The organism is Glutamicibacter sp. GQ173, assembly GCF_059759215.1.
Window position 1 is genome coordinate 57,672 of the sequence record NZ_JCAXDT010000001.1, and the last position, 56,332, is coordinate 114,003.

General features: G+C 61.8%; 52 protein-coding genes, 8 tRNA genes and 1 riboswitch (1 of these 61 running past the window's edge). Of the genes, 22 read left to right on the forward strand and 38 right to left on the reverse strand.

Translation table 11 applies throughout. The features are described from left to right. Positions 1-39 precede the first annotated feature (39 nt). From uvrB to coaE, 3 genes are all read right to left on the reverse strand, one after another. Positions 40-2,127, reverse strand: a complete 2,088-nt coding sequence (gene uvrB, locus AC6CHO_RS00255) for an excinuclease ABC subunit UvrB (RefSeq protein ID WP_498213097.1) — start codon at positions 2,125-2,127, stop codon at positions 40-42. A gap of 74 nt (positions 2,128-2,201) precedes the next feature. Next, positions 2,202-2,450: a hypothetical protein gene (locus tag AC6CHO_RS00260; RefSeq protein WP_444663458.1), complete on the reverse strand. Its 249-nt coding sequence runs from the start codon at positions 2,448-2,450 to the stop codon at positions 2,202-2,204. 2 nt (positions 2,451-2,452) lie between these two features. After that, complete coding sequence (coaE, locus tag AC6CHO_RS00265; protein WP_444663456.1) at positions 2,453-3,049, reverse strand: dephospho-CoA kinase; 597 nt, start codon at positions 3,047-3,049, stop codon at positions 2,453-2,455. A gap of 25 nt (positions 3,050-3,074) precedes the next feature. Here coaE and AC6CHO_RS00270 point away from each other — a divergent pair, with 25 nt between their 5' ends. The 3 genes from AC6CHO_RS00270 to AC6CHO_RS00280 all read left to right on the forward strand — a co-directional run bounded on the left by AC6CHO_RS00270 (position 3,075) and on the right by AC6CHO_RS00280 (position 6,618). After that, positions 3,075-3,749, forward strand: coding sequence for a YigZ family protein (locus AC6CHO_RS00270; RefSeq protein WP_498213099.1), 675 nt, complete (start codon positions 3,075-3,077; stop codon positions 3,747-3,749). Next, on the forward strand, positions 3,746-4,909 hold the full coding sequence (locus AC6CHO_RS00275; RefSeq protein ID WP_498213100.1) for a class I SAM-dependent methyltransferase: 1,164 nt from the start codon (positions 3,746-3,748) through the stop codon (positions 4,907-4,909). Before AC6CHO_RS00270 ends, AC6CHO_RS00275 begins: the two co-directional genes overlap by 4 nt. Positions 4,910-4,971: 62 nt before the next feature. Continuing rightward, a complete protein-coding gene (locus AC6CHO_RS00280; RefSeq protein ID WP_498213101.1) occupies positions 4,972-6,618 on the forward strand; it encodes an HNH endonuclease signature motif containing protein in 1,647 nt (548 codons plus the stop codon). 59 nt (positions 6,619-6,677) lie between these two features. On the opposite strand, the gene AC6CHO_RS00285 is transcribed toward AC6CHO_RS00280, so the two are convergent. The 5 genes from AC6CHO_RS00285 to polA all read right to left on the reverse strand — a co-directional run bounded on the left by AC6CHO_RS00285 (position 6,678) and on the right by polA (position 14,907). Further along, the gene (locus AC6CHO_RS00285) at positions 6,678-7,985 is read right to left on the reverse strand and encodes a hypothetical protein (protein ID WP_498213102.1); all 1,308 of its coding nucleotides are present in this window, start codon (positions 7,983-7,985) and stop codon (positions 6,678-6,680) included. Between the two features lie 247 nt (positions 7,986-8,232). Continuing rightward, positions 8,233-9,708, reverse strand: coding sequence for a 30S ribosomal protein S1 (gene rpsA / locus AC6CHO_RS00290; protein WP_058254564.1), 1,476 nt, complete (start codon positions 9,706-9,708; stop codon positions 8,233-8,235). A 218-nt stretch (positions 9,709-9,926) separates the two neighbouring features. Beyond that, on the reverse strand, positions 9,927-11,243 hold the full coding sequence (locus AC6CHO_RS00295; protein ID WP_498213103.1) for a GNAT family N-acetyltransferase: 1,317 nt from the start codon (positions 11,241-11,243) through the stop codon (positions 9,927-9,929). A gap of 66 nt (positions 11,244-11,309) precedes the next feature. Further along, positions 11,310-12,209, reverse strand: a complete 900-nt coding sequence (locus AC6CHO_RS00300; protein WP_498213104.1) for a polysaccharide deacetylase family protein — start codon at positions 12,207-12,209, stop codon at positions 11,310-11,312. 85 nt (positions 12,210-12,294) lie between these two features. Further along, the gene (polA, locus tag AC6CHO_RS00305; RefSeq protein WP_444664858.1) at positions 12,295-14,907 is read right to left on the reverse strand and encodes a DNA polymerase I; all 2,613 of its coding nucleotides are present in this window, start codon (positions 14,905-14,907) and stop codon (positions 12,295-12,297) included. Between the two features lie 85 nt (positions 14,908-14,992). Between polA and AC6CHO_RS00310 the strand changes: the two genes are divergently transcribed. Continuing rightward, positions 14,993-15,478 (forward strand): hotdog fold thioesterase, encoded by a 486-nt coding sequence (locus AC6CHO_RS00310; protein WP_498213105.1) that lies wholly within the window; start codon positions 14,993-14,995, stop codon positions 15,476-15,478. Between the two features lie 20 nt (positions 15,479-15,498). Here the strand turns inward: AC6CHO_RS00310 and AC6CHO_RS00315 are convergent, their stop codons facing one another. The 4 genes from AC6CHO_RS00315 to AC6CHO_RS00330 all read right to left on the reverse strand — a co-directional run bounded on the left by AC6CHO_RS00315 (position 15,499) and on the right by AC6CHO_RS00330 (position 18,532). Then, entirely contained in the window at positions 15,499-16,044 is a 546-nt protein-coding gene (locus AC6CHO_RS00315) for a dihydrofolate reductase family protein (RefSeq protein WP_498213106.1), read from the reverse strand. A gap of 88 nt (positions 16,045-16,132) precedes the next feature. After that, entirely contained in the window at positions 16,133-16,381 is a 249-nt protein-coding gene (locus AC6CHO_RS00320; RefSeq protein ID WP_444663440.1) for a hypothetical protein, read from the reverse strand. Next, entirely contained in the window at positions 16,378-17,610 is a 1,233-nt protein-coding gene (locus AC6CHO_RS00325) for an inorganic phosphate transporter (RefSeq protein ID WP_060701879.1), read from the reverse strand. Before AC6CHO_RS00325 ends, AC6CHO_RS00320 begins: the two co-directional genes overlap by 4 nt. 304 nt (positions 17,611-17,914) lie before the next feature. Further along, positions 17,915-18,532, reverse strand: a complete 618-nt coding sequence (locus AC6CHO_RS00330; RefSeq protein ID WP_060701880.1) for an ANTAR domain-containing response regulator — start codon at positions 18,530-18,532, stop codon at positions 17,915-17,917. A 188-nt stretch (positions 18,533-18,720) separates the two neighbouring features. Here AC6CHO_RS00330 and AC6CHO_RS00335 point away from each other — a divergent pair. Further along, a tRNA-Leu gene (locus tag AC6CHO_RS00335) sits at positions 18,721-18,802 on the forward strand. Positions 18,803-18,989: 187 nt separating this feature from the next. On the opposite strand, the gene pyk is transcribed toward AC6CHO_RS00335, so the two are convergent. The 11 genes from pyk to hisI form a co-directional block, all read right to left on the reverse strand. Then, entirely contained in the window at positions 18,990-20,501 is a 1,512-nt protein-coding gene (gene pyk, locus AC6CHO_RS00340; protein WP_498213107.1) for a pyruvate kinase, read from the reverse strand. 86 nt (positions 20,502-20,587) lie between these two features. Beyond that, positions 20,588-22,057 (reverse strand): glutamate synthase subunit beta, encoded by a 1,470-nt coding sequence (locus tag AC6CHO_RS00345; protein WP_146275325.1) that lies wholly within the window; start codon positions 22,055-22,057, stop codon positions 20,588-20,590. Continuing rightward, on the reverse strand, positions 22,050-26,669 hold the full coding sequence (gene gltB / locus AC6CHO_RS00350; protein WP_498213108.1) for a glutamate synthase large subunit: 4,620 nt from the start codon (positions 26,667-26,669) through the stop codon (positions 22,050-22,052). Before gltB ends, AC6CHO_RS00345 begins: the two co-directional genes overlap by 8 nt. A 597-nt stretch (positions 26,670-27,266) precedes the next feature. Next, the gene (gene lgt / locus AC6CHO_RS00355; RefSeq protein WP_498213109.1) at positions 27,267-28,256 is read right to left on the reverse strand and encodes a prolipoprotein diacylglyceryl transferase; all 990 of its coding nucleotides are present in this window, start codon (positions 28,254-28,256) and stop codon (positions 27,267-27,269) included. Then, complete coding sequence (gene trpA / locus AC6CHO_RS00360; protein WP_498213111.1) at positions 28,256-29,038, reverse strand: tryptophan synthase subunit alpha; 783 nt, start codon at positions 29,036-29,038, stop codon at positions 28,256-28,258. The genes lgt and trpA overlap by 1 nt, the downstream gene beginning before the upstream one ends. Continuing rightward, positions 29,039-30,355 (reverse strand): tryptophan synthase subunit beta, encoded by a 1,317-nt coding sequence (gene trpB, locus AC6CHO_RS00365; RefSeq protein WP_171919220.1) that lies wholly within the window; start codon positions 30,353-30,355, stop codon positions 29,039-29,041. It abuts the gene before it with no gap. A gap of 111 nt (positions 30,356-30,466) precedes the next feature. Next, positions 30,467-31,291 carry an indole-3-glycerol phosphate synthase TrpC gene (gene trpC, locus AC6CHO_RS00370; protein WP_444663234.1) on the reverse strand — a complete coding sequence of 275 codons (825 nt, stop codon included), beginning with the start codon at positions 31,289-31,291 and terminating at the stop codon, positions 30,467-30,469. A gap of 1 nt (position 31,292) precedes the next feature. Next, positions 31,293-31,541: an HGxxPAAW family protein gene (locus tag AC6CHO_RS00375; RefSeq protein ID WP_498213112.1), complete on the reverse strand. Its 249-nt coding sequence runs from the start codon at positions 31,539-31,541 to the stop codon at positions 31,293-31,295. Between the two features lie 156 nt (positions 31,542-31,697). Further along, complete coding sequence (locus AC6CHO_RS00380) at positions 31,698-32,288, reverse strand: Trp biosynthesis-associated membrane protein (RefSeq protein WP_171919222.1); 591 nt, start codon at positions 32,286-32,288, stop codon at positions 31,698-31,700. Then, positions 32,285-33,856, reverse strand: a complete 1,572-nt coding sequence (locus AC6CHO_RS00385; RefSeq protein WP_498213113.1) for an anthranilate synthase component I — start codon at positions 33,854-33,856, stop codon at positions 32,285-32,287. Before AC6CHO_RS00385 ends, AC6CHO_RS00380 begins: the two co-directional genes overlap by 4 nt. Before the next feature lie 100 nt (positions 33,857-33,956). Next, positions 33,957-34,358, reverse strand: a complete 402-nt coding sequence (hisI, locus tag AC6CHO_RS00390) for a phosphoribosyl-AMP cyclohydrolase (protein ID WP_060701889.1) — start codon at positions 34,356-34,358, stop codon at positions 33,957-33,959. A gap of 134 nt (positions 34,359-34,492) precedes the next feature. Here hisI and AC6CHO_RS00395 point away from each other — a divergent pair, with 134 nt between their 5' ends. The 3 genes from AC6CHO_RS00395 to AC6CHO_RS00405 all read left to right on the forward strand — a co-directional run bounded on the left by AC6CHO_RS00395 (position 34,493) and on the right by AC6CHO_RS00405 (position 36,911). Continuing rightward, the gene (locus AC6CHO_RS00395) at positions 34,493-35,134 is read left to right on the forward strand and encodes a TIGR03085 family metal-binding protein (RefSeq protein ID WP_075972476.1); all 642 of its coding nucleotides are present in this window, start codon (positions 34,493-34,495) and stop codon (positions 35,132-35,134) included. Positions 35,135-35,337: 203 nt separating this feature from the next. Next, positions 35,338-36,012 carry a DUF6318 family protein gene (locus AC6CHO_RS00400; protein WP_498213115.1) on the forward strand — a complete coding sequence of 225 codons (675 nt, stop codon included), beginning with the start codon at positions 35,338-35,340 and terminating at the stop codon, positions 36,010-36,012. Then, positions 36,009-36,911 (forward strand): hypothetical protein, encoded by a 903-nt coding sequence (locus AC6CHO_RS00405; RefSeq protein WP_498213116.1) that lies wholly within the window; start codon positions 36,009-36,011, stop codon positions 36,909-36,911. Before AC6CHO_RS00400 ends, AC6CHO_RS00405 begins: the two co-directional genes overlap by 4 nt. Before the next feature lie 48 nt (positions 36,912-36,959). Here AC6CHO_RS00405 and hisF read toward each other — a convergent pair whose 3' ends face one another. The 13 genes from hisF to AC6CHO_RS00470 form a co-directional block, all read right to left on the reverse strand. After that, complete coding sequence (gene hisF, locus AC6CHO_RS00410; RefSeq protein ID WP_498213117.1) at positions 36,960-37,730, reverse strand: imidazole glycerol phosphate synthase subunit HisF; 771 nt, start codon at positions 37,728-37,730, stop codon at positions 36,960-36,962. Positions 37,731-37,751: 21 nt separating this feature from the next. Continuing rightward, entirely contained in the window at positions 37,752-38,600 is an 849-nt protein-coding gene (gene hisG / locus AC6CHO_RS00415; protein WP_498213118.1) for an ATP phosphoribosyltransferase, read from the reverse strand. Between the two features lie 138 nt (positions 38,601-38,738). Further along, complete coding sequence (locus AC6CHO_RS00420) at positions 38,739-39,002, reverse strand: phosphoribosyl-ATP diphosphatase (RefSeq protein WP_058254586.1); 264 nt, start codon at positions 39,000-39,002, stop codon at positions 38,739-38,741. 72 nt (positions 39,003-39,074) lie between these two features. After that, positions 39,075-39,566, reverse strand: a complete 492-nt coding sequence (gene ribH / locus AC6CHO_RS00425; protein ID WP_444663217.1) for a 6,7-dimethyl-8-ribityllumazine synthase — start codon at positions 39,564-39,566, stop codon at positions 39,075-39,077. A gap of 27 nt (positions 39,567-39,593) precedes the next feature. Next, positions 39,594-40,844, reverse strand: coding sequence for a 3,4-dihydroxy-2-butanone-4-phosphate synthase (ribB, locus tag AC6CHO_RS00430; protein ID WP_498213119.1), 1,251 nt, complete (start codon positions 40,842-40,844; stop codon positions 39,594-39,596). Next, entirely contained in the window at positions 40,844-41,467 is a 624-nt protein-coding gene (locus AC6CHO_RS00435; protein ID WP_444663214.1) for a riboflavin synthase, read from the reverse strand. Before AC6CHO_RS00435 ends, ribB begins: the two co-directional genes overlap by 1 nt. A 34-nt stretch (positions 41,468-41,501) precedes the next feature. Next, positions 41,502-42,539, reverse strand: a complete 1,038-nt coding sequence (ribD, locus tag AC6CHO_RS00440; protein ID WP_498213120.1) for a bifunctional diaminohydroxyphosphoribosylaminopyrimidine deaminase/5-amino-6-(5-phosphoribosylamino)uracil reductase RibD — start codon at positions 42,537-42,539, stop codon at positions 41,502-41,504. A 14-nt stretch (positions 42,540-42,553) separates the two neighbouring features. Beyond that, a complete protein-coding gene (pnuC, locus tag AC6CHO_RS00445) occupies positions 42,554-43,255 on the reverse strand; it encodes a nicotinamide riboside transporter PnuC (protein ID WP_060701898.1) in 702 nt (233 codons plus the stop codon). A 115-nt stretch (positions 43,256-43,370) separates the two neighbouring features. Next, positions 43,371-43,508, reverse strand: a riboswitch (FMN riboswitch). Between the two features lie 42 nt (positions 43,509-43,550). Beyond that, positions 43,551-44,213 (reverse strand): ribulose-phosphate 3-epimerase, encoded by a 663-nt coding sequence (gene rpe, locus AC6CHO_RS00450; protein WP_444663210.1) that lies wholly within the window; start codon positions 44,211-44,213, stop codon positions 43,551-43,553. Positions 44,214-44,241: 28 nt separating this feature from the next. Continuing rightward, positions 44,242-45,768: an RsmB/NOP family class I SAM-dependent RNA methyltransferase gene (locus tag AC6CHO_RS00455; protein ID WP_498213121.1), complete on the reverse strand. Its 1,527-nt coding sequence runs from the start codon at positions 45,766-45,768 to the stop codon at positions 44,242-44,244. Beyond that, positions 45,765-46,697: a methionyl-tRNA formyltransferase gene (fmt, locus tag AC6CHO_RS00460; protein WP_498213122.1), complete on the reverse strand. Its 933-nt coding sequence runs from the start codon at positions 46,695-46,697 to the stop codon at positions 45,765-45,767. The genes AC6CHO_RS00455 and fmt overlap by 4 nt, the downstream gene beginning before the upstream one ends. Positions 46,698-46,700: 3 nt before the next feature. Continuing rightward, complete coding sequence (gene def / locus AC6CHO_RS00465; RefSeq protein ID WP_498213123.1) at positions 46,701-47,264, reverse strand: peptide deformylase; 564 nt, start codon at positions 47,262-47,264, stop codon at positions 46,701-46,703. A 94-nt stretch (positions 47,265-47,358) separates the two neighbouring features. Further along, complete coding sequence (locus AC6CHO_RS00470; protein WP_498213124.1) at positions 47,359-48,201, reverse strand: PD-(D/E)XK nuclease family protein; 843 nt, start codon at positions 48,199-48,201, stop codon at positions 47,359-47,361. A gap of 192 nt (positions 48,202-48,393) precedes the next feature. On the opposite strand from AC6CHO_RS00470, the gene AC6CHO_RS00475 reads away from it, so the two are divergent. The 9 genes from AC6CHO_RS00475 (at position 48,394) to AC6CHO_RS00515 (ending at position 50,831) form a co-directional block, all read left to right on the forward strand. After that, positions 48,394-48,466: transfer RNA gene (locus AC6CHO_RS00475), tRNA-Gly, on the forward strand. 54 nt (positions 48,467-48,520) lie between these two features. After that, a tRNA-Cys gene (locus AC6CHO_RS00480) sits at positions 48,521-48,591 on the forward strand. A gap of 26 nt (positions 48,592-48,617) precedes the next feature. Beyond that, positions 48,618-48,689: transfer RNA gene (locus tag AC6CHO_RS00485), tRNA-Val, on the forward strand. A gap of 48 nt (positions 48,690-48,737) precedes the next feature. Next, positions 48,738-48,810 (forward strand) — tRNA-Gly (locus AC6CHO_RS00490). A gap of 53 nt (positions 48,811-48,863) precedes the next feature. After that, positions 48,864-48,935, forward strand: a tRNA-Val gene (locus AC6CHO_RS00495). Positions 48,936-48,958: 23 nt separating this feature from the next. Beyond that, positions 48,959-49,034 (forward strand) — tRNA-Gly (locus AC6CHO_RS00500). Between the two features lie 18 nt (positions 49,035-49,052). After that, positions 49,053-49,128: transfer RNA gene (locus AC6CHO_RS00505), tRNA-Gly, on the forward strand. 163 nt (positions 49,129-49,291) lie between these two features. Continuing rightward, a complete protein-coding gene (locus tag AC6CHO_RS00510) occupies positions 49,292-49,513 on the forward strand; it encodes an antitoxin (RefSeq protein WP_146275339.1) in 222 nt (73 codons plus the stop codon). 133 nt (positions 49,514-49,646) lie between these two features. After that, entirely contained in the window at positions 49,647-50,831 is a 1,185-nt protein-coding gene (locus tag AC6CHO_RS00515) for a benzoate/H(+) symporter BenE family transporter (protein ID WP_498213125.1), read from the forward strand. Positions 50,832-50,855: 24 nt separating this feature from the next. On the opposite strand, the gene zapE is transcribed toward AC6CHO_RS00515, so the two are convergent. Continuing rightward, positions 50,856-51,896, reverse strand: coding sequence for a cell division protein ZapE (gene zapE, locus AC6CHO_RS00520; protein ID WP_498213126.1), 1,041 nt, complete (start codon positions 51,894-51,896; stop codon positions 50,856-50,858). A gap of 214 nt (positions 51,897-52,110) precedes the next feature. Here zapE and AC6CHO_RS00525 point away from each other — a divergent pair, with 214 nt between their 5' ends. From AC6CHO_RS00525 to ybaK, 3 genes are read left to right on the forward strand one after another with little or no spacing between them, the layout of a single operon-like run. Further along, positions 52,111-53,025 (forward strand): sulfurtransferase, encoded by a 915-nt coding sequence (locus AC6CHO_RS00525; protein ID WP_498213127.1) that lies wholly within the window; start codon positions 52,111-52,113, stop codon positions 53,023-53,025. Next, positions 53,022-53,462 (forward strand): SufE family protein, encoded by a 441-nt coding sequence (locus AC6CHO_RS00530; protein WP_498213129.1) that lies wholly within the window; start codon positions 53,022-53,024, stop codon positions 53,460-53,462. Before AC6CHO_RS00525 ends, AC6CHO_RS00530 begins: the two co-directional genes overlap by 4 nt. Positions 53,463-53,510: 48 nt before the next feature. Continuing rightward, complete coding sequence (gene ybaK, locus AC6CHO_RS00535) at positions 53,511-54,011, forward strand: Cys-tRNA(Pro) deacylase (protein WP_498213130.1); 501 nt, start codon at positions 53,511-53,513, stop codon at positions 54,009-54,011. 49 nt (positions 54,012-54,060) lie between these two features. Here the strand turns inward: ybaK and AC6CHO_RS00540 are convergent, their stop codons facing one another. Then, positions 54,061-55,290, reverse strand: a complete 1,230-nt coding sequence (locus AC6CHO_RS00540) for an alpha/beta hydrolase family protein (protein ID WP_498213131.1) — start codon at positions 55,288-55,290, stop codon at positions 54,061-54,063. Between the two features lie 62 nt (positions 55,291-55,352). On the opposite strand from AC6CHO_RS00540, the gene msrB reads away from it, so the two are divergent. Both msrB and AC6CHO_RS00550 read left to right on the forward strand, forming a co-directional pair. Beyond that, positions 55,353-55,796, forward strand: coding sequence for a peptide-methionine (R)-S-oxide reductase MsrB (gene msrB, locus AC6CHO_RS00545; RefSeq protein WP_498213132.1), 444 nt, complete (start codon positions 55,353-55,355; stop codon positions 55,794-55,796). A 148-nt stretch (positions 55,797-55,944) separates the two neighbouring features. After that, positions 55,945-56,332 carry the beginning of a DUF6421 family protein gene (locus AC6CHO_RS00550; RefSeq protein WP_498213133.1) on the forward strand. The gene runs 998 nt beyond the window's last position, so only the first 388 of its 1,386 coding nucleotides appear in the window; its start codon is at positions 55,945-55,947; its stop codon lies off the right edge, out of view.

The following is a 56,332-nucleotide window of genomic DNA, read 5'->3' on the forward strand; positions in this document are numbered from 1 at the left end:
GCTTCCCCCAAAGCAGGCCTCCGGCCCTCTGCCCCGCCGCTAAGCGTGCCCGGCGGCCTTCATCTGGCGTAATTCCTTCTTCAACTCGGACACCTCATCACGGATGCGGGCGGCCAATTCAAACTGCAATTCGGCGGCCGCAGCGTGCATCTGCTCGGTCATCTCCTCGATCTGCGAGAGCAGGTCCTCGGCAGGTGCCGCCGCCAGCCCGTCCTTGCGCACGCTCGACGAGGCCTTGGTCCGCTTCGCGTCCTTGGCCAGCCGGTTGTTGTTCAGCAATTCCTGCGTGTCGGCATCCTCGCGCGCCAGCTGGTCGGTGATATCGGCGATCTTCTTGCGCAACGGCATCGGGTCAATGCCGTGCTCCTTGTTGTGCGCCTCCTGGATCGCCCGTCGGCGATTGGTTTCCTCGATGGCCTGGTCCATGGCGTCGGTGATCTTGTCCGCGTACATGATCACCTGGCCGGACACGTTGCGGGCGGCACGGCCGATGGTCTGGATCAGCGAGGTTGCCGAACGCAGGAAGCCCTGCTTGTCGGCGTCGAGGATCGCCACCAGCGACACCTCCGGCAGGTCCAGCCCCTCGCGCAGCAGGTTGATGCCCACCAGCACATCAAAGGAGCCCATGCGCAGTTCGCGCAGCAGCTCCACGCGCCGGATGGTGTCCACATCCGAGTGCAGGTATTGCACCCGCACCTGGTGCTCGGTCAGGTAATCGGTCAGGTCTTCGGCCATGCGCTTGGTCAGCGTGGTGACCAGCACGCGCTCATCGCGGTCCACGCGGGTGCGGATCTCATCGAGCAGGTCGTCGATCTGCCCCTTGGTCGGCTTGACGATGATCTCCGGGTCGATCAGGCCTGTCGGGCGGATGATCTGCTCGACGAACCCGTCGGATTTGCCCAGCTCGTACTTGCCCGGGGTAGCCGAAAGGTAGACGGTCTGCCCGATGCGCTCCAGGAACTCGTCCCACTTCAGCGGTCGGTTGTCCATCGCGGAGGGCAGGCGGAAGCCGTGCTCCACCAGGGTGCGCTTGCGCGACATGTCGCCCTCGTACATGGCGCCGATCTGCGGCACGGTCACGTGCGACTCGTCGATGACCAGCAGGAAGTCATCGGGGAAGTAGTCGATCAGGCAGTGCGGGGCGCTGCCTGCCTCGCGGCCGTCGATATGCCGCGAGTAGTTCTCGATGCCGTTGCAGAAGCCCATCTGCTCCATCATTTCCAGGTCATAGGTGGTGCGCATGCGCAGCCGCTGGGCCTCGACCAGCTTGTTCTGCGATTCGAGCTCCTTCAGGCGCACCGCCAGCTCGTCCTCGATCCGCTTGATTGCCTTGCCCATGCGCTCGGCGCCGGCCACATAGTGGCTGGCCGGGAAAATGTACATTTCGGTTTCCTCGCGGATCGCCTCTCCGGTGACCGGGTGCAGGGTGTAGATCGCTTCGACTTCGTCGCCGAAGAACTCGATGCGCACCGCCTGCTCCTCGTACATCGGGATGATTTCCACGGTATCCCCGCGCACCCGGAAGGTGCCGCGGTGGAAGTCCATGTCATTGCGGGTGTACTGCATGGCGACGAACTGGCGCAGCATGGCGTCGCGATTCAGCTCCTCGCCGGTGCGCACGGTGACCATGCCGGCCACGTACTCCTCGGGGGTGCCCAAGCCGTAGATGCAGGACACAGTGGCGACCACGATGGTATCGCGCCGGGTCAGCAGCGAGTTGGTCGCCGAGTGGCGCAGCCGCTCGACCTCCTCGTTGATCGAAGAGTCCTTCTCGATAAAGGTATCGGTCTGCGGGACGTAGGCCTCGGGCTGGTAGTAGTCGTAGTAGGAGACGAAGTACTCCACCGCGTTATTGGGCATCAGCTCGCGGAATTCATTGGCCAGCTGGGCGGCCAGGGTCTTGTTCTGCACCAGCACCAAGGTCGGGCGCTGCACCTGCTCCACCAGCCAGGCGGTGGTCGCGGACTTGCCGGTACCGGTGGCACCGAGCAGCACGATGTCCTTTTCGCCGTTGTTGATGCGCTCGGTCAGCTCCTTAATGGCCTGCGGCTGGTCGCCGGCGGGCTCATATTCGCTGATGACTTCAAAGGGGGCAACAACGCGCTTAATCGGCTGGGCAAGACTCATGCATCCAGCATATCCACTTGGCCCGACCGTTTGGGCCTTGCCGTGGCCAGCTTTCAGCTTAAAGCGGCGCGCTGCTACTTGCGCATGCCATAGCGGATCGCATTGCGCTTCACGGTGCGCCCGATGACGTTGCCGAAAAAGCCCACGGTCATGATGGTCGCGGCGATCAGCCCGAGCAGGGCCAGCCACCCGGAAATGTAGACCACCGGTGAATACGGCCCGGAATCCCGGGCAACGAATTCAGCGCGTCCGCCAAATCCCAGCCATAACACCAGCGCGAGGGCGAAAGCGATCAGGGTGGTCCACTTGCAGATCCTGTACATTCCTACTCCTGTGCTGGCGCCAGTTGGCGGTAAAGGGCAGTAACCTGCGCCTCGAGTTCTTCCAGGGTCCCCGAATTCTCCAGCAGGTAATCGGCCACGGCCGCCCGCTGCTCATCGGTGGCCTGCGCGGCCATCCGGGATTCGGCATCCTGGCTGGTCCACCCGCGGTTCTGGACCATGCGGCGGATGCGTTCTGCCTGCGGGGCCTGCACGACGATCACCGCATCGAATTTTCCTGCCTGCCCGGACTCGACCAGCAGCGGGATGTCCTCCACCACCAGGGCGCCGTGCGGGGCTTGCTCGCGTGCCACGGCGGCCGCCTGGCGCACCAAGGGGTGGACGATCGCGTTCAGCTTCTGGCGGGCCTGTTCATCGGCGAAGACGATCGCACCCAGGGCCTTGCGATCCAGGGAGCCGTCGGGCTGCAAAATTTCCGGCCCGAAACAGTCCTTGATTGCAGCCAGTCCGTCGGTGCCGGGGGCAACCACCTCGCGCGCCAAGGCGTCGGCGTCGATCACCACCGCTCCGAGCTCAGCCAATTTAGCTGCAACCGCAGATTTTCCGGAGGCTACTCCCCCGGTCAGTCCCACATGCTTCATGCTTCCACCCTATAAACTATTAGCGATGAACACCAACGAATCGGCCGCGACCAGCTACACCACGCTGCGCGGCGACAGCGTGCACGAGCTGGAAATCAAGCGCTCGCGCTTCATCACCTATCTCTACCGGGTAGAAACCGAAGCCGAGGCCCGCAACCGCATCGCCGGCCTGCGCAAAACCCACTTTGATGCGCGGCACCATTGCACCGCCTTCATCCTTGGCCCCGATCGGATGACCCAGCGCTCCAACGACGACGGGGAACCCGCGGGCACCGCCGGCATCCCGATGCTTGATGCCCTGGCCAAACGTGATCTGCCCGATCAAAGCCATCTCTCGGACACGCTGGCGGTAGTTGTCCGCTACTTTGGCGGGATCAAGCTGGGGGCCGGCGGGCTGGTGCGCGCCTATTCGGAAGCGGTCTCCTCGGGCCTTGACCACGCAGGCCTGCTGCGCCGCCAGCGCCTGCGGATTTTCACCCTGCCGGCATCCCACGCTTCAGCTGCACGCTATGAGAACGAACTGCGCGCCGCCGGCTACCAGATCGAGCCCACGCACTGGGAAGCAGAAGCCGCACTGGTGCACATCGGCATTCCCGACACCCCCGAAGCCGCCGAAGAATTGCGCATCCACGTCGCCGCACTGACCGCCGGGGCCGGAGAACTGGCCACCGCAACTACCCGATGGGTTGATCTGATTTGACTACCTCTCCCGGCCCTGCCGCCGATCTTGAAGCCCTGCTCAGCCAGCTGGGCCGCTGGCCAGATGTCCAGGCGCCGAACCTTTTCGCCGCCGATGCCGCCGACAGGCTCATCTTGGACACCGCAGCCCGCGACTTGGCGAACACCGGCTGGCCCTCCACCATGGCCATCGTCGGCGACCACTACGGCGCGCTTGCCGCGGGGGCGCTGGCCCTGGGCAGCACGTCGGTGCGCGTGCACACCGACTCGCTGACCGCCCGCCGCGCCATCGAGGCCAATGTCCGCCAGCTGCTTCCCGACGCCGCCGATCTGCTCCGCTTCTACCCGCTGGCCCAGGTCGCCGAACAGGCCGGCACCATTCTCCTCGCCCTGCCTCGCGGCCTGGATGTCCTGGACGAACAGGCCGCAGCCCTCGCCGCCGTCGCCGCGCCCGAGGCCCGGTTATTTGCCGGTGGCCGCATCAAGCACATGAGCCGGTCGATGAACCAGGTGCTCGCCGCCCGATTCGCCCGGGTGGATGTCTCCCTGGCACGGCAAAAGTCCCGTGTCCTGATCGCCAGCGATCCCCTGCCCAGGCAACCAGCCTGCAGTTTCCCCGCCACCGCCACCCACCATGTGAACGGAACCGATTTCACCTTGCATGCCGGGGCGGGCACCTTCGGCGCGGCCCGCTTGGATCCAGGCACCCGACTGCTTTTGGAGCACCTGCCCGATCTTTCGGCGCATGCCGCCCTCGTGGATCTCGCCTGCGGAAATGGCTCCATCGGCGTCTATGCGGCGCTCACCCATCCCCGCTTGCAGGTTATCGCTTCCGACCATTCGGCCTCCGCGGTTGCCTCAACCTTGGCCGCCGCTGCCCGCAACGGGCTATCAGACCGCATGACCGCGACCCAGGATGACGCGCTCAGCCGCCTGCCGGCGAACTCGGCCACGCTCATCACGCTCAATCCGCCCTTCCATATCGGCAACACGGTGACCGCCGACATCGCCTTCAAGCTCATCGACGATGCGGCCCGCGTCCTGGCACCCGGCGGCGTCTTGCTTTGCGTATTCAATTCGCATTTGCGCTACCGCAGCGAATTAGCCCGCCGCATCGGTCCCACGGCGCAATTGGCACGCGACAAGACCTTCACGGTTACTTCCTCCATCAAGGGGTCCTGAAGCTTTTCCACAGCTCGCGCTTTTTGCGTTGCGCCGCGGCACCTGCAGCGCATTCTTGGCCCATGAGCGAAACCGTTGGCCAGGCAATTGCCAGCCTCACCCGAGCGATCAAGGACTCCTCGTGCCTCACCGCCGAAGATGCCCTGGGCATCGCCACGCTCATCCCGGCCCTGCACCAGCGCCTCGCCCCGGATTCTGAGGCAGGGCCGGAACCCCAATCCGCCTACCAGCAGGATCCGCGCTTTGCGCTGGCGCTGGCCACCTCGGCCGAATTTGCCGCCCACCAGGCGCTGCGCACCCAGATTTACGCGGCTCATCTCATCGAATCCACGGCGGCCAACACCCTCGCCGAAGGCGAACTGGACGCCGTGCGGGCAGGAACTGTCGATTTCACCCGCCCCGCGCAGCGCACCGGCCAGCGCCCGCCCTTCCCCAACTGCACCGACTTGCTCGCCTCGTGGGTGGACCTGGGGCATTTCGAGGCACGGCGGCGCATGGCCAGCGCCCATCATGTTCTTGCCCAGTTCGATTACCAGCATCAGCGCTATCCTGCACAGTTCCCCCTGCTGGCCCAGCGTTTTCGCGATAGCTCCCGTCCTCCAGCGGAGGCACTATCTGTGGCCCGCCGGCTGCGCACCCTGGAACCGGAACGAGACGAGTTCGCCCCTCCGACAACCTCCACCGTGCGCGATGACCATGGCCGGCTGCTGGAATCCGTGCTGGATGCGGAAATGGATGAACCGGATGCTGGAACCCGTCGCAAGGCGATCAATCTGGTCCTCAAAACGGCACGCGATCAACAGTCGGAAGACCAACCCGAAGCCCAGGAAGGAATCTTCCGCAAGGGCTTGCGCCGTGGCTTGATCTGGTACGAGCTGGGGCTGCGCCCAATCCGGGCCGATCTCTTCGAATCCGGGCTCGCCCAAGCCGATAACCCGCGCTCCGGTGCTGGCCAGACAGCTCGTGAAGCGTTCACCGACGAGCAGGGCGATGCCGAAAAGGCCTCTGGCGACCATCCGGATTTTGTCACCGATGAGGAAGCCGCAACCGCCGAAGCACCGGAAGCACCGCCGATCGCTCCGGCCGCTCGCCGGCTCAATGCCATGATGCTGTTGCTTGAACTCAACGCCAAGCGTCTAAAGCGCCTGCTCGATGCAACCCTGAATCGGGCCGCGGATCCGGGCTCTTCCCCACCGGATGCTGCGAATCTGGATTTGCCCGTGATCAACCCCCGGGTGGTGGTCATGTTGACGCTTGCAGAGCTGGAAGGCCGAGCAGAAACCCATGGAATGACGGCCCATGGCTTTAAGCTCAGCGCCACGGACCTGCGGCAAACTCTGGCCAATGCAAGAATCATTCCCATGGTTTTGGGCGGCAAGGGTGAAATATTGGATATCGGCCGCAGCCAGCGCAAGCATCCAGGCTATATGCGGCTTGGCGTAGCGGTGCGCGATCGAGGCTGTATCGTCCCGGGATGCACCATGGATCCTGAGCGGTGCAATATCCACCACATCTGGTTCTGGTCCGAGGGTGGTGTCACCTCGGTCTATTGGAGTGCCATGCTCTGCGATGGGCATCACCACGACGTGCATGCCGGATTGATCAAAGTCATCCCCGATGATGGAGTCCCCAAAGTCATTCTGCCAAGTTTTATGGATCCGACGCAGGCTCCTGTGCGCAATCGCTACCACTTGATAGGGACTGCCTAGCCGGGCCGGGGCTGCCTTGAACCCGCAATGCGGTCGAGGCACCTCGATGGCTTTCTCGCTCAGGCAAGGAAGGGGCGCGCCCCCTGAACGCGCACTGCTTCCGCTTCAATACCCACCGATCGCAGACTTATCCGGTCCATTTCTTCTCGGGTATTCTCCTGGAGGGACTCGGCGGCAAGCGTGTTGTCGGCCGGATCGATGACTTTCAGAACGCGCTTTGAGCGGTTCAGCGGTTCACGCGCAGCAAGCGGTGCATAGTAGTCGCTGGCCTGTTCTCCGCCGCCGTACAACCATGGCGATCGCACCGACACCGGGCGCGAACCCCAGCCGGTGAGTCCCACAATGTTCATGCGTTGCCGGGTCCCGTCGAGAATCTTGCCGGTGAGGTTCCTGCCATAGACCCATGGCTGCTGGGCTATTTGCAAGAATTCGGAATGGCTGAGCTTATTGACAGCCTCAATGCCGTGCACCTGGCAGAAGTCGGAGACAAAAATGAACCGGGGGTCCACAAATGGTTTTTTGCTCTCGTTTTTCTCAGAGTCGCGGCAGCTGCATTTCCAAGTTTCTTGTTCGATCAGGATCGCCTGTCCCAGCACGCGCAACGGGGTGGGACCGATTTGCGCATCGACAGGTATTTCTAGCGCGAAGATCCCAACGGACCGGCTGCCAATCCAGCGCAGAATGCTGAGCAGGAAGCAGACGGCTAGAAGAGTCATTGCGGCCAGCAGGTCAAAACGGAACCCGGCGTCGAGGTCGGATAGCGACCTGGTCTCGGTGCTGAAATATTCCCACGCAAGTCGCACCGCCGGATACGCAAGTGCCCCCAAGGCCAGATTCCAAGCAACAGGCGACATGTATTTGGTGACGCCAAAGCATCGGCGCTCGGCCGAAGCCAAGGTGAGGCTGCCGGTCGCCTCCCTTCGCCAGCTTCTCAGCAGGCTCTTGAATCGCGCGTCGCTGGCAGCCACGAGGATCGACAGCAACCCGTAATATCCCAGCGCAACCATCATGAAGGTTTGAATTGCGCTGTGGTGCGGCTGGAAGCAATAGATGATGCCCGTGATCCCGACCCCCAACCATGGTGCCTGTCTGCCGCTGCCGAAAATCAGCGCAATTGCAAAGGCGATCGTGGACAGGGACACCAGGCCCCACAGCCCGTCGGCCACCAGGGCGAGCGCACTGAGCTGATCGTGGAGGACAAACAAGATAATCCCCATGGGGAGCCATGCGCCGGCTGCGACCCAGAAATTGGGAATGGTCCGGGGCACGGACGCCCACTCTTCGCGTGTTACCTGCTTCAGGACAATCTGCTTGCCTGCCTTCGGACTCAGCGCAGTACTGCCGTGTCCGCTCTTTTCGGTCTCCATGTGTACCTGACCACCGTCTGCTAATGGACCTCATTGGTGCCGGTTTAGTCTATCGTTGGCAGGTTATAGCCCGAGTCCTCCTTGTGGGCTATTCCTGAACCGGTGGCATCAGCAGAATTGGTGACGACCCGATCGCAGCAAATTCCATGGCCGCGGGGTTAAAGTACGAAGGCCCAACCCTTTCGGGTTGGACCTTCGCGCATCAGCTCAAGCTAATGACGTTTCCTGCACAAGGCAGAAGCCGAAATTAGTTGCCGGTCAGCTTCTCGCGCAGTGCAGCAAGAGCTTCGTCGGAAGCCAGGGTACCTGCATCGGTGGCTGGAGCCTCCGAGGAGTACGAAGCTGGAGCTGGCTCGGAGCTGCCTGCAGCAGCAGGCTCTGCTTCTGCGTCAGCTACGATTGCGGCTGCAACCTGCTTCTTGTGTGCTTCCCAACGCTCCTGGGCAGCAGCGTACTGTGCTTCCCATGCAGCGCGCTGGGTGTCGAAGCCCTCGAGCCATTCGTTCGACTCTGGGTCGAAGCCCTCTGGGTACTTGTAGTTGCCGGCCTCGTCGTACTCTGCAGCCATGCCGTAGAGTGCTGGGTCGAACTCGGTGCCCTCTGGGTCAACACCTTCGTTAGCCTGCTTGAGCGACAGCGAGATGCGGCGGCGCTCCAGGTCGATGTCGATGACCTTGACGAACAGCTCGTCGCCAACGGAGACAACCTGCTCGGCCAGCTCAACGTGGCGCACTGCCAGCTCGGAGATGTGAACCAGGCCTTCGATGCCGTCTTCGACGCGTACGAACGCACCGAATGGAACCAGCTTGGTAACCTTGCCCGGTACAACCTGACCCAGTGCGTGGGTGCGGGCGAAGGTCTGCCAAGGATCTTCCTGGGTAGCCTTCAGCGACAGGGAAACGCGCTCGCGGTCCAGATCGACTTCGAGAACCTCGACGGTGACTTCCTGGCCAACTTCGACAACCTCGGATGGGTGGTCGATGTGCTTCCAAGACAGCTCGGAAACGTGTACCAGGCCGTCTACGCCGCCCAGGTCCACGAATGCACCGAAGTTGACGATGGAGGAAACAACGCCCGGACGAACCTGGCCCTTTTCCAGCTTGTTGAGGAAGGTCGAGCGAACCTCGGACTGGGTCTGCTCGAGCCATGCACGGCGGGAAAGCACAACGTTGTTGCGGTTCTTGTCCAGCTCGATGATCTTGGCTTCGATTTCCTGGCCGATGTATGGAGCCAGATCGCGCACACGGCGCATCTCGACCAGCGATGCTGGTAGGAAACCACGCAGGCCGATGTCCAGGATGAGGCCACCCTTGACAACCTCGATGACGGTACCGGTAACGACGCCGTCCTCTTCCTTGATCTTTTCGATGTCGCCCCAAGCACGCTCGTACTGAGCACGCTTCTTGGACAGGATCAGGCGGCCTTCCTTGTCTTCCTTGGTCAGAACCAAGGCTTCAACGCTGTCGCCAACGGTGACAACTTCACCTGGGTCAACGTCGTGCTTGATGGAAAGCTCGCGGGAAGGAATGACACCTTCGGTCTTGTAACCGATGTCGAGCAGAACTTCGTCGTGGTCAACCTTGACGACGGTGCCTTCGACGAGGTCACCATCGTTGAAGTACTTGATGGTGGCGTCGACTGCGGCCAAGAAGTCCTCAGCAGATCCAATGTCGTTGATTGCGACGACTGGTGCGCTGTTGTTCTCGTTCGAGGTGATGGTCATGTAGTAGGGACTCCGATGTGGATAGATTTGATCAGTCGAAACCCCGGAAGTCCCGGAATTTCGAGCGGGTAGAACTTGCTTGCAGCCACAACTAGCGCCATGGCACGCTGTACAAGTCTACGCGTATACCAGAGTGCGGGTCAAAGCGTAACCCACTAACATCCACGTCAGCATTTTGTGAACTTCGTCATAACGGGCGGTTGATGCGGCCCCTGCCGCTAGAAGCCGTGCGGCGTGAATCCCTCGTGGGGCGCGTTGAATAAGTGCATCCAGTTCCCCGGCTGTCCCCCGTTTTCCAGAACGGCGCGGCCCGAATCCAGCAATTGCCCCAATTGCACGGACCCCAGGTACAGCCCCGCAAGTTCGCGCGCCGACAGAGACACCCGGGGCAGGCCGGCTGGAGCATGCCCTTCTTCGATTCGGCTGACCGCGACATGGGAATCGGACACGTCGAAGAGGTAGCTTCCGGAAATCATCTCCAGCCGATCGCTCACGCTCAACACCAACTGCGCCTCATGCTGGTAGCCGCGCGCTTCGAAGGCGGCAACAACGTCGAGAACGCGCAGCCACAAGACATCGTCTATGGAACGCACGTGGTAGTCGCGAACGTTTTCCAGCACATGGCGCAGCGGATCCGCCACCGGGCCTTGGCCGTGTACTTCCTCCACCAGGTCATGGTTGCCCAGGTACTCGAAGAGCTTGATGCGGGCTGCCTCGCTCGTAGCTACCAGCTTTTGCACGACCAGTTTTGCCTTGGGCTCATCCCATCCGCCGAACTTGTACGTGGCGAAGCCGCCGAGCTGGCCGTCGCCGTCGTAGTAGGCGGCAAAGCGCAGGTTCTTCGGCTTGCCCAGGCTCTCCCAGGTGTCCCAGCGTCCCAAGGCGAAGCCGTCATCGTACTCGGTGCTGTCCACGGAGCCGAAGGTCTGCTGCAGCGCATTCACTGACAGGGCCGCGTACTGCGCCCCGAACTGCTTCGGATCGACATCGATCACCTGGCCGGGCACCTGCACGCGCAGCTTGACCCCCTGGGCGCACTTGAGCGTGAACCGGGTTTGGTAAGTGGCCGGCTCGAAGCCGAACCGCCCGTAAATGGTCGCCTCCGACGCGGACAACGCCGCCATCGGGAATCCTGCCTGCTGGGCGTAGGCGAGGTCGGCGGTGATCTGCTTCGACAGAATGCCGCGCCGCCGATAGCTCGGCGCGACCGTGACGGCAGAAATCTTGTGCGTTGGAACGGGCGCCTTGCCCCCGGCGTTGATCAGCCCCGGGAACGCCCCATAGGTGTGCACCGGGTCGGCGGCATGGCGCGAGTGCGGTTCCGCGGCGGTGTCGAACACCAGTGAAAAGCGCATCTTTTGGGCATAGGTCAAGTCCAAGTAGTTCGACCACTGCTTCTCTTCCGGCAGCGGCTCATAGAAGCCGATCCCGGTGGCCTGGTGGAAGACCTTGATCGCTTCGTCGATTTCGGGGCGGCGTTCGGTGGCCTGGTACGTCCGGGTTTCCAGTTTCGGCTCGCGCTCTGGTCTCATCATGCTCCTTGACAGGGGAATCGGCTGCTCACAGTCTATGTGCAGCTTCGCGCTGCGCAAGGGGCGCAATCACCAGGCTTCGGAGAGGGTGATGAACCGGAGTCCGGACTCCAGGGCCGGCCCCAGCCCGAGCGCCATGCCTTTGGCTGTGCCGGAAGCCGGCTGGTTGAAGTGCCCGATGCCTACGTCCCCGGCACCCAGCTGGCGGACCTGAGCGGCCACAGTCTGCGCACCGAAGGTCGCTCCGGCATCCAGATTGACGGTGAAATTCATTGGAACCACGCCCAGCTCCCGGCACATCACCGCACCGGCTTCGTCCATGTGCGCGGTACCGGAACGGAAGAATTTCGCGACGATTCCGAACTGGTCGGCCAGGTACCGCTGGTTTCCCATCACCTCGTCGTAGGCCTGGCCAATCGAACCCGTGCCGCCGATACCGTAGGCTGACTGCCCCAAGGTGGCCAGCGGGGCATGGCTGGTTCCGTGGTTGGCGATCTCGAACAACTTCTCGTCGACCAGCTCAGCCAGCAGACGCGCATTGGCGCGAGCCCAGCGTTGGTTGACGAACAATGTCGCGGGCACCTTCCTGGCACGCAATACGTCCAGCAGCGCTTCATCCACCCCGGAGCCCTTCGGTCCCCCACAGGCATCGAAGGTCAACGCCGCGGCGCCATCGGCCCGAGGCAATCGAAGCTCGATGCCTGGGATGTCCAGACCGAACTGGCCCGCCGGAACGCCTTCGAACTTCGCCACGGCCTGGCTCCGGCTCAGGTACACCGCTTGGGGGCTGGCCGAAGCCAGAGGCGACGCAGCCGCATCGGGCACGGGGCCGGCCGGCGCCGACGCTGCCGCTGAACCGGCTCGGCCCACCGGATCGCCTGCGCTGCAACCGGCGATCAGCCCGGTCGCTAGCGCCCCCAGGCCCAGGCTGCCGGCTTTCAGCACCCGACGGCGCGTGTAGTGCTCCATGTTCTTTTCTTTCGTCGAACCCGCGTGATCATGCGGCAAGGGCAGGATCACCTCTCGATGCTCCTGCCCTTGCCGATTGCTGTGCCTAGTGCGCTGCGTCGTGCCAGGTCCGGCCGATGCCCGGCTGGACATCCAGTGGAACCAGCAGGTCCGCGGCTTGGCCCATTTCGCGGGTTACCAATTCCTGCACCTGCTCCAGTTCACCGGCGGCAACTTCCAGAATCAATTCGTCATGGACCTGCAACAGCATCCGCGACTTGAATTGTCCTGCAGCCAGCCCCTCGGCAATCTTGAGCATGGCCACTTTGACCAGATCCGCCGCAGAGCCCTGGATCGGGGCGTTCAATGCGGCACGCTCGGCAATATCGCGAAGCCGGCGATCCGAGCTGTTCAGCTCCGGCAGGTAGCGGCGGCGTCCGAAGATCGTCTCGGTGTAGCCGTCCTTGCGGGCCTGGTCCACCACCGAGCGCAGGTAGGTGCGCACGGCGCCGAAGCGGTCGAAGTAGTCCTTCATCAGCTTGCGGGCTTCGTCAACACCGATCTTCAGCTGCTTTGACAGGCCAAAGCTGCTCAGGCCATAGGCCAAGCCATAGCTCATCGCCTTCACCTTGGAACGCATTTCCGAGGTGACTTCTTCCGGCGCCACGTTGAACACGCGTGAACCGACATAGCGGTGCAGGTCCTCGCCGTTCTGGTAGGCCTCGATCAGGCCCTCGTCCTCGGACAGGTGCGCCATGATGCGCATTTCAATCTGCGAATAGTCAACGGTCAGCAGGCTCTCGTAGCCCTCTCCCACCATGAACACGTCGCGGATCCGCCGGCCCTCTTCCGAACGCACCGGGATGTTCTGCAGGTTCGGGTTCAGGCTCGAAAGCCGGCCGGTGGCCGCCACGGTCTGCGCATAGGTCGTGTGGATGCGGCCGTCGCTGTGGGTTGCCTTGAGCAAGCCGTCGACGGTTTGGCGCAGCTTGATCGCGTCGCGGTATGCCATCAGCGCCACCAGGAAGGGGTGCCCGGTTTTGACCAGGAGATCTTGCAGCGACTCGGCGTCAGTGGTGAAGCCGGTCTTGATCTTCTTGGTGCGAGGCAGATCCAGTTCCTCGAACAATACGACCTGCAGCTGCTTGGGGCTTGAAAGATTCACCTCATGGCCGATCGCGGCGAACGCATCGTTGGTCGCCTGATCCACCTGGGTGGTGAAATGCGCGCGCAACTCATTCAGCCGGTCCACGTCCACTGCCACGCCGGCGCGTTCCATCTCGAAGAGCACCGGAATCAGCGGCAGCTCCATTTGCGCCGCCAGCACATCCGCGTGCTTTTCGGCCAGCTTGGTGGCCAGATAGGCGGAGAGGTCATGAATAGCCTGCGCCTGGGCCAGGGCCGGTTCGGCAAGATCCGAGGTGAGCCCCAGGTCCAGTTCGCCCTTTTTCGCTTCATGCACCGGCACCGCGTACTTCAGGTGGTACTGCACCACATCAACCAGGTCGTGGCTTCGGCGATCAGGCTGGATCAGGTAGGCGCTAATCAGCGTGTCGTCCCGGATGCCCGCAACTTCCAAACCGCGTTCGATCAGCAGGTGCATGGCCGCTTTGGCATCGTGGAAGATCTTTGGAGCGTTCTCATCGGCCAGGAACTGCGCCAGCACGCCCTCTGCGGCTTCATCCAGCTGAGCCAAGTCCAGCCAGGCGGCCTGGTCACCGCGGTAGAGCGCAAGACCCACTGCTTCCCCATCAACCACCGCCGGCTGCAGGGCGATTGGTGCACCCTTGCCGGCGTCGATGAAGCCACGCAGGCCCTCGGCATTGTCGGTGACCACCCTGGTGAAGGCCGCAACCTCCGGAGCGACCTCTTCTTCCTGGGCAGCAAAGAGGTCAAAAAGCCGCTTGCGCAGGGTATTGAATTCCAGCGCGTCGAACAGGTTCTCGATCTCTTCGCGGTTCGGCGCCACCAGTTCCATCTCTTCGAGGGTCACTGGAAGATCAAGATCGTGCTTGAGCTGGTTCAGGCGGCGGTTGCGCGTCACGTTGTCCACGTGCTCGCGCAGCGACTCGCCCACCTTGCCCTTGATCGCATCAATGTTCTCCAGGATGCCGGCCAGATCACCATACTGGTTGATCCATTTAGCTGCCGTCTTCGGGCCAACCCCCGGCACGCCGGGCAGGTTGTCTGCGGTTTCGCCAACCAGCGCGGCAAGGTCCGAGTAGCGTTCGGGGCGAACGAAATATTTCGCTTCCACGGCCGCAGCGTCCATCGGCGGAATGTCGCTGATGCCCTTCTTCGGGTAGAGCACCAGGGTCTTTTCGGTGATCAGCTGGAAGGCGTCTCGGTCTCCGGACACCACCAGCACATCGAATCCGGCATTTTCGCCCTTGGTAGCCAGCGTGGCAAGGATGTCGTCAGCTTCGAAGCTTTCCAGGGTGATCGACGGAATATTCATCGCCTTCATCACTTCCTGGATGAGGTCTATCTGCCCGTAGAACTCTTCGGGGGTTTTATTCCGGCCACCCTTGTATTCGGTGTACTCCAACGAGCGGAAAGTCGGGGTATCCAAGTCGAAGGCCACGGCAACGTGCGTAGGCTTCTGCTGCCGGATCATCGTCAGCAGCATCGACACGAATCCGTGCACCGCGTTGGTGTGCTGTCCGGTGCTTGTTGCGAAATTCTCCGCGGGCAACGCATAAAACGCGCGGAACGCCATGGAATGTCCGTCAATAATCAGCAGTCTGTTGTCCGACGAGGGTGTCAGTTTGGTAGTTTCGCTCACACCTGAAAGCCTAGTGGCCATGAACGAGAATTTCACTCCTCAACCCACGCAATCTTCGGCACATCCCTTCGCCGACCAGCTGGCCCGGCACGGCGTTCCGGAATCCATCTGGCCCTATCTCGCCCACAATGGCGTCGGCGAACTCGTTGAGAAGCTGCAGATTGTCTTCACCGAATTCAGCCCTCAAAGGCTGAGCGCCACCATGCCGGTGGCTGGAAACACCCAGGTGTACGGGATCCTGCACGGAGGGGCTTCGGCCGCACTGGCGGAAACGCTCGGTTCGATGGCCGCGGCGCTGCATGGGGCCGGAACCTCGCAGCCAGTGGGCGTTGATCTGAACATCACGCATCACAAGGCGGGGCACTCCGGGATGGTCACGGCCCAGTGCATGCCGGTGCATTTGGGCGCGCGCAGCACATGCCATGAAATTATCATCAGCAACGATGCGGGCCAGCGGATCGCCACGGCGCGCATCACCAACATGCTCTTGCCGCTCGACCGCTAATTGCCGAGCCAGCGAGGCCGCTAGTCGACCGAGTAGCGGGACAGGAAGATGTCGCCACCCAGATCGGTGACGCTCAGCGACGAGAGCTGGGTGCTTATGCCGCGCCCGAAAATGCTGGTCCCTTCCCCGAGCACCACCGGCACGGTCACCACGATCAGTTCATCGAGAATTTTCGCTTCGACGAAACCGCCGGCCACATCCGCCCCGCCGACGATCCACACGTCACCGGCGCCAGCGCTGCGCGCAATATCCCGGCTCCAGAAGCCGAATTCGCCGCGAATGAAGGTCAGATCGGTATCGGGAAGTGTCGGCAGTTCGTGGTGGGTGAAGACCCAGACAGGCTTATTCCCGAACTTCCACTCCATCCGGCCTTCGGCGACTTCGCGGGCGATATCGGCGTAGGTTTTCCCGCCAATCACGACCGCGCCGACGCTTTCGAAGAACTGGTCAAAATGCTTTTTCACACCCGGTTGCTGGGCGAACGTGGTGAACCAATGCGCATCTTTGCTGCCATCTGCGATAAAACCATCAACGGAGGCACCCACGTAGTACTTGAAGCTTGTCATGGCTCCAGTCTAGGGGTGCCTCCGTTGAAGGCAATATCAAGTTGTTTTTACCAGCCAAACGCCCAAAGGCGGACGACCGGTTTCTGCGCTAGTGGCTTGAGGAGAAACCCAGAATGGCTTCGCTCAGCTGCGGCACGATCAGCACGACGCCGAAGGCGACGATCAGGCCGGCAACAGTGAAGCAGGCGTACGCTGCGCTCTTGCTCAGGCTCGTGCTGCGCCCTTCGTCCTTGGCCACGGCCAAAAGGCGCACCCCGAACGAATATGCGGCGACGATCAGCATTGCCGAAATCCACGTGACAATGGCAACGATCCCAAAGGAGGCCCAATCGATCATGAGTTATCAGCTTCCTTCTGCACTGCAGCAAGCTTGGCCTGCTGCGCTTCCGCTTTGGCCTTGGCACGGCGCTGCTTCTTGGTCAAGATGTTCACCGCTGCGCCGGAGTTGTCAATGTCGGACATGGTCGTCTCGGCACCGTGAGGCTGCTTGCGGGACACGAACCAGATGGTCAGCATTGCCGCCAAGCCCAGGATCGCGACGATCACCACGCCCGGGGTGCCCAGATGGGTTATCCATGCGGCCAGACCGCCGACGATCGCTGCAGCCGGCAAGGTGAAGAGCCAGCCAAGGGCAATGCGCCCGGCAGTCCCCCAGCGAACCTCGCCGCCCTTGCGGCCCAATCCGGAACCGATGACAGAGCCGGAAGCCACCTGGGTGGTCGACAATGCGAAGCCCAGGTGCGAGGAAGCCAAGATGGCTGAAGCGGTGGAAACCTCCGCGGCGAAACCCTGTGCCGGTTTTACATCGGTCAGGCCCGAACCCATGGTCTGGATGATGCGCCAGCCACCGGTGTAGGTACCCAGGGCGATCGCAAAAGCACAAGCGGCCACTACCCACAGGTGCACGCCGGAGTCGGATTCCTGCAGCCCCGAGGCTACAAGGGTCAGGGTGATGATGCCCATGGTCTTCTGCGCATCGTTGGTACCGTGCGAGAGCGCCACCAGCGAAGAGGAGAAAATCTGTCCGTAGCGGAAGCCGCCGCGCTTAGGCGAGGCGCCGCTTTGCCGCTTGGTGATGGCGTAGGCCAGCTTGGTGCATAGGTAGGCGGAGACGCCAGCGATAATCGGCGCGCAAATGGCCGGGAGCAAGACCTTGGAGAGCAGCACGCCATAGTTCACTGAGGCGAGACCGGCACCGACAATAGCTGCACCGACCAGGCCTCCGAACAGTGCGTGGGAGGAGCTCGATGGCAGGCCCAGCAGCCAGGTCAGAAGATTCCAGATCACCGCCCCCATCAGGCCCGCGAAGATCATGGCCGGGCCGATGGCCACGCCGGTGGTGGGGTCTTCGTTGATGATGCCGCCAGAGATGGTCTTTGCTACCTCGGTGGAGAGGAAAGCGCCGACGAGGTTCAAAATTGCGGCGAGGGCAACTGCCTTCTTGGGGGAAATTGCACCGGTTGCGATCGGGGTGGCCATCGCATTGGCCGTGTCATGAAAACCGTTGGTGAAGTCGAAAAACAACGCCAAGGCGATGACCAGGACGACGATTAGCGTCAAATCCATTTAGTACCAGCCTGAAGGGTCGAACGGCAAGGGAAAGTGTGCGGGCTTCGAATTAAGATCCCCTGCGAAAATCAGTGTCGTGCAGGACTTGGTTCCAAGCGCAGTTTCAATCTTAGGCGTACTGGGCTGTTCGTCAATCCAGGCCGTCAACCAGCATCTGGCAAAATTTGGATTAACTTTGAACATCACAGCAGGGCCTGCAGCCTTGTGACCGCTGCGCCACACTGGGGTGACATGGAAAATGTGCGTCAAAACATAGGGTGTCATGACGCACATCTTCAGCAGCGGAACGAGCCGTTGTTGCTTACTTGACCTGATCGACCACGGTTTCGGCTACCTGTCGCATGCTCAGACGGCGGTCCATGGAGGTCTTCTGGATCCAGCGGAACGCTTCTGGCTCGGTCAGCCCCATCTTCGTGATCAACAGGCTCTTGGCACGATCAACCAGCTTGCGGGTTTCGAACTGCTCAGCCAGGTTGCTGACTTCTTCTTCCAGGGCACGCAGCTCATCATTTCGCGAGATGGCGATCTCGATGGCCGGAGTCAAATCGCCCGGGGTGAAAGGCTTCACCACGTAGGCCATGGCGCCGGCTTCGCGGGCCCGCTCTACCAGTTCCTTCTGGCTGAACGCGGTCAGCAGCACCACCGGGGCAATGCGCTCCTTGACGATCGCCTCGGCGGCGGTAATGCCATCCATCACCGGCATCTTCACGTCCATGAGCACCAGATCCGGCTTGAGCTCGCGGGCCTTGTCCAAAGCAGCTTGCCCGTTATCGGCCTCGGCGACCACTTCATAGCCTTCCGATCGCAGGATTTCGACAATATCCAGGCGGATCAGGGTTTCATCCTCGGCAACGAGAACACGACGCGGGGTGGACTGCACCTCGGATGGAATTCGGGTGATTTCGGGTAGTTCGCTCATTGGCGTCTTCCTCCATGGTCAAAAATCCTGTCCGTGCAAGGGACAGCAAATAGATGGTTTCCGATAGCGAAGCCACGTTGCCTCGGTTTCACATACAAGCCTACTTGCATGTACTCTGGTTCAGGCGAAGACGCGAGGATCCTGATTAGGAATTCTGGAAAACCTCTAGTAAAGTAGTCAAAGTGCCAGCCCAAGTGGCGGAATCGGTAGACGCGCCGCACTCAAAATGCGGTATCGAAAGATGTGTGGGTTCGAGTCCCACCTTGGGCACAGCGAAGCAGCCGTTGGACCGGAGATTTTCTCTGGTCCAACGGTTTTTTTGTGCCCAAAATCGATGCCGCTGTGACCGAGTCCACACCAATGGATTTTTACCCCAGCCAAGCAAAAAGTTCCGCTGCCCGAAGCCATATGGCGTCGGGCAGCGGAACTTTTAAGGTCTCAGCGCAAAAAGCCGCTGCTACAGGGACTCAGGAGTCGAAACATTCTCCGCTGCCCATGGGCCGACCTTCTCGCGGGCTGGCATTGGCTTGCCGTCAACCAGCTGGCCTGCATCGGCCAGATCGCCGATCTTGTGCACGCGTAGCGAGTTGGTGGAGCCCGCCTGGCCTGGAGGGGAACCGGCAGCAATGCAGACCAGGTCGTTGATCTCAGCCAAGCCTTCGGAGAGCAACGCCTCGTCCACCTGGGCGGTCATCTTGTCGGTATGGTCCGCGTATGCCACCAGGCGAGCCTGGATGCCCCACATCAGGGTCATGATGTTGTAGGTCTGCTGCAGCGGGGTGAACGCCAGCACAGGCTTCTTCGGGCGCAAGCGCGAGAGGCGGCGTGCCGAGTCGCCGGACTGGGTGAAGGCCACAATGTACTTCGCGTCGAGCTGATCCGAGATCTCCACAGCGGCACGGGTGATGGCGCCGCCGCGGGTCTTGGGCTTGGAGCCCAGGCGCGGGATGCGATCCAGCCCGTGCTCTTCGGTGGAAGAGATGATGCGGGACATGGTTTCGACGGTTTCGACCGGGTAGGCGCCAACCGAGGTCTCCCCCGACAGCATCACTGCGTCCGCGCCATCGAGTACTGCGTTGGCGCAGTCCGAAGCCTCGGCGCGGGTCGGAGTTGGCGACTCGATCATCGATTCGAGCACCTGGGTGGCGACGATGACCGGCTTGGCCCAGCGGCGTGCGAGCTCAACAGCGCGCTTCTGCACCACGGGAACTTCTTCCAGCGGCAATTCCACGCCGAGGTCGCCACGGGCCACCATGATGGCGTCGAACGCGTTGATGATCTCTTCCAGCGCTGCTACGGCCTGCGGCTTCTCGATCTTGGCGATCACCGGTACGCGGCGGCCTTCTTCGTCCATGATTTCGTGCACGCGCGAAATGTCTTCGGCGTTGCGCACGAAGGACAGAGCGACCATGTCGACGCCGGCACGCAGTGCCCAGCGCAGGTCGTCCTCGTCCTTTTCGCTCAATGCAGGTACGTTCACTGCGACGCCTGGCAGGTTGATGCCCTTGTTATTGGACACTTCGCCGCCGACGACGACCTCGGAGCGCACCGAGGTCGCGTCGACCTCAACAGCCTTGAGCTTGACCTTGCCGTCGTTGACCAGCAGGAAGTCCCCTGGCTTCACATCGTGCGGAAGACCCTTGAAGGTGGTCGAGCACAGGTTTCGGGTGCCTTCCACATCGTCAATGGTGATGGTGAATTCCTCGCCAGCTTCGAGGATGTACTTCGCGTTGTCCTTGAAGCGGCCCAAACGGATCTTCGGGCCCTGCAGGTCGGCGAAGATGCCGACCGCACGGCCGATTTCCGATGCCGCGTTGCGCACATTCGCCAGCGATTGCGCGTGCATGGAGTGGTCTCCATGGCTCATGTTCAAGCGTGCTACATCCACGCCTGCTTTTAGTACCGCTACAGTGTTTTCATAGCTCGCCAGGGCTGGACCCCAGGTTGCCACAATCTTTGCGCGTCTCATTCCGTCAGCCAAATGCCTTTCATGTTCACATAGGCAAAATGCGGCCCACCCGGATATCGGGTGCGCCGCATTCAAGCCTATGACACTCAAATGATGCTGATGGCCCTATCGGTTGGAGCTACCGGTGCAGGAAGGGTGGTCGAGCCCATGAGGAACTGATCGACCGAAGCTGCGCAAGCGCGGCCTTCGGCGATAGCCCACACGATCAGCGACTGTCCCCGACCGGCGTCTCCGGCGACGAAGACCGATTCGGTGTTCGTCTTGTAGTAGCCATCTCGGGCGACGTTGCCCCGGTTGTCGAATTCGATACTGACCTGTTCGTCCAGCCCTGAAACTTCAGGCCCGGTGAACCCGAGGGCAAGCAAAACCAAATCCGCAGTGATGACGCGTTCGGTTCCAGGCTTCGGGAGGCGCTTGCCAGCAACAAATTCTGTCTCTGCAACTGTAACACCGATCACCTTGTTCTGCTCAGTTCCCTCGCCGGCGACGAAGTTCACAGTCGACGCAAGGTAGCTGCGTTCGCCGCCTTCTTCGTGCGAGGACTGCACCTCGAAGAGCACTGGCATCATTGGCCACGGCTGGTTTTCGCTGCGTTCGGTGCCCGGCTGCTTGCCGATGGCCAGCGTCGTAACACTGGCCGCGCCCTGGCGCAAAGCGGTGCCGATGCAGTCCGAGCCGGTGTCGCCGCCGCCGAGGATGATCACGTGCTTGCCCTTGGCATCGATTTTGCGCTCGCTGCTGGTACCGGCAACAACGCGGTTGTTGTCGGTGAGGAACTCCATGGCGTGGTGCACGCCATCGAGCTTGTTGCCGGGTACCGGAAGCTCGCGTGGCACGGTGGCACCAGTGGCAACAATCACCGCGTCGTAGTCGCGCTGCAGCTGCTTCCAGGTGATGTCCTTGCCGATTTCGATGCCGGTGCGGAAGATCGTGCCTTCCTCGCGCATCTGGTCCAGGCGGCGATCGATGATCTGCTTTTCCAGCTTGAAGTCAGGAATGCCGAAGCGCAGCAGCCCGCCGATGGCCTCATCGCGTTCGTACACAGCCACGGTGTGCCCGGCACGGGTCAGCTGCTGGGCGGCGGCCAGTCCGGCGGGGCCCGAACCCACAATGGCGACACGGTGCTCGGTGTGGCGCGCTGGCGGCTGCGGGACGAAGTCCCCGGCATCCATCAGGTGCTCGGCCAGTTCGGCCTCCACCTGCTTGATGGTCACCGCAGGCTGGTTGATCCCGAGCACGCAGGAGGACTCGCACGGTGCTGGGCAGAGCTTGCCGGTCAGTTCCGGGAAGTTGTTGGTGGACAGCAGCCGGGCTGCCGCATCATCCAAGCGGCCCTTGTAGGTCAGATCGTTGAACTCCGGAATCAGGTTGCCCAGCGGGCAGCCCTGGTGGCAGAACGGAATGCCGCAGTCCATGCAGCGCGACGCCTGCTGCTGCAGGGTGCCGTCCTTCTGCCGTTCGACAACTTCCTTGTAGTCCATCAGGCGCACCGGTACGGGGCGCTTAGGTTGGGTGACGCGCTCGGTCACCTTCAGGAATCCGCGTGGATCAGCCACGGGTCACCTCCAAAATCTTGTTCCATACCTGTGGCGAATCAGGGTTCTGCCCGTTGGCTTCGGCATCGCTGCGCACCTGCTGCACGGCTGCGAAGTCGCGCGGGGTGATGCTGGTGATGCGGTTGCGCGTTTCTTCCCAATTCAGCACCAGGCGCTGTGCCAATGGCGATGCGGTCTGGGCGATGTGCTCGGTGAGCAGCTCGTGGATGCGCTCGGCTTCCTGGTCGGTGATCGGGGTGATCAGCAGGTCGCCCTGGCTGGCTGCCAGCGGGTTGAGCTTGGCTTCATCGAAGTCGACGACCCAGGCGACACCGCCGGAGAAGCCCGCGCCGAAGTTGCGGCCGGTCTCCCCCAGGATCAGCACCTCGCCACCGGTCATGTACTCGCAACCGTGTTCGCCGATGCCCTCGGTTATGATGCTCGCCCCGGAGTTTCGGACAGCGAAGCGTTCGCCGACCATGCCGTTGATGAACATCGAGCCGCTGGTGGCTCCGTAGCCCACCACATTGCCGGCGATCACCTGTTCTTCCGCTGCGGAAGTGGTGCTCTTTGGCGGGTGGATGACGATCTTGCCGCCGGACAGGCCCTTGCCGACGTAGTCATTGGCGTCGCCGTCCAGGGACAGGGTGACACCTGCGGGCAGGAAGGCACCGAGCGACTGGCCGGCGCGCCCGGCAAGGTTCACCGTGATGGTGTCATCGTCCAGGGTCTCCAGACCGAAGGTCTTGGTGACATAGTGGCCCAGCAGCGTGCCCACCGAACGGTCGGTGTTCACGATCGGCGACTCGATGGTCACCGGAATGCGATCGGACAAAGCCGGGGTCGCGGCAGCCAGCAAGCGCTGGTCCAGGTGGTTGTCCAACCCGTGGTCCTGGCCAATGCGGCGCCGGCGGGCGGCAAGCTCAACGGCGGGCTGGTGGGTGATTGCCTCCAGCGCCAGGCCGGTGACCTTGCGGTGCGCGCCCAGCTGCTCGGCGTCGGTTTCCAGCAATTCCACGCGGCCGATCACTTCGTCCAGGGTGCGCGCACCCAGGGAAGCGAGCAGTTCGCGGACTTCCTGGGCAATGAACTCGAAGAAGTTCACCACGAATTCGGCCTTGCCGTTGAAGCGCTCGCGCAGCACAGGGTTCTGTGTCGCCACGCCCACCGGGCAGGTGTCCAGGTGGCAGACGCGCATCATGATGCAGCCCGAAACCACCAGCGGCGCGGTGGCGAAACCGAACTCCTCGGCACCCAGCAGGGCACCGATCAGCACGTCGCGGCCGGTCTTGAGCTGTCCGTCGACCTGTACGGTTACGCGATCGCGCAAGCCGTTGAGGATCAGCGTCTGCTGGGCTTCGGCCAGGCCGAGTTCCCATGGGGTGCCCGCATGCTTCAGCGAGTTCATCGGCGAAGCGCCGGTGCCACCGTCATGCCCGGAAATCAATACCACGTCGGCCTTGGCCTTGGCCACGCCGGCGGCCACGGTGCCGATGCCGGACTCGGAGACCAGCTTCACGTGCACGCGCGCCGAAGGGTTGGAGCACTTGGCGTCGTGGATCAGCTGGGCCAGATCCTCGATCGAGTAGATGTCGTGGTGCGGTGGCGGGGAGATCAGCCCGACACCCGGGGTGGAGTGGCGGGTTTTGGCGATCCAGGGGTAGAGCTTCTGGCTCATCAGCTGGCCGCCCTCGCCCGGCTTGGCGCCCTGGGCCATCTTGATCTGGATGTCATCCGCGTTGGTCAGGTACAAGCTGGTCACGCCGAAACGGCCCGAGGCGATCTGCTTGACCGCGCTGCGCCGCTCGGGGTCGAGCAGGCGCTCCGGATCCTCGCCGCCTTCGCCGGTGTTGGACTTGCCGCCCAAGCGGTTCATGGCGATGGCAAGGGTTTCGTGGGCTTCGGCAGAGATCGAGCCGTAGCTCATCGCACCGGTGGCGAAGCGCTTCACGATTTCGGAGACCGGCTCCACCTCGTCGATGTCGATCGGGGTGATGCCCTCGGTCTTCAGCTTCAGCAGCCCGCGCAGGGTCTTGAGCTGCGCGGCCTGGTCGTCCACTGCCTTGGTGTACTCCTTGAACACGTCATAGCGGCGGGTTCGGGTGGAGTGCTGCAGGCGGAAGACCGTCTGCGGGTCGAACAGGTGCGGCGGGCCCTCGCGGCGCCACTGGTATTCGCCACCGACCTCAAGCTCGTTGGCCTGGGACGCGCCGTCGATTTCCGGGTAGGCGCGGGCATGGCGGGCAGCGGCCTCGGCGGCCACCACATCGAGTTCGATGCCCGAGAGCTTGGTGGTGGTGCCGGTGAAGTACTGGTCGACCACGCGCTGGGACAGGCCCACGGCTTCGAAGGTCTGCGCGCCGCAGTAGCTGGAGACCGTGGAAATGCCCATTTTGGACATGATCTTCAGCACGCCCTTGCCCAGGGCCTTGATCAGGTTCGAGTTGGCGGTTGGACCGTCAACGCCTGGCAGCTCGCCCTCTTCTGCCATCTGCTCCACCGATTCCAGCGCCAGGTACGGGTTGATCGCGGCAGCGCCGTAGCCGATCAGCACCGCAATGTGGTGCACTTCGCGGGCGTCGCCGGATTCGATGATCAGCGAGGCACGGGTGCGGTTCGAGCTCTTGAGCAGGTGGTGGTGGACCGCCGAAGTCAGCAGCAAGGAAGGGATCGGAGCCCAGGCCGCGGAAGAATCGCGGTCGGAGAGCACGATGTAGCGCACGCCGCGGTTCACCGCAGCGGAGACCTTTTCGCAGATTTCCTGCAGGCGCGCGCGCAGCTCTGATTCGCCGCCGGCCGGGCGGTAGAGCCCGCGGACCTTGAGCGAGAGCTTGGATCCGGACTCGTCGCGCAAGTTCACGATCTTGGCCAGCTGGTCGTTGGTCAACACCGGGTAGTCCAAGGCGATCTGGGTCTGCGGAACCTTATCCAGGCTCAGCAGGTTGCCGTCGGGCCCGATGGTAGTGCGCATCGAGGTGACCAGCTCTTCTCGGATGGCATCCAGCGGCGGGTTGGTGACCTGGGCGAAGGACTGGGTGAAGTAGTCGAAGAGCAGGCGCTGGCGGTCGGCCAGGGCTGCGATCGGCGTATCGGTGCCCATGGCGGCCAGCGGCTCGGCGCCGGCGGTGGCCATCGGGGCGAGCAGCACCCGCAGTTCTTCGGTGGTGTAGCCGAAAGTCAGCTGGCGCAGCAGCACGGAAGCCGAGTTGTGGCGCACGTGCTCCAGGTCCGGGAAGTCGGCCAGGGTCTTCATATTGTGCGAGACCCATTCGCGCCATGGCTTGGCCGCGGCAACCTCGGCCTTGATTTCTGAGTCTTCAACGATGCGGCCGGCACTCAGGTCGACGGCGAACATCTTGCCCGGGGCGACACGGCCCTTGGAGACAATGTGCTCTTCTGCCACGTCGATCACGCCGACCTCGCTGGCCAGCACGACCAGGTCGTCATCGGTGACCCACCAGCGGGCCGGGCGCAGGCCATTGCGGTCCAGCACGGCGCCGGCCATCTGGCCGTCGGTGAAGCACACTGCTGCCGGGCCATCCCATGGCTCGATCAGCATCGAGTGGTACTGGTAGAAGGCGCGCAGGTCCTCATCCATCTGGGTGTCGTTTTCCCATGGCTGAGGGATCATCATCATGATCGCTTCGGTCACGTTGCGGCCCGAGAGCATGAGCATTTCGGCCACTTCATCGAAGCTGGCCGAGTCCGAGGCACCCGGGGTGCAGATCGGGAACAGCTCTTCAGGCACTTCGCCCAGCAGCGTGGAGTCCAGGGTGGACTGGCGGGCGCGCATCCAGTTGCGGTTGCCCTTGACCGTGTTGATCTCGCCGTTGTGCGCGATGGTGCGGAACGGCTGGGCCAGCGGCCACGAAGGGAACGTGTTGGTGGAGAAGCGCGAGTGCACGATCGCGCAGCGGCTGGTGAAGCTCGCCTCGGACAGGTCCGGGTAGAACGGCTCGAGCTGCGCGGTGGAGACCATGCCCTTGTAGACGATGGACTGCGCGGAGAAGGAGGCGAAGTAGACGCCCATCTTGTTGTGCGCGCGGCGGCGGATGCGCCAGGCCGCTGCATCGAGTTCACGGCTGCTCAAGGCCGGTGCTCCGGCAGGCGAGGCGACAAAGAACTGGGTGATATAGGGCATGACCTTGCGGGCCGAAGCTCCCAGGACCGAGGCGTCGACCGGCACTTCGCGCCAGCCCAGTACCGACAGGTTCTCTTCGGCGGCGAGGCTTTCAAGTTCGGACTGCGCGTATTCGCGCTCCTTGGTTTCCGCTGGCAAAAAGCCCATGCCCACGGCGTACGATCCGGCCTGGGGGAGCGGGAAGCTCGTGGCGCTGCGCAAGAACGCGTCGGGCATGTGCAGCAGGATGCCTGCACCGTCACCGGTGCCTTCGTCAGCGCCGATGGCGCCGCGGTGTTCCAGGCGGCGCAAAGCGGTCAGCGCGTGCACGACGATGTCGTGGCTGGATTCGTTTTTCAGGGACGCAATCATTGCCAGACCGCAGGCGTCCTTTTCAGCCGCTGGATCATACAGCCCCTGCGCGCCGGGCAGCGCCGCGAAGCGGGTGTATGGCGAGGCAACGCCCTCGCCAGAGCCTGGCGAGGCGTTCATTTGGACTCCGGTCATGCTCATGAGCGTGCCTTTCTGTGGTTCATGCAGGATAGGCGCGCCGACCCCTTAGGCAAAGAGTATATTTCTTGCAAGGGCGACCGGCCGCCTGAATGTCTCATCGAACTGAAACGTATCGACAGTGCCAAGCGGGGTATGCCTGCGTATCGAGGTTTCGGGGACGAACATTTCCCACCTCGTTGTGGTACTGCATCGCAGGTCCGCTCCAGGGGTTGAGGGCCCATCTCGATGCCAACATCACACGTTACGCAATTTTTGTTTCTCCAGTGCGACCGTTTGTGTTTCAGAAATGTTAAAAACAGGGTCCGCGCACTGCTGCTTCAGCATGGCCCCGTGAGGTCAAAACCCTGAAAAACGGTTTTGTCTACCTGTTTCTGAGGCTTTTTCATGTTTCAGGAATGTTGCGGAGACTTATCGTGGGCCGCGAGAAATTATTTCCGATTTTTTCGACAGGTTTCGCCATACTTGGCCGGTCGCGCGTCATGTAAGCGGCATTGGGCCGCTGGCGAGGGTGGTAAGACAGCTGCGGCCGACAAGTTGGCATACTTGTCGGCCGATCAGCACTTGTCCGGAGCCAGGGTCGAAAACCTGGCACCTTCGCTATTCGATATTTTTTTCCTGCGGCCCTTCGCCTGCGGCTTCGGCCGATGCGTCGGTTCCGGCCGGGTTTGCGCCCTCGGCCGCCGCTTCCGGCTTGCGCCCTGGCAGGAAGAACGGATCGGCATCCTGGCTGCGGGTGCGCTTCAGGACCAGGAACAAGGCGATGGCTCCGGCGATCACCAGCGCGATGGCCAGCCACTGGTGCACCCTAAGGCCCAGCGGCCCGATGGTGATGATTTCCGCCGGGTCCAGGCGCAGGGACTCGGTGAAGGTGCGGCCGATGCCGTACCAGATCATGTAGCAGCAGAACATCGCTCCGCGGCGCAGCTTGAACTTGCGGTCCAGCCCGATCAGCACCAGCGCGCCGAGCACGTTCCACAGCGACTCGTAGAGAAAGGTCGGGTGGAAGAGCGTATCGGCAGGCAGGCCCACCGGGAAATTGTAGCTGTTCGGGTCGATTTCCAGGCCCCAGGGCAGGGTGGTCGGTGCGCCGAAGAGCTCCTGGTTGAACCAGTTGCCCCATCGTCCGATGGCCTGGGCCAGCAGCAGCCCCGGAACAGCCGCGTCGGCAAATGCCGAGAGCCGGATGCCCGCCTTGCGGCAGCCGATCCAGGCACCAAGGGCACCGAGGGATACCGCGCCCATGATACCCAGCCCGCCCAGCCACAGCTGGGGTATTTCAGCCCAGTGCGCCTGCTGCCCGCCCAGCCCGAAGTAGTACATCGGGTCGGTGATCAGCACGTGGTAGAGCCGGCCACCGACTATGCCAAAGGGGATCGCCCAAATCGCGATGTCCCAGAGCATGTCGGAATTGCCGCCGCGGGCCTGCATCCGCTTATTGGTCAGCCACAGCGCCAGCAGGATGCCGGCCAGGATGCACAGCGCGTAGGCATGGATGGTCAGCGGCCCGATGCTGAATTTGGACAGCTCCGATGGCGGGGAGGGAATGGAGGCTGGCAGGGCCAGGGCCAGCTGGGCGCTGATGCCCATCAGGCTCGTCCGCTCAGTTCTGCCGCGAGGCGGCCAACCGCTGGCACTCCCCCGTCGCGCAAGGCGGCCACCAGGGCGGTACCGACAATCACGCCGTCAGCGTAGGCACCGATTTCTTCCACGTGCTCGCGGCGCGAGACGCCAAGGCCCACGCAGGCGTTGGCTGCGCCGGCCCGGTGCGCGGCGGCAACTACGGCTTCGGCGGCCGAGGAGACTTCGCTGCGCGCGCCGGTGACGCCCATCAGCGATACGCAGTAGATGAATCCGCTGGAGGCATCCACGGTGCGCTGCACGCGCTCTTCGGTGGAGGACGGGGCGATCAAAAAGACGCGCTCCAGATCGTGCTTGGTGCTCGCCTCGATCCACTCGTCGGCTTCGTCGGGCACCAGATCCGGGGTGATCAGGCCGGCGCCGCCAGCTTCGGCGAAGCGGCGGGAGAACTCGTCCACGCCCAGGCGGAGCACCGGATTCCAGTAGGTCATGACCATCACGGCCACGTCGGTGCGTTCGGTGATGCCGCGCACGATATCGAAAATCTGCTGCACCTTGAAGCCGTTGGCCAGCGACTGGACCGTGGCTTCCTGGATGACCTGTCCATCCATGACCGGGTCGGAATAGGGGATGCCGATTTCAATGATGTCCACGCCGTTTTCGGCCAGCGCCACGGCGGCTTCAATGCTCGTCGGGACATCCGGGAAACCAGCTGGCAGGTAGCCGATCAATGCGGGGCGGCCCTCGGCACGGGCGGCAGCGATCTTTTCAGCACTAGTCACGCGGGTCATCTACTTCTCCTCGGAGTTCTGCGAGTTGGCCGCGTTGATTTCGGCTTCGGCATCTTTTTCGTCGATCATGTTGAACCAGGCGGCGGCGGTGCCCACGTCCTTGTCCCCGCGGCCCGAGAGGTTCGCGATGATGATGGTCTCCTGCGGCACGACGCCCTCGGCGACCTTGCGCTGGGCCAGGCGGATGGTGCCGGCCAGGGCGTGCGCGGACTCGATCGCCGGCAGGATGCCCTCGGTGCGGCACAGCGCCTTGAACGCATCCATGGCCTCGGTGTCGGTGACCGGTTCGTAGCTGACGCGGCCGATGTCGGCCAGGTAGGCGTGCTCCGGGCCGACGCCCGGGTAGTCCAGCCCGGCGGAAATGGAGTGCGACTCGATGGTCTGGCCGTCGTCGTCCTGCATCAGGTAGGACTTCGCGCCGTGCAGCACGCCCGGGCGGCCCAGGGTGATGGTGGCGGCGTGGCGGTCGGTGTCCACGCCGTCGCCGCCGGCTTCGAAGCCGTAGATCTCGACCTCTGGGTCATCGAGGAAACCGTGGAAGATGCCGATCGCGTTCGATCCGCCGCCGATGCAGGCGGTGACCGCATCGGGCAGGCGCCCGGCCTGGGCCAGGATCTGCTCGCGGGCCTCGTCGCCGATCACCTCGTGGAAGTAGCGCACCATGGCCGGGAAAGGAGCGCCGCCGGCGGCGGTACCCAGCAGGTAGTGGGTGTTCTCCACGTTCGCCACCCAGTCGCGCAGGGCTTCGTTGATGGCGTCCTTCAGCGTCTGGGAGCCGACGGTCACCGGGATGACGGTGGCACCGAGCAGGCGCATCCGGGCCACGTTCAGCGCCTGGCGGCGGGTATCCTCGGCACCCATGTAGACCACGCATTCCAGGCCCATCAGGGCCGCGGCGGTGGCCGAGGCCACACCGTGCTGGCCGGCACCGGTTTCAGCGATGATGCGGGTCTTGCCCATGCGCTTGGCCAGCAATGCCTGGCCGAGCACGTTGTTGATCTTGTGGCTGCCGGTGTGGTTCAAGTCTTCGCGCTTGAGGAAGATCCGCACCCCGCCGCAGTACTGCTGCGAGAAGCGCTTGGCCTCGGTGAGCAGCGAGGGGCGTCCCGAATAGTTCTTGTTCAGGTCCTTGATCTGGGCGACGAACTCGGGGTCCTTCTTGGCCGCTTCGAAGGTCTCATTCAGCTCGTCCATGGCGGCCATGAGGGACTCGGGCATCCATCGTCCGCCGTAGGCGCCAAAATAGGGGCCACTGGCGTGCCTTAGCGACTGTGCATCGATCGACTGGCCGTGCGCGGAATTCTCCGGGGTGCTCATCGATTCCCTCTTTTCTCAAACGAAGCTTGATTCATGGTATGTCTCGTGCCCCGCCGGAAGCTCCTGCGGGACACGTGAAAGTTTGTTCCTGGTTCCTTGGCTCCGCCGCGGCTAGCGCTGCGGTTTGGCTTCGGTTCCAGCGGTGATGAATTCGGCGACGGTGGCTCGCGGATTCGCGTGCTTCACCAGGGCCTCGCCCACCAGGATGGCATCGGCACCGGCAGCACCATATTGGGCGACTTGCTCGGTGGATTCAACACCGGATTCGGCGATGATCACCGCTTCTGATGGGATCAGCGGGGCAAGCTTGCCGAAGGTCGCAGGATCGACGTCGAGCGTCTTCAAATTGCGCACGTTGACCCCGATGATTTTCGCTCCGGCCTTCAGCGCACGCTGGATTTCTTCCTCGGTGTGCGTCTCGACCAGGGCGTTCATTCCCAGCTGATGCGTTAATTCTAGGAAAGATTTCAGCAATTGGTCATCCAGCGCCGCAACAATGAGCAATACGAGGTCCGCGCCGTGGGCACGTGCCTCGTAAATCTGGTACTCATCGACCGTGAAGTCCTTGCGGAGCACCGGAATCTGCACCGCCGCGCGCACAGCATCCAGATCAGCCAGCGAACCGCCAAATCGGCGGGCTTCGGTGAGCACCGAAATCACCGAGGCGCCTCCGGCCTCGTATTCGGCGGCCAGAACGGCAGGCTCGGCAATCTCCGCCAGCGCGCCCTTGGACGGGGACTTGCGCTTGACCTCCGAGATCACCCGCAGTGTGTGATCCCGGGTGCCCTGCTGGTCGCGGCCGCCCAAGGCCGCGAACGCGTCGCGGGCCGGGGCAGCTTCAGCGGCAACGGCCTTGATGGCCTCTAGGCTGGTGGTTGCGCGACGGGCGCCCAGGTCTTCCCGGACGCCCGCGATGATGTCATCAAGAACAGTCAATTTAGTGCGCTGCTCCACTGCGTGCGCCACCGACGCCAAAGCCGGCGGCCTTCAGGATGGCGCCAACGATCAGGCCAAGAACGACAATGCCGCAGCCGACCCAGACGATGGACCAAGCCAGGTTCGCGAAAGCGATGCCGCCGACGATGAAACCTACGGTCATGATCAGCACGCAGCTCCAGGCTGCGATGGAGTTACCGTGGCCAATCTCTTCGGCGTATACCGGATCGATCTCGGTGTTCTGCGACATTTCTCGCGTTCTCCTTATGTTTGTTGATGCGCCGCGGCCCAGGATGCAGGCCGGTGTCGCTGGTCTTCAGAAACCATTCTGCCATCTGTGCCCGGTCACATCCTATTTGCCCGGGCTTTCGTTTCAAATCGGTGGCGCGAATCACCACCGGTCTTGCTATTTGGCTTCGGAGGTAGGATCCTCGCCGGCCGAAAGCTGCTCCCAGTTCGCGATGCTCCGCGAGGAGGCGTCCTTGGGCACGCTGGCGCTCTTGGCTGCCTGGCGGTCGTACTTGCTGGCTTTGGTTGGCCAGTGGCGCGCGAAGGCAAAAGTCAGCACCGCCTGTAGAGCCATCAGGACGCCCGCCGCAATGGCGATCACCGGCCACGCGGTCACCGAGTAGTCGCCCGCATTTTGGGCCAGGCCGGTCGCCTCGGCCACGGCGGTGGCCGCCACGGCCTGCGGATCGCCCAGCGCGCCGGCTCCCGCGGCAATTGCCGACACGCCGGCCAGCAGGCTCAGCGCCGCGATGATATAGCGGGCGATCTTTCCGGCAATCAGCAGGGCCAGCGACGCGGCGAGCACAACCACGCACACGGCGGTGACCGATGCGGCAGCGCTCGCGCCGTCGATCACGATCTGCGGGATCTGCACCGAGCTGGCGGCGACGTCCACGGTGATCCAGGTTCGGGTTGCGGACCAGAATCCCAGCAGGGCGCCGAGCACGCCAACCATGGCCAGGTAGCGGGCACTGGTCAATTTCTTCACTTGCGTTCACCTAGTTCGGTGTTGATGGTATGGGCTGCGTGCATGGATTGCGCGGCCCAAACGGCGCGCAATGGCGCGGCCGCCTTGTTCACGGTTTCCAATGCCTCGTCGGCGAACTTGGAATCGTTCACGATGCCGCCGCCGGCCTGCACATAGGCGCGTCCGCCCTTGAGCAGCGCGGAGCGGATGGCGATCGCCATATCCATATCGCCGGCAAAGTCGAGGTAGCCCACGACTCCGCCGTAGATGCCACGGCGGTAAGGCTCATATTCGTCGAGCAGCTGCAGGGCGCGCGGCTTCGGCGCACCGGAGAGCGTGCCAGCCGGGAAGGTCGCGGCCAAAACGTCGTAGGCGTCAACATCGTCGCGGGTCTTGCCCACGACATTGGATACCAGGTGCATGATGTGGCTGAAGCGCTCGACTTCCATGAACTGGGTGACCTCCACGGTGCCGGCTTGGCAGACCCGGGACAGGTCATTGCGTGACAGGTCGACCAGCATCAGGTGCTCGGCCCGTTCCTTCTCGTCATTCACCAGCGACTTCTCGAAGAGCTGGTCATCCTCGTAGTTCGCGCCACGCGGACGGGAACCGGCGATCGGGTGGGTGACAACATGCGAGTCGTTGACCGTCACCAGCGCTTCGGGCGAGGAACCGACGATCTCAAAGGCCTCGCCATCTTCGTTTACGAAGTTGAACAGGTACATGTACGGGCTCGGGTTGGTGGCACGCAGCACCCGGTAGACATCCAGCGCGTCGGCCTGGGTCTCCAATTCGAAGCGCCGGGAGACCACGATCTGGAACACCTCGCCGTCCACGATCGCGGTCTTGGACTTGGCCAGCGCCTCAAGGTACTCGTTTTCCGCCCATGAGTGGGTGACTTCGTCCATGAGCTTTTCGCGCGGAACGTCGGTTCCGGAGAGCACCGAGGCGGTGGCTTCCACCGGCTGGGCCAATTGGTCGAGCATCGCTTGCAAGCGCGCCACTGCGTCGTCGTAGGCTTCATCGACATTCTCGTCGCTGCCGTTGAAGTTAATGGCGTTGGCGATCAGCGTCACCGTGCCCTCAACCGAATCATGGGCAGCCATATCGGCAACCAGGTTCATGCTCAGCTCTGGCAAGTTCAGGTCATCCAACGGCGGGTTTGGCAGCTTTTCCCAGTGGCGCACGCATTCCCAGCCGACGAACCCGACCATGCCGCCGGTCAGCGGAGGCATGCCCGGCACCGGCTCGGTCTTCAAAGTGCGCACGGTATCGCGCAGCACCTCAACGCCGATGCCGCCATCGGGAAGGCCTTCGGGCGCGTGCCCCTGCCAGTAGGCTTCTCCCCCGCGGGTGCTCAAGGTGGCCGGCGAATTCACGCCGACAAACGAGTAGCGGCTCCATACCCCGCCCGGGGCTGCCGATTCCATCAAGAAGGTGCCGGGGCGGCCTTGGGCCAAGGTCCGGTAGAGCCCGATGGGCGTCAGCGAGTCGGCGAGGACCGTGATCGTTACCGGGATGACGCGACGATCGGCCGCCAAGGTGGCGAAGTGCTCGCGCGATGGGGAAATCTTGCCGAGAGTTTTCATCAGTGTTCTTCTTCTACGTGTTGATCCCGCGCGGTCAATCCCGTGCAGGAAGCATCAAATTCCGGCCTGTCCATCCAGGCGGCCAGAAATTTGGAAAGTGCTATTCGGGGCGATTGCCGATTGCAGCTGGCAGCTGGCGATCGGTAAAGCAGGTCTCGGTCCCGGTGTGGCATGCTGCCCCCACCTGGTCCACCTGCACCAGCAATGCGTCGCCATCGCAGTCCAAAGCGACTGACTTGACGAACTGGAAGTGGCCAGAGGTATCGCCTTTGCGCCAATATTCCTGCCGGGAGCGCGAGTAGAAGGTCACCCGTCCCGTGGTCAAGGTGCGGTGCAGCGCCTCGTCGTCCATCCAGCCGAGCATGAGCACCTTGCCCGTGTCGTATTGCTGCGCGATCGCGGCGACCAGCCCATTGCCATCACGCTTGAGCCGATCGGCAATGGCTGGATCCAGGCCTGGGGTTTCGGGGCTCAAATTCGAGCCGTCGTTAGAAGTAGACATCCCCTTTAGCATACTGGTTTTAGCCCGGTTTCATTGACCTGTGACGTACTGCTCGCCAAAGCTCCCCAGGACATGGGCGACACTGTCCGCGCATTGCCGTAATCAGTGCGCGCGCCGTGCTACTTTCAGAAGTGATGCACTTAGTTCAGGCTTCCAGACTCGCGTTGGCCGAGACCTTGCTTGCCGCAGGTCCTACCGCTGACACTCTTTGCGACGGGTGGCAAACCCGTCATCTTGCCGCGCACCTTGTTGTGCGCGAGCGATCGATCCTTGCCGCGGGCGTGGTTTTCAAACCCCTGTCCAAGAAGCTCGAGGCTAAGGTCAATGAGCTCGCCAACGCGGCGCAGTCCCCTGAACGCTATGCCTCGCTCATCCGCACTTTCCGCTCGGGTCCGGCAAAGTACTCGCCGTTTGTCATCGACAAGTTCGATCAGGCAGCAAACCTCTCCGAGTACTTCATCCACACCGAAGATGTCCGGCGTGCCCGTGCACAGTGGGCACCGCGCGTTTTGGACAAGGAATATACTGAGCTTCTTTGGCAGTCCCTGACTCGCATGTCGCGTGTCCTCTTCCGCAAGGCTCCCGTCGGAATCATCTTGACCCGCCCGGACGGCCAGCGGCACGTAGCGAAAAAGGCACCAAACGCCGTGTCGATCACTGGTCCGGTCACTGAATTGATGCTCTACGGCTTCGGGCGCATCGATCAGAGCCTCGTGCTTTTTGAAGGCGGAGAGACTGCCCTGGAAATCGTCAAGGGCTTCAAGCCCGGGTTCTAATCAGTTCGTTACTGCGTTTTCGACAAACTGCAATTCGCCCGTCGTGATTGACAGAACTATGAAGTCCCAAGCTTCGGCCGATCCAAGTTACGGTGCGACCAACCCGACATAAATCATCTAGATAGTGCCACGCGACAATGTCAGGTTGCTTCTCCACATCTTCCGGCGAACCCCTACTCATCAAAAGTTCTAAAGCATAGTATGTGATTCACCAAAGATCATCAGAGCTGCGGGGCGATATCGAAATGGGCATCAGAAAATTATTATTCGTAGCCGTCGGAGCGGCCGTCATCCTTACCGGATGTAACAGCAATACGACCGGCGGTTCTCCGCCACAGGGCGAAACGCAAGCTCCTTCAAGTTCCGAGACCCTGACAGATAGTGATCCAGGAACTACGACTAGTGCATCTCCGGCGTACCTTAAAGGCTCATCCAAGGGTCCCGCGAAAAATGTTCCATTACCTAAAATGCCAAACGATGCCAAGAAATTTTCTCAAGAAGGTGCATCAAGCTTTGTTGAATATTACTTTGATCTGTTAAATTACACCATCGAGTCAAATGATGCGAAAGACATCAAACAACTTTCGTCTAAAGAATGCCGGCTTTGTAATAAGTCAATCATTGATGAGGCAGAAGACGCGAAAAATTCCGGTGAATGGCAGGTCGGAGGGAAACACCATCTAACCGTTCTCGATTCATACATATCAGGAAAAAATGTTGCGATTGTGACCGTGGAATATACAGCAGACACAGCGATAATTTACTCCGAACCGGGGGATGTTGAAGAAGAACTAGAAAAATTAGAGCCCAATCGTCTCGCTTTCGATCTCGAATACGATAAAGGTTGGCGTGTCTATAAGATAATCGGGGCCGATTGATGCGCGTGCCGAAAAGGTTTCTCGTCCCTTCAATTTCAGTCCTGCTTTTCATTACACCGACCTATGATGCCCTTATCAACTCAGCAGTCGTAGTCGGAGACCCCGCAGAAGTTCGCATCACTAAGGAAGATGTTGAAGAAACAGACGAAGAAGAAAGAACTCTGATTCTATCCAAGCTTCCAAAACAGAATTTGCCGGAAGAACAAAAGAATAAACGGCGTAACATAGAAAAGTTTAAAATTCGAGATTACGATGCTTGCATTCCAGGGCGTGAGAACGTTAATTCCTGTGATAGCAATCCAGATCAAGAGAAATGTGATGACGGCACCTACCCAATAGATCGACAAATCTTGGATGCAAAGGGACACGTCATATACCAATTTAGATACTGCCCTGGTGAATCATCAGAAGTTAGAGTGCCCCGAGAAAACCTACTTGAGAAAGTCCCTATAACTATCACGATTCAAAAGTTCAGATCTTTCCCAATCAAGGGGTCCACGATTCAGAGTGCGCCGAACAAGTTTTCTTTGCGCAACGGGCACACGCACTTCTGGGCCAGCGAGGATACCCAGGAATTCAGATCCAATTTGTCTGGGTCCGACGTGCGCATCAAGGCTATACCGATCCAATGGAATTGGAACTACGGAGACGGGGCCACGAGAAATTTGAGTTTCCCCGGCGAGGCTATGCCGTCGCATACTTTGCACGACGAGACCCCGACCAGTCACTCTTACTCAGAGACAGGCAAATTCGGTGTCAAGGTGACGACCTTGTACCGAGGCGAATTCAGCGTTGATGAAGGACCATGGCAAGCAATTCCCGGACAAGCAGCAGTTCCGAGCAATACCCTACCAATCGACGTCTGGCGAACTGAGAAGGAACTCATCGCGAATGACTGAATTCAAAATGGCCCGACACCGAAGTGTCGAGCCATTTCCGTTGAAGAACTAGCGAACCGGATAACCGGCGTCGCGGATCGCCTGCTTCACCTGGGCGATCATGTCCTTGGGTCCAAAGTGGAAAATGGAAGCCGCAAGAACGGCGTCCGCGCCAGCTGCAATCGCTGGAGGAAAGTCTTCTGGCTTCCCCGCACCACCGGAGGCGATCAACGGTACCGATACGGCAGCGCGAACCGCACGTATCATCTCCAGATCGAACCCGTCCTTGGTGCCATCGGCGTCAATCGAGTTGAGCAGGATTTCACCTACACCACGCTCAGCGGCTTCCTTGGCCCAGGCAACGGCGCACATGCCGGTTCCGGTCCGGCCGCCGTGAGTGGTGACTTCGTAGCCTGACGCGATCGACGGATCAGCGGTGCGACGAGCGTCAACCGAGAGCACTAGTACCTGGGAACCGAAGCGCTCGGTGATTTCGTTGATTACCTCTGGCCGGGTGACCGCAGCGGTATTGATCGACGCCTTGTCAGCACCGTTGCGCAGCAAACGATCAACGTCTTCTGCGGCTCGCACTCCCCCGCCAACGGTCAGCGGGATGAAAACTTCCTCTGCGGTTTGCCGAACAACCTCGTAGGTCGTTTCGCGGTCGGAGCTTGATGCGGTGACGTCCAGGAAGGTCAACTCGTCGGCACCGGCTTCGTTATAGCGGCGAGCCAGTTCCACCGGGTCGCCGGCATCGCGAAGGCCCTCAAAGTTGATGCCCTTGACGACACGGCCAGCATCAACATCGAGACAAGGAATAACACGAATAGCAACGCTCATCGAAGGTAGATTCCTTGTCTACTAGATACGGCAGGCGTGGATTTGGCTGACCAGAATGGCTCGCGCACCCACGTCGTAAAGTTCGTCCATGATGTTGTTGGTTTGCGACTTCTTCACCATCGCGCGGACAGCAACCCAATCCGAGTTGGCAAGATCCGAAACAGTTGGCGACTCCAGGCCTGGAGTCAAGGCGCAAGCCTCTTCGGCTTGTTCGCGACGCACATCGTAGTCGAGCATGACGTACTGTCGGGCGACCAAAACGCCGTTGAGGCGGCGGATCAACACATCGAGGCCGGCTGGCTTGTGGTCAACACGGCCAATCAATACGGCTTCGGATTGCAACAGCGGATCACCGAAGATCTCCATGCCGGCGGCCTTGATGGTGTTGCCGGTTTCCACGACATCCGCGATGGCATCCGCTACACCTAGTCGAACGGAGGATTCGATGGCGCCATCAAGACGGACGATCGAAGCTTCGATGCCGGCCTTCTGGAGGTAGTGGCGCAGCAGGATGTCGTAGCTGGTTGCAATGCGCTTGCCGTTGAGCTGCTTGGCGTCGTTGAACGCGCCGATCGGGGCAGCGAAGCGGAAGGCGGATTTGCCGATGCCCAGGGACAGCTGCTCTTCAACGTCATCGTCCACGTCGGCGTCGAGGTAGAGGTCGCGACCGGTGATTCCCACGTCGAGGATGCCTCGGCCTACATAGACGGCGATGTCGCGCGGGCGCAGATAGAAGAATTCAACCTGGTTCTCTTCGTCGACCAGGACCAGTTCGCGCGAATCGCGGCGCTGGAGGTAGCCGGCTTCCTTGAACATGGTGGAAGCAATTTCAGACAGGGCACCCTTGTTGGGTAGGGCTACGCGGAGCATTGTTGACTCATTTCGTCAGTGTGGCGCTGCGGCGTTCAGCCATAAACAAGCGCCAAGGATTATTTTCTTTGGCCGTTGTTACTGCCGTGCGATGCCTGCGCTCGGATCGTGCGTGATCCGAGCGCAGTGTCGCGACGGCTATAGATGCTTGTAAACGTCGGCCAAGGTCATGCCCTTGGCGATCATGAGAACCTGAAGGTGGTAAAGCAGCTGGGAGATTTCCTCTGCTGCGGCCTCGTCGGATTCGTACTCCGCAGCCATCCAAACCTCGGCGGCTTCCTCGACAACTTTTTTACCGATGCCATGGACACCAGAGTCGAGTTCGGTGACGGTACGAGAGCCTTCCGGGCGTTGCTGTGCCTTGAGCGACAATTCGCTGAAGAGCTCGTCAAAAGTTTTCACGGAATCAATCCTAGCGTTTTTCTTGGCAGCACCTGCATTCAGGTGGCCCTTTGTGACGGGTCGCCTGATGGGCTAGGCCAAGGCAGCAACGGTCATGACCGCCGCAGAATAGGCCTCATAGCCCTTGTCTTCGCTGGAGTTTTCCAAGCCAGCGCGGTCAAGGCCCTGCTCCTCGTTATCGCACGTGAGCACGCCGAACCCGATAGGGGTTTTGGTGTCTACACTCACACTGGTTAAGCCGTTGGTGGCCGCCAAGCAGACGTAGTCGAAGTGCGGGGTTCCACCGCGAATGACCACGCCCAAGGCGATGATCGCGTCGTAGTCGCTGGCCAGATTGGCTGCGGCTACCGGCAGTTCAAAGGTGCCCGGCACCCGGATAAGGGTGGTGTTCGCCTCCAGGCCAGCGTCCTTGGCGGCGCGTTGCGCGCCATCAATCAGGCCGGTCATGATGACCTCATGCCAGCTGGCTGCAACGATCGCAACCTTGAGTCCGTTGAACTTGCCGGTGCCGGCCAGTGATTCCAGCTGATCGGCAACATCCGTTGGCGCTCCGTGCTTGCTCATGCATTTGCTCCCTGTGTAGTGGTGGTTCTAGGCGCCGTGGTAGGCGTCGGCTTCGGAATCGGACAGCTGCTCGTCCGGAAGATCGAGGTGGTGGCCGAAGCGCGCCTGCTTGGTGTGCAGGTAGGCGGAGTTTTGCTCGCGCGGTGCAATGCGCAGTCCTACCAGTTCGTCAACCGTGATCCCCGCGTTGGTCAGCTGCTCCTGCTTATCCGGGTTGTTGCTCAGCAGGCGGATAGTGTCCAGCCCCATTGCCTTGAGGATCGCAGCCACCGCGAAATACTCCCGTGCGTCGGCCGGGAAGCCCAAGTGCAAGTTGGCGTCCAGGGTATCCATCCCGGATTCTTGCAGCGCGTAGGCGCGCAGCTTGTTGGCCAGCCCTATGCCGCGGCCTTCATGGCCGCGAATATAGATGACATGCCCGCCTTCGGCCGCGATCTGCTCCATCGACGCGTGCAATTGCTCGCCGCAGTCGCAACGGTAGGAACCGAAGATATCGCCGGTCAGGCACTCCGAGTGGATGCGCACCAGATTGCTCGGGGCGCTTCCGCCGGGGCCTTCGTGGCTGAGCACCATGTGCTCGTTGCCTTCGGCAGTGGCGGCCCGGGCGGTGAAGTCGCCAAAAGCGGTCGGCAATTTGATCGGATCCGTCAGCTCGATCTCGTCGTTGACGCGGCGCCAGCGGGCCAGATCGTCGATGGAGATCAACGGCAGATCATGTTCGGCGGCGAAAACCCGCAAATCGTCCAGGCGCATCATCTCGCCGTCGTCCTTGGTGATCTCGCCGATCACGCCGGCCGGCTCCAGGCCGGCAGCGCGGCACAGGTCCACCGCGGCCTCGGTGTGCCCCCGTCGCTGCAGCACTCCCCCCGCGGCGGCGCGCAGCGGGAAGATGTGCCCGGGGCGCGAAAGCTGGGCGGGCACTGTGGCAGGGTCGGCCAGCAGGCGGGTCGTCAGCGCGCGGTCAGCGGCGGAAATACCGGTGGTGATGCCTTCGGCGGCATCGCAGGTGATGGTAAAGGCCGTGCCCTTGGCATCCTGGTTGATGCCGACCATTGGGCTAAGCCCCAGCGCGTCGGCCCGCGCCGCCTCGAGCGGAACGCAGATGACCCCGGAGGTGTAGCGGATGGTGAAGGCCATCAGCGCACTGGTGGCATGCTGGGCGGCGAAAATGATATCGCCTTCGTTTTCGCGATCCTCGTCATCTACGACAACGACCGCGCGGCCCGCGGCCAGCGCGGCCAGCGCAACCGGGATCGGATCAAGCGTTGAGGAGCCCATTACCGCGCACCACCGAATTCATTCAGGCGGGCGACGTACTTGGCCAGCACGTCCACCTCGATATTGATCTTGTCTCCCACCTGGCGGGTGCCCATGGTGGTTTCGGCCAGGGTGATCGGGATGATGCCCACTTCTACCCAGTGCGAGCCGGTGGCGCTGGCCGGCGAGACACCGGTGATGGTCAGCGAGATGCCGTCCAGCGCAATGGAGCCCTTTTCTGCGGCCAGCGGCGCGTACTGGTCGTCGAGCGAAATGCGGAAGGTGGTCCATTGACCGTGATCGACCCGTTCGAGCACTTCGCCCACCGTATCCACATGGCCTTGCACGACGTGGCCGTCGAGCCGGGCGCCGGCTTGGGTGCAGCGCTCCAGGTTCACGCGATCGCCGGCGGCCAGCGATCCGGTGGTGGTCCGCCGCAGGGTTTCGCCCATGACGTCCACGCTGAGCTTCTCCCCCTGCAGCTCGGTGGCGGTCAGGCAGACGCCGTTCACGGCCAGCGATCCGCCCAGGCCCAGGTTCTCGGTGTGCCCTGGCGCGCTGAGGGTCAGTACGGCCAGGTCCTGATCGGGAACGGTTTCGATCCCCTCGATGATTCCCTGGCCGGTAACGATTCCGGTAAACATGGTTTCTCCTCGATAAATTCTTGGTGGGTTCGCGCTAGGCGCTGGGCAGTGGTTCAAGATGCAGCATGATGTCATCGCCGAGCCGGGCCAGCGATTCGTTGCTGGAGGAGTCCAGCCGATAGCGATGGGCCTGGCCCAGGGTCGTGGTGGGCAGATTGACCGAAGAGCTGCCGGCGCCAATCAGCAACGGGGCTTGATAGCAGTACAGCTCGTCGGCCAGGTCGGCTTCGATGAACGCCGAGGCCACCGTGGCCCCGCCTTCGATCAGCAGGTGGCCCAGCCCCAATTCGTTCGCACGGCTGATCACCGCGTGCACGTCGTGGGTGTTGATTTGCTCCCAGCCATCGCCTTCTGCCAGCGCCAGGGACTCGGGCAGTTCGCGCTGCCCCATCACCAGCCGGTAGGGCTGTTTGCCGTGCAGCTGGCCATCGCGGGTGCGGGCGCTGAGCCGGGGGTTGTCAATCACCGCGGTGTTGGTGCCGATCAGGATCCCGTCCACGCGGGCCCGCAGTCCATGGGCATGGTTGCGGGATTCCGATGAGGTGATCCACTGGCTGGTGCCATCCGGGGCGTTAATTCGCGCATCCAAGGACTGCGCCAGCTTCACCGTGATGAACGGGCGGTTCTGCTCCTTGGACAGGAACCAGCGATGGTTCAGGGCCCGGGCTGCGGCATCATCGGCAAACTGGGTCGCAGGGATTCCGCGGCTTCGCAGGTACTCCGCGCCCCCGCTGGCGGCGGTCCGGTCGCTCACCGCATAGTGCACCTGACCGATTCCAGCATCAGCGATCGCCTTGGCGCACGGACCGGTGCGGCCGGTGTGGTTGCACGGTTCAAGCGTGACGACCATGGTCAGCTTGCCGGCGGTGGCCGGACCCAATTTTCCCAGCCGGCGCAAGGCGTCGACCTCGGCATGCGGGTGGCCGGCACCAAGGTGGTATCCGGTGGCGATCAAGTTCCCGTCGTCATCCAAAATGCAGGCGCCGACCAGCGGATTCGCCCCGCGATGCCCTCGTCCGGCGGTTTCCAGCGCGGTGCCCAGCGCCGCGTCCAATTGTTGGCTTGTCACCATTGTTCGCTCACCTCCTAGCGCTGCTGCGAGATCGTGGGGTCGGGCAGTTCGATTTCGATCTGGGGTTTCGCGTCGCGTTTGGACTTGGCCCAGACGAAGAATCCGACCAGCGTGAAGGCGCCATAGAACAGGTACATGAACGCGCTGGCGTAGTAGCCGGCGGAGAAGAGCAGCGGGACGCCGACCGCGTCAACGGCCACCCAGATCAGCCAGAACTCCACCCATCCCTTGGCCATGCCATAGGTGGCCAGCAGGGAGCCGACGAAGGTCCAGGCATCGGCCCAGACCGGCTCATAGGATCCGAGCACGCGGAACAGCGGGGTGAGTGCCACGGTGCCCAGCAGCAGAACAGCGGCCAGCGCCAGGCGGGTTTTGTTCGAGGCCCACTGCGGGGTGACCGCATGACCGGTCCCGTTTTTCGCCTGCTTCCAGCGGTACCAGCCAAAGACCGATACGGCGATGAACATGATTTGGCGGCCGGCCTGGCCCCAGAGATTCGCGGTGTATCCGGTATCAAAGAGGCTGCCGAGGAATACCGTGAGCAGCAGGAGATTGCCGATGATGCCCAGCGGCCAGGCCCAGACCTTGCGGCGCATGCCGCCGACGGCACTGGCGAGGCCGAAAATATTGCCAACTACTTCGCGCACCAAAAGTGCCGACGAGCCGATCGCAATTTGCGAGTTGAAAGCTTCAATGAGCCACCGCAGGAAATCCATCATTTCACCCTTCTCGAAGCGGCGGCTCCGGGGGTGTGCATTTGATGGGCCTGTGGCTCCGCTCTAGAAGATAGCCCTGTTCAGGGCCATCGGCGGTGCCAATAGGCAAATCAAATTCGTGCTTCTCCCATCCAGACTTTAACTGTCGGTACCGGAATTTCACCAGTTCAACCGCATCCTCGGCTTGTGGCCTTGGCTGCGGGTCGCGGACTATCACCGCCGGTTCGGACTTTCACCGACCCCGGAGCACGTATTCGTGTTTACTACAAATTATTCTGGCACACTTTGGCCGGGTTTAATGACCGCCGAGTGCAAGATTGCGTAATACATCAACCTCGACAGATGGATCCGGAGCCGAGTACACTGCCGATCCGGCCACAAACACATCGGCACCGGCTTCAGCTGCGCGCAGAATGGTGTCGCGCGAGATGCCGCCGTCGACCTGCAGCGCGATCGGCTTGCCACTGCCTTCGATGGCCGCTCGGGCGCGCTGGATCTTGGGCAGCACCAGATCCAGGAACTTCTGGCCGCCGAAGCCGGGCTCGACGGTCATCAGCAACACCATGTCCAGTTCGCCGAGCATATCCAGGTAGGGTTCGATCGGGGTCGCTGGGCGCAATGCCATGGCGGCCTTGGCGCCGGCCGAACGCAGTTCGCGGGCCAAGCGGATCGGAGCAGCCGAGGCCTCTACGTGGAAAGTCACCGAGTCCACGCCAAGCTGCGCATACTCAGGAGCCCAGCGATCGGCATTTTCAATCATGAGGTGCACGTCGATGGGGAGCTTGCTGGCTTTCTGCAAGGCCTCAACCACGGGCAGCCCGAGCGTCAGGTTCGGGACAAAGTGGTTGTCCATGACGTCCACATGCACGCCATCGGCGGTGTGGATCCGCTCCAGCTCGCTGGCGAGGTTGGCAAAGTCGGCGGACAGGATCGAAGGATGGATCCGTGCATTGCGCATAGGTGCTCCTTGGAAGATACGTGCTTGACTAGGCTTTTTTGGTCAGGATCGCCATGAACATGGCATCGGTGCCATGCACATGCGGCCATAGCTGTGCGGTGCTGCCCTCGCCCAGAACGTGGCCCGCAGCTGGCGTTTGCGGGTAGACCACATTAGACACGGCGGCACCGGTGTCCAGCAACGCGGCGTTCTCGTGCCGCTTCAGGAAGTCCTCGACGACCAGGCGGGTTTCGGCCTGGTGCGGTGAACAGGTCACGAAGCCGACCACCCCGCCCACGCGCACCGCATTAAAGGCCGCGTCCAGCAATTCCCCCTGCAGTGCCGTGAGTTCCGGGATGTCACGCGGGGCCTTGCGCCAGCGCGACTCCGGACGGCGGCGCAGCGCGCCCAGGCCCGAGCAGGGAGCATCGACCATGATGCGATCGTAGTCCCCCGCGTAGTCTTCGCCACCGAATTTTCGGCCGTCTTCCTCGGTGAGCATCCAGTAATCGTGCGGGACCGCGTCCAGGGAATTGGCGACCAGGCGCGCACGGTGGGCGGTTGGCTCGTTGGCGGTGAGCCTTGCATCGCGTTGTACCGCGATAGCACCGAGCAGCGCCGCTTTGCCGCCGGGACCGGCACAGAGGTCCAGCCAGTAGCGGTCCTCGCCGGCGTCGGGCAGCGCGATGCTGGCCAAGGCGCGGGCCATGACCTGGCTGCCGGCGTCCTGGACCCGCACCGTGCCTTCCTTGACACCAGGAACACGGGCGACATCGCCATGCTTGTAGGTGGCTGAATCGGCCACAAGAGTGCCTGGCTCGGCCCCTGCTTCCAGCGCCCCGGTGAGATCGCCCAGACCGGGGAGGGCGACAAGGTTTACCAGTGGCGCCAGGTTGTCGGCTTGAAGCAGCGCTTCAATTTCCGCGCCATCGCGGCCATGGGCGATCAACGCGCCACGCAAGGCGCGAACAATCCAGTCCGGGTGCGAATGCTCGATCGAGAGGCGCTCGGATTCCGAGCTGGCTGCTTCAGCCAGCTGAGCGATCCACTGTTCGGCTTCTTGTGCGGAAACTCGGCGCAGCACCGCATTGATCAAGCCGGAGGGGCCCGCGCCGATCTGGGCACGAGCCAGGGAGACCGTCTCGTCCAGGGCCGCATGCTTCGGTACGCGCATGGCCAGCAGCTGGTGGGCGCCCAAGCGCAGGGCATCCAAAATGGCCGGGTCAAGCTCGGCCAGCGGACGATCGACCAAGGTGCTCAAGATCGCGTCGTAAAAGCCCTGGCCGCGCAGTGCCCCGTAGGCCAGTTCGGTCGCAAAACCGGCGTCGCGCCGATCGAGCTGGAACTCACGGATCATCTTGGGCAGCACCAGGTTCGCGTAGGCATCCGAAGCGGATACTTCGCGCAGAACCTTGAAGGCGACCAGTCGCGCCGGGTCCGCTTGGCGCTTGCGCTGCCCGGGAGCCGATTGCGAATATTTGCGCGGGCCGGATTGGCCGCGATTGCGGGTTCGTCCCTGCGCATCGCGTCGTGGCTCATTGTCGCGGTATCCACCGCGTGGTTCCTGCCCGCTCATGCGAAGCTCACTTTCGTTCCCTGGGTGAGCACGCCACGTGCCCAGTCGGAGGCCTTCATCATTTTTTTGCCCGGAGGCTGGATTTCTGTGGGTTCAAGCGCCCAGGTTGCGGTGCCGATCAGCACCTTGGGCTGCTTGCCCGGTTCGATGCGCACTTCCCCAGGTTCCAGATCGCTGGCCTCGCGGCACTCGCGCAGCGGGCCGAACTTGAAGCGCTGGTCCTCGACCTTCACCCAGGCCCCAGGGAACGGAGTGGTTCCATGGGCGCGACGCCTGATTTCCGTCGCAGGACGGGTGAAGTCCAATTCCGCATCGGCATCGGTAATCTTCGGGGCGTAGGTATGCGAACCGGACTGCGGGATGCCAACTGCCCGCCCGGCATCCAGTGCCTGCAGCGTTTGGACTAGCAGCGTTGAACCTGAATGGCTCAGGCGCTCCAACATGATTCCAGCAGTGTCCAGCTCGCCGATCTTCTCGGTAACCTGCCCGAAAACCGGTCCGGTGTCCAGCCCGGTTTCCAGCTGGAAGGTCACCGCGCCGGTGATGTCATCCCCGTGGATGATCGACTGCTGGACCGGAGCGGCACCACGCCAGGCCGGCAGCAACGAGAAATGCAGGTTGATCCACCCGTGGGCGGGTACCTGCAATGCAGCTTCTGGAACCAGTCCGCCGTAGGCGACGATCGCCGCGGCTTCGAGGTTCAGCGCCTGGAGTTCCGCAGTGGTTTCGGCGGTGATTTTCGCTGCCTTGATAATGGGCAGGCCCAGCTCTTCGGCCCGGGCAGCGACGGGAGAGGGCGTGAGCACGCGCTTGCGTCCCAGCGGCGCATCGGGGCGCGTGAGCACCGCCGCGATCTCAAAACCTGCTTCATGCAGATAGTCCAGGGAGGTTACGGCAACTTGGGGCGTGCCGGCAAAGAGGATCCTCATGAGCTACTTCCCCAATCCTGCGCCGAAGCTGGAGCCGAGAGCGCCCGAGCGTTTTTGCACAGTGGCGTTGGCGGTTTGCGAGTAGTTGGCTGAACGCAGTGTGCGCCAGGCGGCTTTCTTCTCTTCAGGCGCGAGGCGATCCAGGAAGAGAATTCCGTCCAGGTGATCGGTCTCGTGCTGGAAGCAGCGGGCCAGCATGCCTGCGCCTTCCAACGCAACGGGATTGCCGAACTTGTCGAAACCGGTTGCTTTGACATGGCGGCGACGCGGCACCGGTGCAGCTACCCCGGGAATGGATAGGCAGCCTTCGACCTGGTCCTCTTGGTAATCTTCGCTCAATTCGAGAACCGGGTTGACGATATGGCCACGTTCATCGCCGATTTGATAGGTGAACACCCGCAGGGAAACGCCCACCTGCGGTGCTGCCAGACCCGCGCCATGGACGTCTTCCATGGTCTGATCCATATCTTCGACGAGCTTCTGGAGCTCCGGGCCAAAGTCGGTCACCTCCTGCGCTGGGGTGCGTAGAACGGGGTCTCCGATGATCCGAATTCCCAAAATCGCCATAATCCGCTGGTACCTTCTTTGCCGTAGACAGTTGGTATTAGGTTTCGCCGTGCTGAAAGCTAACCGTTCCAGTCTACGCGGTCAGCGCTTGGCTTTATCGAGCTGGCGGCGTGATTTCGGCCAGCGTGGCTCGCGCCTGGGAGATCTTATGCGTGGCTTCCCAATTGCGGCGCAAGGCGTAGAACTTTGCCCAGTAGTGCGGCAAGGCCGGCGCCGGCGCCATGAACGTCCTTGTTCCGGTGTCGCCCAGGGCCACGGCCAGCAGCATGGTGTCCGTTCCAAATTCCCATGGCTTCCATTCGCCAGACTCGGCGTCGACAACCTGCTCCTCGGCTTTGCACGCTGCAGCCAGCTGCATGATGACCTTGTCATCCGGACGCTTGACGACACCATCCCTGTCTGAGGTCTTTGTCTTGTAATCCACGATGCATGCCCGGCCCCCGATCTTTGCAACAAGGTCGATGGTCCCGGCATATCCCACGCTGTCATTCCAAACTGTGACTTCCGCGGCCAGTGGTTCAACGTTGTAATCAGTCCACCAAGTTTCAAAGTGCTGCGCGTAGGCCAACTCGTTATTTGCTTCAAGCGCGGCCCGCGCCTCGGCGAGATCGTGTTCTTGCCCCAGCGCTTGCAATGCCCGAGCCTCGGCATAGTTATGCACACGATCCCCGCGCGCGGACGCCTGGTCCCTGTAAGCCTCAGCCGCACTGGCCGAGTCCCGCACTAGCGAACGCAGTTGCCGCGCATCTCCCAAAGCCTGCGCCAGCCGGTGGTCTTCCGAGAGCGACTTGGCAGCCATGTATCCGGCCCAGCCTGACAAATCCATATTGTCCATGCCGATAACTGTGGTGATGGATGGGACAATCGCTTCACCTCCGACCTTTCGGCTGTACATGCGGCCCGAATCGGTCTGTGTCGCTAATTTTGGAGACGTCATGCACACGATCATGGCATGCGGCTACCCCGCTTCGCTCCTAGTGGAGACGGAAATATGAATTTTCCGCGTAGATTCGCGGTTTTTAAGCCTTGTGAACCAGATCTCAGCGTTTCGATTTGTTCGGATGCGAAAACTCGTATAGAGTTTTTACTCGTTGGAAAGAACGGAAACGTTCAAATAACAACACATTTTGCGGACATAGCTCAGCTGGTAGAGCGCAACCTTGCCAAGGTTGAGGTCGCGAGTTCGAACCTCGTTGTCCGCTCGCAAAAAGATTCACCGACTAGGTAAAACTAGTCACTCTGGCTTCGGCCAGTATGGTGGGGTGGCCGAGAGGCGAGGCAGCGGCCTGCAAAGCCGTATACGCGGGTTCGAATCCCGTCCCCACCTCGCAATGAAGATTGCAGATCTTTTTAGCGCGATTGGCGCAGCGGTAGCGCGCTTCCCTGACACGGAAGAGGTCACTGGTTCGATCCCAGTATCGCGCACAGACTTATGGTTCACCAGACCATGAATCTACAATAATTGAATATTATGCGGTCATAGCTCAGCTGGTAGAGCGCAACCTTGCCAAGGTTGAGGTCGCGAGTTCGAACCTCGTTGACCGCTCTGAGAATTCAGATTCTATTTGGATTCTGTCGAGATTCATTCGTGAATCTTCGGCGCGATTGGCGCAGCGGTAGCGCGCTTCCCTGACACGGAAGAGGTCACTGGTTCGATCCCAGTATCGCGCACTGAATATCCTCGTGATATTCATGCGGTCATAGCTCAGCTGGTAGAGCGCAACCTTGCCAAGGTTGAGGTCGCGAGTTCGAACCTCGTTGACCGCTCCATAACTTCATATAATTTTTGCGGTCATAGCTCAGCTGGTAGAGCGCAACCTTGCCAAGGTTGAGGTCGCGAGTTCGAACCTCGTTGACCGCTCCAAATAAAAATGGGAATCACTCCAAGTGGTTCCCATTTTTGCCTTAAGTTTTGCGACTCGACACGCCCGAGTATTCAGATCCTCTTCCCTCATCCCGCTTTTCGTCCTAGGGTGGAGACCAGTTGTGGAGCTAAAGGGGTTCCCACAGACGAATGGAGGTGCAGCATGGCAGGATTTGATGATCTGCGTGGCAAGGCAGAGGAATTCGCAAAAGAGAACCCAGACCAGGTCTCCCAGGGCATCGATCAAGTCGGCGATTTCATCGACGACAAGACCGGTGGCAAGTTCGCTGAGCAGGTCGACGGCATCCAGGGTGGTGCCAACGATTACCTCAATGGACTCGGCGGAGGCGCTGAGGGTGGCGAAGGCGAGAACAACGAAGGCTAATTCCTTCGCTTGACTCCCCTCGGCTTGCCCGAGCATCCAGAAAAGGTACCGACTGCGGTCGGTACCTTTTCCGTTTAACTTCACAAACGGATGTGATTATCCCGTAGCCGGAGCGAGCATGTAGAAATGACTTATGGTTCAACGCTCCTCGATCGAAGATAGTTTAAGCCACGCGGTCATTGCGGGATTGATCACCACATTAGTTGGCTTTGTCGCTTCGTTCGCTGTTGTACTCGCTGGCCTATTTCAGGTCGGGGCTTCACCGGCGCAGGCCGCCTCGGGGCTGTTGGCTCTTTCGGTGTGCGTGGGCATATGCACCATGGTGCTGTCTTGGCGCCATCGGATGCCGATCAGCATCGCGTGGTCCACGCCGGGTGCGGCCATGCTCGCCTCATTGGCGCCGGGTGCGTTCACGTTTGCAGAAGCGATCGGCGCCTTCATGATCTGCGGCGTGATGATCGTGCTCACGGGATTGCTGCCCGGGCTGCACAAGTTGTTGACCCGGATCCCGGTGCAGATTGCCCAGGGCATGCTGGCCGGGGTGTTGCTCCCGCTCTGCATCAAGCCATTTACCTCGCTGGGGACCATTACTGTCCCAGCACTTGGGATCCTGCTGGTCTTCTTGATCGGGCTGCGGATAGTGCCAAAATTCGCGGTGGCCGTGAGCATGCTGGCCGCCGTGGGCTTCGGGCTCTGGCATATTGGACAGAATCAGGCGTGGGCACAGCTGCAGGTAGTGCCGCAACTCGAATTCGTGGCCCCGGATTTTTCATGGCAGGCGGTGGCCAGCATCAGCGTGCCGCTATTTATCGTGACCATGGCCTCGCAAAACATTCCGGGAGTGGCCGTGCTCAATTCATTCGGATATCAGCTGCCGTGGCGCCCTTCAATGATCCTCACCGGCATCGGTTCCGCAGCCGGTGCCCTGTTCGGCGGCCATGCGATCAACCTTGCGGCCATTACCGCAGCGCTTGCTGCCGGAGAACAGGCGGGCGAGAATCCGAAACTTCGTTGGCGGGCTGCGGCGAGCTCAGGAATTTTCTACCTGCTGTTCGGAGCGTTCAGCGCCCTGATCGTCTCGGTGGCCAACACGTCGCCTGAAGGACTCTTTCAGGCGGCTGCGGGCTTGGCATTGCTGGCCACGCTGGGAAGCTCGCTGGTGGGTGCGATGGGCGATGCCGCGTGGCGCTTGAGCGCGCTGGTCACGGTCCTGGTCGCCGCCGGAAATCTCACGCTCTTCGGCATTGGCGGTGCGTTCTGGGCGCTGGTGGCAGGGCTGTTAACGCACTTCATCGCCGAGCGCAGTGCCCGGCGATGAAGAAACGAATAGTAGGGATCTGGCCTAGATCGCTGGTTCGCCGATCTGGCCTTCGCGGGCCAAGGCTGTCAAGCGCGAGACCGCGCGGTAGTACTTCTTCTGGTAGCCGCCGGACATCATCTCCGGAGTGAACAGCTCGCTGAACGGCTTGCCCGAAGCCACGATCGGCACGTCCTTGTCATACAGGCGGTCAGCGAGGACTACGAAGCGCAGGGCGATGGCCTGGTCCGTAATGGTGTCCACATTGTGCAATACCAGGACATCGGTTTCGGACAGCAGCTGGCGGTAGCGCGAGGGGTGGACCTGGGACAGGTGGGCAACGAGCTGATCGAAATTGTCCACGGCAAGGGTCTTGTCCGGGTAGCGCTGCTGCGCGAAGCTTTCGATCTGCTCATCGTCCAGGGGCTCAGGAGCATCTGGCAGGCCACGGTGGCGGAAGTCTTCGCCTTCAACACGGTGCACGTCGAACTGCTCGGACAGGGTTTTGATCTCGCGCTGGAAGTCCACGGCAGCGAAGCGGCCTTCGCCCAAAGCACCCGGCAAGGTGTTGGAGGTGGCGGCAAGCTTCACGCCGGCGTCGGAGAGCTCGCGCATCAGGCGGGACATCAGCACGGTGTCCCCCGGGTCATCCAGCTCGAATTCGTCGATGCAGACCAGCGAGTACTGGCTGAGCACTTCAACGGTCTGGCGGAAGGAGAGGGCACCGACAAGGTTGGTGTATTCGACGAAGGTGCCAAAGGCCTTGCGGCCCGGCGCGGCGTGCCACAGCGAAGCCAGCAGGTGGGTCTTGCCAACACCGAATCCGCCATCAAGGTAGATGCCGTTCTTGGTTTCTTTTTTCTTGCCAAAAAGCTTGGAGAGGAAAGAACCCGAGTCGTTCTTGCCGACGGTTTCAGCAAAGGCCTTGAGCTTGTTGACGGCCTCGGTCTGCGAGGGCTGCGTCGGATCGGGCCGGTAGGTATTGAAGGACACTTCACCAAAGCGGTAGGACGGGTGGAAACCGGCCAGCAATTCCTCGATTGAAAGATTCGGCTTGGTCTCGCTCAGGTGGGTGATTGTCGCCATTGGCTGTGGGAGTCCTTCAGTTGATTGCTCAGATGATCCGGGCTGCCATGGCAAGCCCATCGGCCAGTTTACCTTGGATGGCGACGTTGATTGCCTAAAATGTCGTATCCCACACCGTCATCGCTGCGGTTCGGGACTAGGCTAGATGTGAAGCCCAGCGCCAGCTGATTTCAGCGTGGCCCAGTACCAAGAACTGCAAGGATCGTGATCATCAATGCCATTGCCTGTTGACTCCAACGAGAAGTACGCCTCCTATGCCCACCCGGAACGGCTCGTCTCCACCCAATGGGTTGCCGAGCATCTGGGCGAGGAGAACCTGGTCGTGCTGGAATCGGACGAGGACATCTTGCTGTATTCCACCGGCCATGTACCTGGCGCGCTGAAGATTGATTGGCATACCGAGCTGAACGACGAGGTCACCCGCGACTACGTGGATGGAGCTGGCTTTTCCGCGTTGATGGCGGCCAAGGGCATCACTCGCGAGAGCACCGTGGTCATTTACGGGGACAAGTCCAACTGGTGGGCAGCTTATGCCCTGTGGGTCTTCGCCCTCTTTGGCCACGAGGATGTGCGCCTGATGGACGGCGGCCGCGACAAGTGGATTGCCGAAGGCCGTGAACTGAGCACCGTTAAACCCGAGGTTGCCAGCACCCAGTACCCGGTCATCGAGCGTGCCGATGCTGAAATTCGCGCGTTCCTTCCGCAGGTCCTGGCGCATTTGGGCCACCCGCTGATCGACGTTCGCTCGCCTGAAGAGTACACCGGCGAACGGACGCATATGCCTAATTACCCAGAAGAAGGCGCACTGCGCGGAGGCCACATTCCCAGCGCGGCCTCGGTGCCTTGGGCCAAGGCGGCGGCCGAGGATGGCACCTTCCGCTCGCGCCAAGAGCTGGAAGCCATCTATCTCGATGGCGCCGGCCTGGAACCCGGCGATGATGTGGTCGCCTACTGCCGCATCGGTGAACGCTCCAGCCACACCTGGTTTGTGCTCAAGCACCTGCTGGGCTTCGAAAATGTGCGCAACTACGACGGTTCATGGACCGAATGGGGCAACGCCGTGGGCGTGCCGATCGTTCGCGGCGAAGCCAAGGGCGAAGTACCTGCACAGCGAGGGGTTCGCGCATGAGCCAGTTGCCTGTTGAGCTGAAGGGGATCGTCGAGGAATTCACCGAAGTTCCTGAAGCGGACCGCCTGGAGCTGCTGCTCGAATATTCACGAGAGCTTCCACAACTGCCCGCGCGGCTGGCGGACCACCCCGAGCTTTTTGAGCAAGTGGTGGAGTGCCAGTCCCCGTTGTTCCTGGTTGTGGAAGTGGCCGAGGATGCGGATCGCACAGTCAATCTGTTCTTCTCCGCACCGCCAGAAGCGCCCACCACGCGCGGCTTCGCTTCGGTGCTCGCGGCAGGGCTGGACGGCATCGATGCGCGCTCCGTTTTGGACGTGCCTGATGACATGCCGCAGCAGCTGGGGCTCACTCGGGCCCTGTCGCCGCTTCGCATGCGCGGCATGACGGCCATGCTCGGGCGGATCAAGCGCCAGGTCTCCGAGCAGCTTGCCGCCTAGCTGGCCGGTGTCTGCTGCCACTCGCATGAGCCAGGGGGATTAAGGGCATTGGGCAAGAAAAAGCAGTCCGCTTCCACGCCGGCCACCGCGGCCCTGGACGCGGCCGGCATCAGCTATGTTGCACATAGCTATGCGCACAGCGATTCGGCTGAAAGCTACGGCGCCGAGGCCGCCGAGCAATTGGGGGTCAGCGGCGATCGGGTGTTCAAGACGCTCATGGTTTCCACGGGGGCCACTGCCGCCGAGGATCTCGCGGTGGCCGTCGTTCCGGTGGCTGCGATGCTCGACCTGAAAGCGGTAGGTGCTGCGCTGGGCAAGAAGCGGGCCCAGATGGCCGACAAGGCTGCTGCGCAACGCCGCAGTGGCTATGTTCTCGGCGGCATCTCGCCCTTCGGGCAGCGCCAGCACGCCGCAACCGTGATTGACAACAGCGCACAGCAATTCCAGACGGTGTTCGTTTCCGGAGGCCGACGGGGTTTCAGCCTGGAGATCGCCCCGGAGGATGCCGCTGCGGCGACCAGTGCGCTGTGGGCGCCAATCACCAGCTAGTTTTTGCCGGCCGAACTAGGACCCTGCGCCGCATCGGCGCAGGGTCCTTTCAGCTTTGTGCCGCTGCCCGGGCCGCGATGCGCTTGCTCAAGAAGCTGGTGACCGCTTGGGCGAAGCCCTGGGGATCTACGTTGGGTTCGCGGGTGTGCCCGGCCTTGGTGAAGGTTCGCAGGGTCACCAGATCCGGGCGCAAGGCGGCAAGCTTGAGGCTCGGCCCGTTCGGGACAAATTCGTCGTCGCGGCTGTGCATGATCAACGTTGGATGCTTCAGTTCACTGGCACGGTCAACCCAATTCAGCCGCCGGAGGTTCACCGGTGCGGCTTGCCCGGTGACCCATCGGCCGGCCTTGTTGGATAGCAGCCACTGGGCAACTCGGCCGACCGATTGCGGGATCTTATTGGCCCTGGCCTGATGGGAGAGGACATCAACCCAGTTGATCACCGGCCCAACCAGCATCAGCGAATCGATGCGATCGGCCAATTCGCTGCGGTCGGCGGTTTGCAAGCTGATCGCGCCTCCCATCGACCAGCCGAGCAAGATGATTTGCTCGGCACCGTGATCCAGGGCGAACTGTATTCCCGCTTGGACATCGAGCCATTCGGTATCGCCAAGACCGTAGCGTCCGTCGGGCGCATTGGGCGCGAGCCCGTCATTGCGGTAGCTCATGAGCAGGGCCGTGACGCCCATGGATGCAAGCGCCGGGAGCGCGCGAATGGTTTCGTTGCGGCGGGCTCCGCGCCCATGAACTCCAATCACCCACACGTTGTTGTTGGTGGTGCCTCGAACCAGCCATGCCGGCCCCTCCCCGCCTTCCAAGGGCACAACCACGTCTTCGGCGGTGAATCCGAGATCCTCGGGGTGCTCGTAGACCGCACCAGAGAGGTATCCTCGCCGGACCCCTTCCAGGCTCCCCCGGTAAACATGTTCGATCTTGCGAGCGACCCGCCGCGGCTTGCCCGGAACGTCGACGGGAGCCGAGAGCCGCAGTGCGCAGGCGTCGAACTCGGTGAGGAAGATGCACGGACCAGGCTGGCTGGTATCCGCGTCCTTGACAAAGTGCAGCCACAGCTTGCCTTCGCCATCGGTGACAACTTCACGAATCATGCTGTTGCCGATGCGCCGCTCTTCGGGAGTCACCACGCGTCGGGCGAAGTATCCGGCGAGCGCTGATACGCTGGCTGCCAGCAGCGAGCCGGCGCCAACTCCCAATCCCACGCCCAGCAATGTTGCGGGGATGGTTTTTCGCGGTTGCAAGGTATCTACGATATTCCGAGCCATGTTTTCATCTTTCCATGTTGTCGCACGGGAATCATCTGCCGGGTCCGAACGTTTCCATGTGTATGAGCAATGAATCCTTGAACGATAGAACTCCATCTGGCGAGAACACTTCGGCGCGTACCGAGGTGCAGTGGCAGGAAATCCTGACTCCCGAAGAATTCCATGTGCTGCGCCAGGCTGGAACGGAACGCCCGTTTACGGGCGAGTACTGGGATACGACAGCCGAGGGCGTTTACTCGTGCCGCGCTTGTGGTGCCGAGCTGTTCGCCAGCACGACAAAATTTGATGCGGGCTGCGGTTGGCCGTCCTTCTATGCGCCGTTGGCCGAAGACCGGGTGCGCTATATCACCGACGAATCGATGGGCATGAAGCGCGTGGAAGTGCGCTGCGCAAACTGCGATTCGCACATGGGGCACGTTTTTGAAGGCGAAGGATTCGGTACGCCTACCGATCTGCGCTTTTGCATGAACTCGTTGAGTTTGTCGCTGCGCAGCGCCTCTGAATAAAGTCTTTGCCTGCAAGGCGGTAGGGATCACACTTAGGGCTAGAGTTGCTTATTCATGAGTGACTTAGCATCAACTTTTCTATTGTTTGGGCGTAGCGTTCATATCAAGCACATGAGCGCCCCCAAACATGAAAAGAAGGTGTACTGAAATGACCCAGATTTCCGCAAAGCCAATGCCGGCCAGCGATGCTGAAGTACTGCAGATCGCGAACTCCGACGCATGGCTGTCCCTGAAGGCTGCCACTGCAGAATTCCAGGGCCTGCAGGCCAAGGACGGGTCGCTCGCGGATTCGGCGACCGCGCCTCGGGCCACGGAGCTCATTGAAACCGCCATCGCCTCCATCCAGAGCCTTCAAGTCCATTTCGAACACGACGCTGAATACCTCGAACAGCTCGTTGCCGATTTGCGAAAGTGGTCGGATGCCGGGTTCGGAGTGCCTGATTTCCTGGATTCACTGGTCAAGTTCCAGCCACAGGCTCAGCGCATCGATGGCTTGATGCACCTGGTGCTCTTCCCGATGTACACGCAGAATGGTT

Bases quoted from the DNA above. Each gene is read 5' to 3' on its own strand.
- uvrB (WP_498213097.1), bottom strand. From the start codon at position 2,127: ATGAGTCTTGCCCAGCCGATTAAGCGCGTTGTTGCCCCCTTTGAAGTC.
- AC6CHO_RS00260 (WP_444663458.1), bottom strand. From the start codon at position 2,450: ATGTACAGGATCTGCAAGTGGACCACCCTGATCGCTTTCGCCCTCGCG.
- coaE (WP_444663456.1), bottom strand. From the start codon at position 3,049: ATGAAGCATGTGGGACTGACCGGGGGAGTAGCCTCCGGAAAATCTGCG.
- AC6CHO_RS00270 (WP_498213099.1), top strand. From the start codon at position 3,075: ATGAACACCAACGAATCGGCCGCGACCAGCTACACCACGCTGCGCGGC.
- AC6CHO_RS00280 (WP_498213101.1), top strand. From the start codon at position 4,972: ATGAGCGAAACCGTTGGCCAGGCAATTGCCAGCCTCACCCGAGCGATC.
- AC6CHO_RS00285 (WP_498213102.1), bottom strand. From the start codon at position 7,985: ATGGAGACCGAAAAGAGCGGACACGGCAGTACTGCGCTGAGTCCGAAG.
- rpsA (WP_058254564.1), bottom strand. From the start codon at position 9,708: ATGACCATCACCTCGAACGAGAACAACAGCGCACCAGTCGTCGCAATC.
- AC6CHO_RS00295 (WP_498213103.1), bottom strand. From the start codon at position 11,243: ATGATGAGACCAGAGCGCGAGCCGAAACTGGAAACCCGGACGTACCAG.
- AC6CHO_RS00300 (WP_498213104.1), bottom strand. From the start codon at position 12,209: ATGGAGCACTACACGCGCCGTCGGGTGCTGAAAGCCGGCAGCCTGGGC.
- polA (WP_444664858.1), bottom strand. From the start codon at position 14,907: ATGGCGTTCCGCGCGTTTTATGCGTTGCCCGCGGAGAATTTCGCAACA.
- AC6CHO_RS00310 (WP_498213105.1), top strand. From the start codon at position 14,993: ATGAACGAGAATTTCACTCCTCAACCCACGCAATCTTCGGCACATCCC.
- AC6CHO_RS00315 (WP_498213106.1), bottom strand. From the start codon at position 16,044: ATGACAAGCTTCAAGTACTACGTGGGTGCCTCCGTTGATGGTTTTATC.
- AC6CHO_RS00320 (WP_444663440.1), bottom strand. From the start codon at position 16,381: ATGATCGATTGGGCCTCCTTTGGGATCGTTGCCATTGTCACGTGGATT.
- AC6CHO_RS00325 (WP_060701879.1), bottom strand. From the start codon at position 17,610: ATGGATTTGACGCTAATCGTCGTCCTGGTCATCGCCTTGGCGTTGTTT.
- AC6CHO_RS00330 (WP_060701880.1), bottom strand. From the start codon at position 18,532: ATGAGCGAACTACCCGAAATCACCCGAATTCCATCCGAGGTGCAGTCC.
- pyk (WP_498213107.1), bottom strand. From the start codon at position 20,501: ATGAGACGCGCAAAGATTGTGGCAACCTGGGGTCCAGCCCTGGCGAGC.
- gltB (WP_498213108.1), bottom strand. From the start codon at position 26,669: ATGAGCATGACCGGAGTCCAAATGAACGCCTCGCCAGGCTCTGGCGAG.
- lgt (WP_498213109.1), bottom strand. From the start codon at position 28,256: ATGGGCATCAGCGCCCAGCTGGCCCTGGCCCTGCCAGCCTCCATTCCC.
- trpA (WP_498213111.1), bottom strand. From the start codon at position 29,038: ATGACCCGCGTGACTAGTGCTGAAAAGATCGCTGCCGCCCGTGCCGAG.
- trpB (WP_171919220.1), bottom strand. From the start codon at position 30,355: ATGAGCACCCCGGAGAATTCCGCGCACGGCCAGTCGATCGATGCACAG.
- AC6CHO_RS00375 (WP_498213112.1), bottom strand. From the start codon at position 31,541: ATGTCGCAGAACACCGAGATCGATCCGGTATACGCCGAAGAGATTGGC.
- AC6CHO_RS00385 (WP_498213113.1), bottom strand. From the start codon at position 33,856: ATGAAAACTCTCGGCAAGATTTCCCCATCGCGCGAGCACTTCGCCACC.
- hisI (WP_060701889.1), bottom strand. From the start codon at position 34,358: ATGTCTACTTCTAACGACGGCTCGAATTTGAGCCCCGAAACCCCAGGC.
- AC6CHO_RS00395 (WP_075972476.1), top strand. From the start codon at position 34,493: ATGCACTTAGTTCAGGCTTCCAGACTCGCGTTGGCCGAGACCTTGCTT.
- hisF (WP_498213117.1), bottom strand. From the start codon at position 37,730: ATGAGCGTTGCTATTCGTGTTATTCCTTGTCTCGATGTTGATGCTGGC.
- hisG (WP_498213118.1), bottom strand. From the start codon at position 38,600: ATGCTCCGCGTAGCCCTACCCAACAAGGGTGCCCTGTCTGAAATTGCT.
- ribH (WP_444663217.1), bottom strand. From the start codon at position 39,566: ATGAGCAAGCACGGAGCGCCAACGGATGTTGCCGATCAGCTGGAATCA.
- ribB (WP_498213119.1), bottom strand. From the start codon at position 40,844: ATGGGCTCCTCAACGCTTGATCCGATCCCGGTTGCGCTGGCCGCGCTG.
- AC6CHO_RS00435 (WP_444663214.1), bottom strand. From the start codon at position 41,467: ATGTTTACCGGAATCGTTACCGGCCAGGGAATCATCGAGGGGATCGAA.
- ribD (WP_498213120.1), bottom strand. From the start codon at position 42,539: ATGGTGACAAGCCAACAATTGGACGCGGCGCTGGGCACCGCGCTGGAA.
- pnuC (WP_060701898.1), bottom strand. From the start codon at position 43,255: ATGGATTTCCTGCGGTGGCTCATTGAAGCTTTCAACTCGCAAATTGCG.
- rpe (WP_444663210.1), bottom strand. From the start codon at position 44,213: ATGCGCAATGCACGGATCCATCCTTCGATCCTGTCCGCCGACTTTGCC.
- AC6CHO_RS00455 (WP_498213121.1), bottom strand. From the start codon at position 45,768: ATGAGCGGGCAGGAACCACGCGGTGGATACCGCGACAATGAGCCACGA.
- fmt (WP_498213122.1), bottom strand. From the start codon at position 46,697: ATGAGGATCCTCTTTGCCGGCACGCCCCAAGTTGCCGTAACCTCCCTG.
- def (WP_498213123.1), bottom strand. From the start codon at position 47,264: ATGGCGATTTTGGGAATTCGGATCATCGGAGACCCCGTTCTACGCACC.
- AC6CHO_RS00470 (WP_498213124.1), bottom strand. From the start codon at position 48,201: ATGACGTCTCCAAAATTAGCGACACAGACCGATTCGGGCCGCATGTAC.
- AC6CHO_RS00510 (WP_146275339.1), top strand. From the start codon at position 49,292: ATGGCAGGATTTGATGATCTGCGTGGCAAGGCAGAGGAATTCGCAAAA.
- AC6CHO_RS00515 (WP_498213125.1), top strand. From the start codon at position 49,647: ATGGTTCAACGCTCCTCGATCGAAGATAGTTTAAGCCACGCGGTCATT.
- zapE (WP_498213126.1), bottom strand. From the start codon at position 51,896: ATGGCGACAATCACCCACCTGAGCGAGACCAAGCCGAATCTTTCAATC.
- AC6CHO_RS00525 (WP_498213127.1), top strand. From the start codon at position 52,111: ATGCCATTGCCTGTTGACTCCAACGAGAAGTACGCCTCCTATGCCCAC.
- AC6CHO_RS00530 (WP_498213129.1), top strand. From the start codon at position 53,022: ATGAGCCAGTTGCCTGTTGAGCTGAAGGGGATCGTCGAGGAATTCACC.
- AC6CHO_RS00540 (WP_498213131.1), bottom strand. From the start codon at position 55,290: ATGGCTCGGAATATCGTAGATACCTTGCAACCGCGAAAAACCATCCCC.
- msrB (WP_498213132.1), top strand. From the start codon at position 55,353: ATGAGCAATGAATCCTTGAACGATAGAACTCCATCTGGCGAGAACACT.